Genomic DNA, 57,671 nt, shown 5'->3' on the forward strand with positions numbered 1-57,671 from the left:
CCACGCGGTTTCGGCCGGAGAAGGGGGTTCTGAAATTGCGTTCAACGACACGAAACCTGTAGGAATGGACAGGGCCTGCTAAGGCCCTACTTGGCGAACAATGAATCCATATTCTTGAACGCCTTGAACTCCAGCGCATTGCCCGACGGATCCAGGAAGAACATGGTGGCCTGTTCACCTACCTCGCCCTTGAAACGGATATAGGGCTCGATGACGAATTCAGTGCCGGCGTCGGTCAGGCGCTGGGCCATGGCTTCCCATTGTTCCATGGAAAGCACCGCGCCGAAATGGCGCACGGGCACATTATGCGAATCCACGGCGCTGGTGGCGCGATGGCCGCATTCGCTGGGGGCCAAGTGGGCCACGATCTGGTGGCCGTAGAAGTTGAAGTCGATCCATTCGGGCGAGCTGCGGCCCTCCGGACAGCCCAGTTTTTCGCCATAGAAGGCGCGGGCTTCGGCCAGGTCGCGGACCGGGAAGGCCAGATGGAACGGCGGCAGGTTGGTTTGAGCGGTCATGAAAAGCTCCGGGGCAAGAATAATGAGGGATTGCGGACCGCCGCGAGCGCGGGCTGGCCTTGGCACCTGCAGGTATTTTATGAATTGTTTTTTTGATCGAAAAACGATATTTTTTGTGTCTTAGTATCGAAAAATTTGATTGTGATCAAAGAATTCAAAACCTTTATCGCCGTGGCGCGGAACGGAACCTTTACCGGGGCGGGCGCCCATCTGGGCCTGACCCAGTCCGCGGTCAGCGCCCAGATCAAGCGCCTGGAGGAATACCTGGGCGTGGCGCTGTTCGACCGCAGCGCGCGCGCCGCCGTGCTGAACGCCCATGGCCGCGAGATGCTGCCGCAGGCCGAGGAACTGGTGGCCATGGCCGAACGCATGGCGGCCACGGCCGGAGCCGGCCACGTGAGCGGGTCGCTGCGCATCGGCGCGATCGCCTCGGTGCAGCAGGACCTGCTGGTGCAGGCGCTGGGCGAGTTCCGCGCAGGCTATCCCGACGTGCGGGTGCGGATCGTGCCGGGGGTGTCGCTGTCGCTATTGGGGCAGGTGGATGCGGGCGAGGTGGATATGGCGCTGCTGATCCGTCCGCCATTCGCCTTGCAGCCGGAACTGGGCTGGCAGCCGCTGCTGCGCGAGGAAGTGGTGCTGGCGGCGCCGGAATCGATGGCGCCGGCGCCCTGGCGCGAACTGCTGGCGACGCAGCCGTTCATCCGCTACGACCGGGCCTCGTTCGGGGGGCGGGTGGTGGACCTGTTCCTGAAGAAGCAGCGCATCGCCGTGCACGAGGCGGTGGAGCTCGACGAGATCGAGGCGATCGCCAACCTGGTGCGGCACGGGCTGGGGGTGGCGTTGCTGCCGCGGCTGCGCGGGCTGGACCTGGACGGCCTGCGCCTCGTGTCCCTGGGCGAGGCGGCGTTCTACCGAGAGATCGGGATCATCGGGCGGCTGCCGTTCGATGCCGGCAGCGTGGGAGGCAAGATGGCGGAATGCCTGGCTCGCGCGGCCGCACACTGACTGAGGCGTGGAGAATCATGCAATCGACTGCATTGGAAAAACAGTTGGGCTTCCTGAGGGAAATCGACCGGCTGAAAACCGTCGTCCGGCAATCGCCGCTGCTGAACCGGAGCCGCAAGGAGAATTCGGCCGAGCATTCCTGGCACCTGGCAATGTACGCCCTGATCCTGAACGAGTATGCCGATGGGCCGGTTAATACCGACAGGGTCATCAGGATGCTCTTGCTGCATGACGTCGTCGAGATAGATGCCGGCGATTTTCCGATCCATGGCGGATCCGCGGGCGAAGGGCAGGCCGAACAGGAAGCCCGGGCCGCGGCGCGGCTGTTCGGCCTGCTGCCGCCGCCGCAAGCCAGCGAATTCCTGAGCCTGTGGCAGGAGTTCGAGCGGGCGGAGACCGAAGACGCGAAGTTCGCGAAAGCGCTGGATCGTTTTCAGCCTCTGCTCATCAATGTATTCACCGGCGGAGGAACCTGGACGGAGAGCGGCGTGTCGCTGGAACAGGTCCACGCCCGGTACGGCCCCGCGATACAGCAGGGTGCGCCCCGGCTATGGGCGGTCTGCGAACAATGGGTGGCCCGGCATTTCGCGGGCCAGGGGCCGGGGATGCCGGAGCAGGGCGGCTGAGCGGGCATCTGCGCCGCTAATTCTTGCGCTTGCGCCACAGGTAGAGGCCGCTGCCGAGGATCACGATCGCGATAAGGTCCAGCGCCGCCCAGATCAGCTTCAGCGGCAGGCCGGCAGTGTCGCCATAGTGCAGCGGCCGCGAGAATTGCAGCACGCGCAGGTACCAGGGCATTTCAAGGACCGCGGCCAACCGGCCCGTGCGCGCGTCCACCAGGACACCGTCGAAGAGATGGGTGGCCAGTGGGGTTTCCCCCTTGGCCCACAGCAGGTAGTGATGAGGCAGGCCCAGGCCGGCGTCCGGGAAACGCAGGGACTCCACGACCCGGCCGGCGGCGGCGGCCTGCGCGGTGGCGTAGGCCTGTTGCACAGAGGCCAGTTGCGAGGGCCCGGACGGCTGTCCGCCGCCTCCTGCCGCCACGGCGGCCCGCACGTCGTTGGACAGCCAGTAGCGGAACAAGGGAACCGCCAGTTCGTGGATGGCGCCGGTAACGCCCATCATCAGCACCCAGACCAGGGTGACGACTCCCAGGAGATTGTGCAGGTCCAGCCACTTCAGGCGTGGGGCGCGCCTGGCGCGGACGGTGCCAAATGGGGTTTTCTTCATGTAGGGGTGATAGAGGACGGCGCCCGATATCACCGCTACCGCGAAGAGTAGGGCCATGAACCCCAGATATAGCTGGCCGGGAAGGCCGGCGTAGAAGTCGATGTGCAGGCGCGTCATGACGGTTATGAAGCGCGTGCCCGGGCCCTCTTCGTCGCTGGCGACGGATTGTTGCAGCAAGCCGCTGCGGGCGTCGTATTGCAGCCGGATCGAGGATGTGCCGAACGGGGCCTCGCGGCCGGGGGCCAGGGCCATGGTGACGCTGGGAGGGTCGCGGACCACTTCGACTTCGGCGATCCGGTGCGCGGGGTAGCGTTGGAGCGTCTGGGCGACCAGGCTATCGAGGGACGGGGCGGGCGCGCCCGGCGCGATGTCCGGCCACGATGGGCGCGCATCCAGCCAGTCCACGATTTCGTCATGGAATATCAAGGGCAGGCCGGAGACGCACACCACGAGCATGAAGAGGGTACAGGCCAGGCTGGTCCACTTGTGGACCTGATACCAGGCTTTGCTGCGCACCGCCCGTGCGGGCGGCGGGCTTGGGGCGGGCAGTCGCACTAGAACTCCGCAGTGACGGACAGCAGAAGCGTGCGCGGCGCGGCCACCGTCAGACCTTCACGCGCGGCCGACTGCCAATAGTGCTTGTTGAACACGTTTTCCACTGTCGCCCGCAAGGTCACCGGCGTGCGGTTGATGTTCATTGCATAGCGCGCGCCCACGTCAAAGCGGGTCCAGCTCGGCAGTTGCTGCGTGTTCGCCGCATCGACGTACTGCGTGCTGGTGCGCAGCACGCGCGCCATCAGGGTCAGGCCTTGCGCGAAAGGCGTATCCCATTCCGCCGAGGCATTGAACTGCCAGCGCGGCACGGCGGGCGCGGTGTGGCCGTCGTTCACGCCGCCCTCCGTCTTGGTCAGGACGCCGGCGGTGTAGGCCACGCCGCCCAAGAGCCGCACGTGGCGCATCGGCTCGCCCTGCACCAGGAATTCCACGCCGCGGTTGCGCTGCCTGCCGGCCGCCTGGTAGCGCAGCGTAACCGGGTCCAGGTAGGCATTGGGCTGCTCGATCTGGAATGCGCTCAAGGTGGTCGCGACGGTGCCGAAGTCGTACTTGACGCCGACCTCATACTGCTTCGATACGTCGGGCTTGAAGGTCTCGCCGGCGTTCACGGCCTCGGCCGGCGCGGTGCCGCCCTGGCTCAGGCCTTCGATGTAGTTGCCGTACAGCGCCAGTTGTTGGGTCGGCTTCACCGTCAGCGCGATTGCCGGCGTGAGGGCGGATTTGCCGTAGTCCGATATGCGCTCGCCGGTCGCGGGGTTGTAGTTCACCGATTGCACGCGTTGCTGGCGCAGGCCGACGGTCAGTTGCACGGCGCCGTCCATTGCCGAAAGCGTGTCGGCCAGCGCAACGCTGTACAACCGCGTTTCGCTGGTCTTGCCCAGGTTGTTGGGCATGGCGATGGACGGTTTGGCCAGGTCGGCGGGATCGTACAGGTCGGAGAACACGGTCGTGGAGGAACGCACGCGTGCCGACGAATAGTCAATATCGAGAAAGCTGGCCGACAGCACCGGTTCGTGCTTGATCGGGCCGGTATCGAAGCGGCCGCGGATGCCCACCTCGCCTGTCTTGCTCCACAGTCTTTCGTTCAGGCGGGCAGGCACGGAGCCTATCGTGCCGGCCGAATCGAGCATCAGCCAGGTTGTCTGCAGGCTTTCGAAATCGTGCTGGCGCGCGCCCAGCGCGCCGTAAACGGTCCAGTCGTCGGAGAGGTCGTATTCGGCGCGCACGTCGCCGGTCCACTCCTTCGCCTTCCAGTAGGTCCAATCGGGGAAGAAGTTGCGCTTGGGGTCCGGGGCATGGCCGATTTCCTCACCGGACGGGGGCGGGAATAGCAGGCCGCTGCGTGCATCGGTCACGCGGTTCTGGTAATTGATGTCGCCTTCGATGCGGAAGCGGTTGCCGCGATAGTCCAGGCCAAGCGAGAAGGCGCCCATGTCTTCGCCGGCGCCGGAGATGTTCATGTCGCCGCCGCTGCGCAGTACATTCAGGCGCACGCCGGTACGCTGGTCTTCGCCGAAACGGCGCGCGATGTCCGCCTGCAGGCCGAATTGGCTGTTCTCGATATAGGACAGCGTCACGCGGTTCAAGGGGTCGGCGCCGGCGCGCTTGGGCACGAGGTTGAGCGAGCCGCCGACCGAGCCGTATGGCGCCATGCCGTTGAGCAGCGCATTGGGGCCGCGCAGGACCTCGACGCGCTCGATGCCGATCAGCGACGTGGCGTTGCGCGGGGAGATGCCGTAGAGACCGTTATAGGCTACGTCGTAATTGAACAGCGTGAAGCCGCGGACATTGAATTCGTCGCGCCCGGCGCCGCGCGAATAGGTATTGCGCACCGAGGGGTCGTTGAGCAGGATGTCGCCGATGTTCTGCGCCTGCTGGTCTTCGATCAGCTTGGACGTATACGAGGTCACGCTGAAAGGCGTATCGAGGAAATCCCTGTCGCCGAGCAGGCCGAGCCTGGAGCCGCGCGTTACCTCGCCGCCCGGGTAGGGTTCGTCGGCCGCCGTTGCGGCCGAGGCGGTGACCAGCACGGCGGGCAAGGTGGCTGCGGCGGATGAGGAAGTGGGCGCGGGCCGCAGCGAGTAGCCGCCATCGGCCTGGCGCGCGGCTTCCAGGCCGGTGCGGTCGAGCAGGAGGTGGAAGGCACCGTCGACGGTATAGGCGCCGCGTACTCCGGGGCTCGTTTTCCCGGCGGTGATGGCCGCCGGCACGCTGAGAAGAATATTGGCCTGATCGGCGAAGCGGCTCAAGGCACCCGCCAGCGGGCCGGCGGGGACGTCGTAGGCGTGGAGGGCGGTTGCGGCAGCGCGTCCGGTGGTTTGGGCCTGGACCGTGCCTGCGCCCGCGCCCGTCATCAGAATTGCGCCGAGCAGCGCCTTGCGCGCCACGCGGCTTACGGCGGCGGGGCGCGGTGCGGATGAGGGGGACGATCTCGGGTGGGCAGGTTGCGGCAGGCGGCGCATGGAACGGCTTTCCTTGGAATGGAGGTGAGCAAGGAGAGGTCCACCGCATGCGGGCACAGCGTGTCGGCCGGCCGTCTCGGACGGGCGTCGCCGGATGGGCGCGGCAGGGGGCCACGGGGTCCTCTTTCCCTGTTAATCGAACGAGCAGGGAAAAAACGAACCTCGGCGTGAATATTTTTCCGGAAGCGCGCTCATCTGGGTTCGAGCGTTACCCACCACGGCAGCGTGCGCTGGACGCGTATCGGCAGGTCCCGTTCAAGCATGGCCAGCGTGCGATCCCTATCGTTGGCCGGGTAGCGGCCGACGACGCGCAGGCCCGCGACGCGGGGATCGACGCCGGTGTACCCGGCGTGATAGCGGCCCAGCTCCGCGATGAGATCGGCCAGGGACAGGTTCTCGGCCAGGATCACGCCGCGAGACCAGGCCTCGCGCGCGGGGTCGGCCGGGGCGGCCATGGAGATGCCGTCGGCGGTATAGCGCTTTTGCTCCCCGGCACGGACGAGCGCATCGCCGCCGGCAATATTCTGGATACGCACCTGCCCGTCATAGACCGCCAACAGGACGTCATCGTCCATCTCCCTTACCGTGAAACGGGTGCCCAAGGCCTGCAACCGGCCGTAGCGGGTATCGACGAAGAAGGGGCGCTGGCGAGGGTCCGTGCCGGTTTCGACGAGGATTTCTCCGCCGGCCAGCGTCAACAGGCGGTGATCCTGGTTGAATTGAACGTCGATGGCGCTGCGGGTGTTGAGCCAGACGCGGGTGTCATCGGCCAGGACGATGCCGCGTTGTTCGCCAATGCTCGTGGCATAGTCGGACCGCCAGGCGGTCACGGCGACAGGCAAGGGCGTGAACCGCCAGGCCAGCCAGCCCAGGATGCCCGCGCCGCCCAGCGCAAGGACGCGGCCGGCGGCTAGGCGGCGCGACGGCGGGCGGCGGGCGGCGACCTGCATCGCTTTCTCGGCGGCTTCGCGCTCGCCGTCGGCGCGCAGCAGAGCAAAACGCCGGCTCACCTTCTCGACGTGCGCCCAGGCGCGGCGGTGTTCCGGCCGAGCGTCCAGCCAGCGTTGCCAGGCGGCTCGTTGCCGGGCGCCCGCCTCGGCGTCCTGCAGGACGGCATACCACTCTGCCGCCACTTTCAGGCTTTCATAGTCCGCTTGCGCGGGACGCTCTTCCGCGAGGGCCGGCCGGGGCGACGCTGCCATGGTTAGGGCCTGCGGGGGCGGGAAGGCGCCAGCCCGGCGTCGATCAGCGCAAGATGCAGCATGGCCTGGGCCAGGTACTTCTGCACCATGCGCAGGGACACGCCCATGCCGGCGGCGATCTCCCGGGTGGAAAGTCCATGTATCTGGGCCTGGAGGAAGGCGGTGCGCGCTTTTTCAGGCAGGCGGCCGAGCCACTCGCCGACCTCCATCAGCGTTTCGATGACCAGCGCCTGGTGTTCCGGGGAAGGGGCATAGGCTTCAGGCTGGGCCGCAAGGCTTTCCAGCCAAGCCTGCTCCACTTCCCGCCGTCGCCAGAGATCGGTGCATAGCCCTTGCGCCATGGCGCGCAGATAGGCCCGCGCCGCGCCTGCGGAGGCAAAGCCAGCGGGCACCGGCCTGAGGATCAGGCGCAGGAAGGCGTCGTGCGCCAGATCGGCCGCGTCCGCGGCATTGCCCAACCTGCGCCTAAGCCATCCCAGCAGCCAGCCGTGATGATCGCTGTATAGAGCGTGCAGGTCTTGCTGCACGGGGAGATCTGCGGCGGACATCGGACGGACCCAGGCGCGATAGGCACGCCATATTCAAGATGGATAGGAATGGTTATCGTTTATAACTGAAGTCCGCGGCATTGCGCAATGCCGATGAGCGCCGAGGCTGGCGCGAGAGAGGGGCGGCGGCAAGGGGCCCGCCGCGGGCCCCTGCCGGAACGGCGTTACACGCGGTCGCAGCGCACCGTGATGGGATGGTCGCGCAGTGTCGTCATGACCAGGTCGTCGACCTCGCCTTCGACGTCGGTGATCACATACCCGATCTGCCCCTTCGTTTGCAGCGTTTGGCTGACGATGTTCAGGCCGTGCTGCGCCATCAGGTTGTCCAGCGTGCCAAGCGCGCCGGGGGCGTTGCGGTGCACGTGCAGGATGCGCGTGCCGCCGGCCTGCTCCAGGTAGGGCAGTTCAGGGAAGTTGACCGCGCCCTTGGTGGTGCCCGCCTGCAGGAAGCGCACCAGCTTTTCGGCGACTTCGCGGCCGATGTTCTCTTGCGATTCCTGCGTGCTGCCGCCGATGTGTGGGGTCAGGATGACGTTGGGCATGCCGATCAGCGGGCTGGCCAGCGGCTCGTCCGGCCCCTTGGGCTCGGTGGGGAAGACGTCCAGCGCGGCGCCGGCCAGGTGGCCGGACTTCAGGGCGGCGTGCAGGGCGCCGATGTCCACCACGGTGCCGCGCGAGGCATTGATGAGGATGGCGCCGCGCCGCATGCGCGCGATGGTGTCCGCGTTCATGATCTTTTCGGTGGACTTGCCGCCCGGCACGTGCAGCGTGACGACGTCGGACTGTTCAAGCAGTTCGTTGAGCGTTCCGGCGGGACGGGCATTGCCCAGCGGCAGCTTGGCCTCGACGTCGTGGTAGATGACGCGCATGCCCAGGCTTTCGGCCAGGGTGCTGATCTGCGAACCGATGTTGCCGTAGCCGACGATGCCCAGCGTTTTGCCGCGGGTTTCGAAGGCGCCTGCGGCGCTCTTGTCCCAGTGGCCGAGATGGACGCGGGCATTCTTCTCCGGGATGCGGCGCAGCAGCAGGATGGCTTCGCCCAGCACCAGTTCGGCGACCGAGCGCGTATTGGAGAACGGGGCGTTGAACACCGGAATGCCGCGCTGCATGGCTGCGTCCAGGTCGACCTGGTTGGTGCCGATGCAGAAGCAGCCCACGACGCGCAGGTCGGGGTTGCCGGACAGCAGGCTGGCGTCCAGATGGGTACGAGAGCGGATCCCCGCCACCTGGGCGCCGCGCAGCGCGTCGCCCAGTTGGGCCGGCGGCAGTGCCGCGGCGTGCGTGATGATGTCGGTGTAGCCAGCGGCTTCGAAGACGGCGCGGGCGCTGGGGTGGATGTTCTCGAACAGGACGATTTGTGCCATGACTGCCTGGGGAGGGGTGGGGAAATGCGTTTTATTGATTGTGGCGCATTTTTGCTGCAGTGCAAGGAGTAGCCATTGGGCCGGTGTGGATGAATTGTTTCAAGGGAGGGGGCGGCCGTGGCACCGGCCGGCCCCCGCGCTTTAGCGGTAAGCCTGGAAGACCTTGGCGCCGCCCTGCTTGTCCACCAGCACCACATCGTGCGGCGTCTTGCGGCCGCCGTACTCGGGGCCGTCCATGCCGGGCGAGCCCAGCGGCATGCCCGGAGCGGCCAGGCCGGCGGCGTCGGGTTTTTCCAGCAGCAGCCGGCGCACGTCGCTGGCGGGCACGTGGCCTTCGATGGCGTAGCCTTCCACGGCCGCGGTGTGGCAGGAACCGTAGTCCGCCATGCCGGCGTTGCGGCGGATGGGGCCGGTGTCCTGGACGTCGTGCGTGGTCACGGCGAAGCCGTTGTCGCGCATGTGCTTGACCCAATCCTCGCAGCACCCGCAGGTGGGGGTCTTCCAGACTTCGACCTTGGTGGGCGCTTCGGCGGAGGCGAGCGCGGGCACGCACAGGGCGGCGGCGATGGCCAGACGGCGCGTAAGACGAGAAACGTTCATGATGCTCCGTGCAAGGGACGTGGACATAATGCTCAGAACCAGAACCGCACGCCCGCCATGATGGCGGTCTGGGACCGGCTGGCGCCGGCATCGGACGCGTAGCGGGCGGTCTGGCCGAACTTGCGTTCAAAGGATACGCCAATATAAGGGGCGAACTCGCGCGTGATTTCGTAGCGCAGCCGCAGCGACAGCGATCCTTCCGACAGGCCGGAACCGATGCCGCGTTCGGGGTCGTTCTTGCCGTAGAGGCTGGCTTCCAGTTCGGGCGTGAAGATAAGGCGCTGCGTCAGCAGCAGGTCGTATTCGGCTTTCAGCGCCAGCGCGGTGCGGCCCGACGAACCCGCGTAGCCGGTGGCCTCGAGTTCGATGTTGTAGGGCAGGACGCCTTCGATGCCGAGGGCGGCCCAGTTGCGCTTGGGGCCGGTGCCGATGTCGCGGCGGGCGCCCAGCTGCAGGTCCCAGAAGGGGCTGATGGAGTGGCTCCAGAATGCTTCGACCTTGCCGTCCGAGCCGCCGCCGTTCTCGCTTTCGCCTTCGCTCTTGACCAGCAGGCGGTCGGTGGCGGTGCCGAACCAGAAGCGGCCGTCCCATTCCTGCGCGTACTGCCCATCGCGGTTGCGCGAAACGCCGAACTTGTCGAACAGGACCTGCCAGGTCGGCAGGCTGTCCATCATGTGCGGATGGAGGCCATAGCTGTCGTAGCCGCGCTCGCCCGCGCCATCGCTGGTGGGCAGGCTGCCGATCGGCGGGGCGGCTTGCGCGCCGCCGTTCATCGACCCGTGATCCATGCCCGGCATGGCGCCATGGTCCATCGGGGCAGGCGCGGGCGCGGCGCCGTGGTTCATCGAGCCGTGGTCCATGCCAGGCATGGAACTGTGGTCCATCGGGGCGGGCTGGGACCAGGCGGCGGGGGCGGCCAACGCCGCGGCGAGGGCGCAGGCGCGCAACCGCTTGGTTTGGCGATTCATCGGTTTCATCGTTTACTCCACCACGACCGCTCTGAACATGCCGGCCTCCATGTGATACAGCAGGTGGCAGTGGTAGGCCCAGTTTCCGCGGGCATCCGCGCTGACGCGATAGCTCAGCCGTTGCGCCGGGTTGAGGGAAATGGTGTGCTTGCGCACCTGGAAGGCGCCGTCCGGCGATTCCAGGTCGCTCCACAATCCGTGCAGGTGGATAGGGTGCGTCATCATCGTGTCGTTGACCAGCACGAAGCGCACGCGTTCGCCGTAGCGCAGCACGATGGGCTTGGCATCCGAGAACTTCACGCCGTTGAAGGACCACATGTAGCGCTCCATGGTCCCGGTCAGGTGCAGCTCGATTTCGCGGGACGGGGCGCGGTTGTCCTGCGGTTCGCGCATGGAGCGCAGGTCGGCGTAGGTCAGCACGCGGCGGCCATTGTCGCGCAGGCCGACGCCGGGATCGTCGAGCCGCGTCGACACCACGTCGGGCAGCATCGAGTTGCTCACGCCGCGCTCGGTGGGATAGGGATGCTTGACCTCCACCATGCCGCCTTGCCCGGCGCCGGAACCGTGGCCGCCGTGGTCCATGTCATGCGCCATGCCCATGTCCATCATGCCCAGCAGCTGCACGCGGTCGAGGGCGGGGACCTCGGCCTGCATGCCGGCGCGCGGCGCCAGCGTGGCGCGCGCATAGCCGGAACGGTCCATGGCCTGTGAGAAGATGGTGTAGGCGCGCTCGTCCTGGGGCTCGACGATGACGTCATAGGTCTCGGCCACGCCGATGCGGAACTCGTCTACGTCCACAGGACGCACGTCCTGCCCGTCCGCGGCCACGACCGTCATCTTCAGCCCGGGGATGCGGACATCGAAGTACGTCATCGCGGACCCGTTGATGAAGCGCAGGCGCACGCGTTCGCCGGGCTGGAACAGACCCGTCCAGTTGCCGGCCGGGGTGACGCCGTTGGTGAGAAAAGTGTAGGTGGCGCCGGACACATCCGCCAGGTCCGACGGATTCATGCGCATCTGCTCCCACATCAGCCGTTCCGACAGCGCGGCGCTCCAACCCTTGTCGCGGGCCTCGGCGCGCAGGCTCTGAATGCTGGGCTGAATGCCGTTGTAGTAGTCGGGCATGATCTTCAGCTTGTTGAAGAGCCGCATGGGGTCTTCGTCCGTCCAGTCGGACAGCAGCACCGTGTAGTCGCGGTCGGATGCGATCGGGTCGCGGCGGCGCGGGTCGATGACGATGGCGCCGTACAGGCCGGTCTGTTCCTGGAAGCCGGAATGGCTGTGGTACCAGTACGTGCCGCTCTGGCGCACATCGAAGTGGTAGGTGTAGGTCTGGCCTGGGTCGATGCCGGGAAAGCTCAGCCCGGGCACGCCGTCCATCTCGGTGGGCAGGAGGATGCCGTGCCAATGGATGGAGGACTGTTCGCGCAGGCGGTTGGTGACGTGCAGCGTTACCGTGTCGCCTTCGCGCCAGCGCAGGCGCGGCGCGGGCAGCTGGCCGTTCACCGTGGTGCCGATGCGGGCCGCGCCCGTGAAATTCACGGGCGTTTCGCCGATTTCCAGATGGAATTCGGTGCCGCGCAATTCCGCGGCGGCGGCCGGGGCCGGCGCCGCCAGCGCGGCGCGCCAGCCGCCCAGCGCGGTCAGCGCGCCGCCGCCGGCCAGGCCCTGCACGAAGCGGCGGCGGGAAAGGGGGTGAGAGGCTGTCATGTCGGGTCCGTGTGGGAAGCGATGCTTACAGCACCGATACTGCGCCCTTCATGCCGGCGGTGTAGTGGCCGGGTTCCAGGCAGCCGAAGGACACGGTGCCCGCCTTGTCGAAGCGCCAGACGATCTGTCCGCTCTTGCCGCCTTCCAGCGACACGGCGTTGGCTTCTTCGTGGCGCATGCCAGGATCCTTCATCATCATGTCGTAGTGCGCTTTGAGATCGGCCTCGGTGCCCAGCACCAGCTCATGCCGGATCCTGCCGGCGTTGCGCACGTTCAGGCGCACGGTCTCGCCGGCCTTGACCTCGATGCGGGCGGGCGTGAAGCGCATGGCGTCGGTCATGTCGACATCGATGCTGCGGGTGACGCGGGCCGGGTCGCCCGCCTTGCCGATAGGGGCGGAGGCGGCCGGCATCGCATGGTCGCCGTGGCCGCCGGCGGCGTACGCGGCGCCCGCGCTGATCGTCAGGGCCAGGACGGCGGCTTGGGTGGTGCGGAGCAGAGTGCCTTTCACGCGAATCCTTGATAGTGGGGACGGTGATGGCACTGTAGGAAAACGGCGGTGACCCTATCCTGTCGCCAACATTACATTTCTGTAATGTTGGCCGCGGCGGTATGGCCGTCGGGCCCGCGCAGGGTGATGCCGACGATGGTGCCGCGCGCGTCCGAGGCGGCGTCCACTTCGCCGCCATGCATGCGGGCGATGGCGCGCACGATGGCCAGGCCCAGTCCGTGGCCTTCGCTGCGCGGCGCGCGCGCCTGGCCGGAGCGGAAGAAGCGGTCGAAGATGCGGGGCAGGTCGGCGGCGGGAATGGGGATGCCGGGGTTGCGCACTTCCACCCGCGCGCCGGCCGCAGACGCCGAGCAGGCCAGCACGATCTCGCCGCCCGGGGGCGTGGCCTTGATGGCGTTGGCGATCAGGTTGGCCAGCGCGCGGCGCACCAGCCCCGGGTTGGCGGCGACGGTGGCGTCGCCTTCGCAGCGCAGGCCCACCCCGCGTTCTTCCAGCGTGGCTTCATAGTATTCGGCCACACGCCGCGCTTCGGCCGCGAGCGAAACCGGCACGAGGTCCGCGGCCCGCTCGCCGCGGTCGGCGCGGGCCAGGAACAGCATGTCGTTGACCAGGGTCTTCAGGTCTTCCAGCTCTTCCAGGTTGGATTCCAGGGCGTCGCGCAGTTCGGCCGCGTCGCGGGGCGACGACAGCATGACCTGGGTGCCGTTGATCAGCGTGGCCAGCGGCGTGCGCAGTTCGTGGGCCACGTCGGCGTTGAAGCCTTCCATCTGCTGGTAGGCCGCTTGCAGTCGTTCCAGGGTCCGGTTGAAGGACCGCACCAGCTCGTGCAGTTCGCGGTCGGTGTCCTGCAGGGGCAGGCGCCGCGATAGGTTGTCGGGCTGGATGCGCGCCGCCTGTTCGGACAGCCTGCGCGTCGGCGCCATGCTGCGGCGCACGGCCCAGGCGGCCAGCATCACCGTCGCGCCTACCCACAGCGCGCAGATCAGCACCAGGGCGGTGCCATAGGCGTACAGGAACTGCGAGCTGGTGCGCGTGCTGACAGCCACGGTCAGTTGCGCGCCAGGCAGGATGCGGTCGTTCATGTTCACGCGCAGCCCGCGCATGCGGCCGCCGTCCGGGGCCTCGAGCACGACCTGCCTGTCGGGCAGCGCCTCCAGCGTTTCCGGCGCGGCGCCGCCGTAGACCACCTTGCCCTGGGCATCCATGATCCAGATCCCCAGCTGACCCTCGCCCGCGCGCATCTGGTCGAAGGTGGCGGCCAGGTCCTGCAGGCCGCTGGCGCTGTTCTGCATGTCGATCAGGTGGTCGATCAGTTCCAGCTTGCCGCTGACCTCGGTGATTTCCTGGCGCTCGACTTCGCGCTTCAATGCCCAGAACAGCGTGGCGCCCGCCAGGCTGGACACCAGCAGCGCGATGGCGCCCAGCAGCAGGGTCAGCCGCGCCTGCATGGAGCGCATGCGCGGCGGCTTCATGCGGGGCGCGATTCCAGCACGTAGCCCATGCCGCGCACCGTATGCAGCAGTTTGGTGTCGTAGGGGTCGTCCAGCTTGCCGCGCAGGCGCCGCACCGCGACGTCGATCACGTTGGTGTCGCTGTCGAAGTTCATGTCCCAGACCTGTTCCGCCAGCGTTGTGCGCGACAGCACCTGGCCCTGGCGGCGCAGCAGCAGGGCCAGCAGGCTGAATTCCTTGGCGGTCAGGTCCAGCCGCCGCCCGGCGCGCTGGGCGCGGCGCCGCGTCAGGTCGAGTTCGAGGTCGGCCAGCCGCAGCACGGTGGGCTCCTGCATGCGCCCGCGCCGCAGCAAGGCCTGCACGCGCGCCAGCAGCTCGGAGAAGGCGAAGGGCTTTACGAGGTAATCGTCGGCGCCGCCTTCCAGGCCGCGCACGCGGTCTTCCACGGCGTCGCGCGCCGTCAGCATGAGGATGGGGGTGTTCTTTTGCGCGCGCACGGAGGCCAGGATGCCGAATCCGTCCACGCCGGGCAGCATCACGTCCAGCACGATCAGGTCGTAGGCGCCTTCGAGCGCCAGGTGCAGGCCGTCCACGCCATCGCGGGCGAGGTCCACGACGTGGCTTTGCTCCGACAGCCCCTTCTTGAGGTAGTCGGCCAGTTTGGGTTCGTCTTCGATGACCAGGATGCGCATGGCCGAAAATTTACCATCCGTGCCGCGCTTGCGGCACGGATGGGCGCATGGGCGGTCAGTTCGCGGCGTCGACGGCGATGCGGTCGGGCGGGAAGCGCAAAGCGAATACGCTGCCCTTGCCCTGCTCGCTGGTGATCAGCAATTCGGCGTCATGGCGCATGGCGATGTGCTTGGTGATCGCCAGGCCCAGGCCGGTGCCTCCCACGGCGCGCGAACGGCCGCGGTCCACGCGGTAGAAGCGTTCGGTCAGGCGGGGCAGATGGCGGGCCGGGATGCCGATACCGGTGTCCTGCACGCTGTAGCGCGCGCCGCCGTCCTCGTCGCGTTCCCAGCGCACGGTGATGGTGCCGCCGTCGGGCGTGTAGCGCACGGCATTGGTCAGCAGGTTGGATAGGGCCGACGCCAGCTCGGTTTCGGCGCCCAGCACGTCCAGGGATTCATCGATGTGCCATTCCAGCACGTGGCGGCCGCCCGACAGCGCCTCGATCTGCTGGCGGGCCTTCTGCAGCAGGGCGCTGATATTGACGGCGCGCGGGTCGGTGCCCGGCGACGATTCCAGCGTGGAGAGAGTCAGCAGGTCTTCCACGATGGCCTGCATGCGCTGGGCCTGTTCGTGCATCATGTCGACGTACTGCTCGCGCTGTTCGGCGGGCAGCGCATCCTCGGGCATGTCGCGCAGCGTTTCCAGGAAGCCCGCCAGCACCGTCAGGGGCGTGCGCAGCTCGTGCGACACGTTGGCGACGAAATCGCGGCGAGTGGTTTCCAGGCGCTCGATCTGGGTGACGTCGCGGGTGATCAGCAGGCGCTGGTTGCTGGCATAGGCGGTCAACTGCATCATCATCAGCCGTTCCTGGCCCTGTTGACCCAGGCGTACCAGGATGGGCTCCGGCCAGGCGGCCCGGTGGGCGTATTCCACGAATTCGGGCGCGCGCAGCAGGTTCAGCAGGTTGTGGCCGCGGTCCGCCGGCAGGCGCAGGCCCAGGTGCTGGCGCGCCATGCGGTTGCACCAGTCGATCTGGAAATCTTCATTGAGGGTCACCGCGCCGTCCGGCAGCGCCTGCGCGGCGGCCAGCATGCCATGCATGGTGTTCTGGGTTTCGGCCAGCTCGCGGGCGCGCGCCCGGGTATAACGGTACAGCGGAGCGAGGATATCGTCCCAGGGGCCGACCGAGGCGGGAGGGGAGGTGTCGGGATTGTTCGCCCAGCGGGAGACGAGGTGCAGCCGCCAGCTGCGCCAGAGCAGCATGCCGGCCAGCGCGGCGCTGAACAGGATCCAGCCTGCCGGGTCTCCAATGAGCCATTGGGCGACAAGCGCCGCGATCGCCCACAGGGCGATCAGGAAAAGGGTGCGCAACCAGATCATCGTGCGGGAGTTTTACCGCGTCGGGAGCTGGGCAGTAAACCGGTAGCCGCTGCCACGGACCGTTTCCACGTGCGCGTCATGGCCGCTGGGCTCCAGCGCCTTGCGCAGGCGGCGGATGTGGACGTCGACCGTGCGTTCTTCCACGAACACGTGGTCGCCCCAGACCTGGTCCAGCAACTGAGAACGGGAGAACACGCGCTCGGGGTGGGTCATGAAGAAATGCAGCAGGCGGAATTCGGTGGGGCCGATCTGCAGCGATTGGCTGTTGCCCGACAGGCGATGCGTCACCGGATCCAGCTTCAGGCCGCCCACGTCGATCACGTCATCGGTGAGCTGGGGCGCGCGGCGGCGCAGTACGGCCTTGATGCGGGCCATCAGCTCCTTCGGCGAGAACGGCTTGGTAATGTAGTCGTCGGCGCCGGCTTCCAGGCCGTCTACTTTGTCCTGTTCGGAGCCCTTGGCGGTCAGCATGATGACCGGGACGGCCCGGGTGCGCTCGTCGTTGCGCAGCTTGCGCGCCATGGCGAGGCCGGACGTGCCGGGCAGCATCCAGTCGAGCAGGATCAGGTCGGGAAGCTCGGCGCGGATCAGCGTCTGGGCCTGGTCGGCGTCGAAGGCGCGCAGCACCTTGTGCCCGGCGAAGGACAGGTTGACGGCGATCAGTTCCTGGATGGCGGGTTCGTCTTCGACGACGAGGATGGTGCTGGACATGGCGGATTTGGCACACTTCTGAGCGCCGGCGCGGCGCGAACATTGCGATAGTATGGCCGCAATATTTCAGGTATGTGACCGCGGCGTGCCGCCCGAGGCGTTCGCGGGCCTCTGCCCGGGGGCCAATAGGCTACCATTGAGCGATATATCGGGAATTCACCATGCAAAACCCCTCCGAATCGCAACATTCCGCGGATTCCGCCTCGCCATCCACCCATTTCGGCTTCCAATCGGTGCCGGAAAGCGAAAAAGCCCGCAAGGTCGCCGAGGTCTTCCATTCGGTCGCCCAGCGCTACGATGTCATGAACGACTTCATGTCGGCGGGCCTGCACCGCGTCTGGAAGGCGTTCACCATCGGCCGCGCCGCCATCCGCCCGGGCATGAAAGTGCTGGACATCGCCGGCGGCACGGGCGACCTGGCCCGCGCCTTCGCCAAGCGGGCCGGCCCCACGGGCGAGGTCTGGCTGACCGACATCAATGATTCCATGCTGCGCGTGGGCCGCGACCGCCTGACCGACGCCGGCCTGCTGGTTCCGGCCGCGGTGTGCGACGCCGAGCGGCTGCCTTTTCCCTCCGCTTACTTCGATCGCGTCAGCGTGGCCTTCGGCCTGCGCAACATGACGCACAAGGACCGCGCTCTGGCGGAAATGACCCGGGTGCTGAAGCCGGGCGGCAAGCTGCTGGTGCTGGAATTCTCCCGCGTCGCCAAGCCGCTCGCGCCGGCCTACGACTGGTATTCCTTCAATGTGCTGCCCTGGCTGGGCAAGAAGATCGCCAAGGACGAGGCCAGCTACCGCTACCTGGCCGAATCGATCCGCATGCACCCCGACCAGGAAACCCTGGCCGACATGCTGCGCACGGCCGGTCTGGAACGCGTGCAGTATTTCAACCTGACCGCCGGCATCGCCGCCTTGCACGAAGGCGTGCGGCTGGGCTGAACGCCACCGTTTGCGGGATATTTCTCCGCCCCTCGCGGAACTTGTGGGGCGGCGTCTTGTCCGTTATTCTTACGGTATTCAGATTGTTGTAAGAAAAGTCGCGACCATGGCCCTGCGATCCGCAGGGCTCCCTGCTGCTCGGGGCGGCAGGGGGCGCGAGTACGAGGGAGCAAAAACTCATGTCCAAATTCTGTATCTCGCGGTTTGTCGCCGCGGCGCTCATCGCCATCTCCGGTGCGGCACTGGTAACGGCATCGTTCGACGCCGAAGCCCGCCGCGCGGGCGGCGGCAGCAGCATCGGCCGGCAATCCTCCAACGTGACCCAGCAGCGCCAGGCCACCACGCCTCCGGCCGCGACCAACAATACGGCGGGCGCCACGGCGGCGCCGGCAGCCGCCGGCGCGGCAACGGCGGGCGCCGCGGGCGCCGCCGCCAAGAGCGGCGCTTCGCGCTGGCTCGGCCCCATCGCCGGCATCGCCGCCGGCCTGGGCATCGCCGCGCTGCTGTCCAGCATGGGCCTGTCGGGCGCTTTCGCCGAGTTCCTGTCGTCCGCGCTGCTGATCGGCCTGGTCGTCTTCGCCATCATGTTCATCGTCCGCCGCCTGCGCGGCGCGGCCCCCCGTACCGCCACACAGGGCGCATTCGGCGGCGCCAATAACGCGTCTGCCGGCCAACAGCAGCAAACGACGTGGCGTGAATCGTTGCAGCCGGCCGCCGCTCCCGCAGCGGCTCCTGTTGCCGCCGCCGCGCCGGCCGCCGTGCCCCAGGCCGGCGATGACAACAACTGGTTCGTGCCGGGCGACTTCGATACGCCTAACTTCCTGAAGCAGGCCAAGGAGCAGTTCATCCGCATCCAGGCCATCTGGGACAGCGGCAGCACCGACCGCCTGCGCGAATTCCTGACCGACGACCTGATCATCGAACTCAAGCCGCAGCTGGCCGAGCGCGGCGCGGCGCCCAACAAGACCGAAGTCGTGCTGTTGAACGCCGAACTGCTGGGCATCGAAACGGTTTCCGACGGCCACCTGGCCAGCGTGCGCTTCTCCGGCATGCTGCGCGAGGCGCCGGGCACCGAGGCCTTCCGCTTCGAAGAGGTCTGGAACCTCTTCAAGCCGGCGTCCGGCGGCTGGCTGCTGGCCGGCATCCAGCAGATCCCGGTGGATTACGCCAGCTGAGGCTGGCGGCCCGGGCAGAACCGCCCTCCGTTGTGGGTGCCGCAAGGCATCTGCTTGAACCGGCCCCTCTAGGGGCCGGTTTTTCCATGTCCCTGCGCAAAACACGCCCTCATCTAACCCGTTACACTCCCGATTTACCCATTAATTCCGGCAACCCGCCCCTTGGGCCGTTGCAGACCGTCATGCTGCCTTTTTCGTTCCTGCCCACTCCTTCGCGGTTGGCTGTTAGCGCGCTCAACGCCCTGTTGCGGCGCGAGGACTGGGCGCGCGAACGCCTGGCCCGGCATGCCGGCAAGACGGTGCGTTTCGCGCTGGGCGGCTTCAGCCTGGGCCTGACGATCGACAGCGAAGGGCTGGCAGCGCAGGCCGATCCCGCGGTGGTGCCCGACGTGACCCTGACGGTCGCGCCCGAGAAACTGCCCCTGCCGCGCCTGGGCGCCGATCGCGACGCGCCCGATTTCGCCGAGGCCACCCACATCTCCGGCGATGCCGCGCTGGCCCAGGTGGTCGCCGACCTGTCCAAGCAGTTGCGCTGGGATCCGGAAGACGCGCTGGCCCGCGTGGTGGGCGACATCGCCGCGCTGCGCATCGTGAGCGGCGCCCGCGCTGTGGCCGGCGGCGCGCGCACGGCCGGCCAGCGCCTGGCCGGGAACGTATCGGAATACCTGTCGGAAGAAAGCGGCGTGCTCGCGGGCAGGCCCGCGCTGGAGCAATGGCGCCTGGATCTGGCCGAGCTGAACGCCCAGACCGACGCCCTGGCCCGTTCGGCGGCCGCGCTCCAAACCCGCCTGGCCGCGGCCGGCGCAAAGCGGGGCGCCTGATCCATGTTTCCTCTGCTGCGCCTTGCCCGCATCGTTCTGGTTTCGCTGCGCTACGGCCTGGACGAGCTTGTGCTTTCCAGCCTGAACCATCCGCTGGCCACCTGCCTGCTGCGCGTCATCCGCCTGGGCACGCGGCCGCGCAAGCCGCGCGGGCTGCGGCTGCGGCTGGCCCTGGAATCGCTGGGCCCCATTTTCGTGAAGTTCGGCCAGGTGCTGTCCACCCGCCGCGACCTGATTCCCGCCGACATCGCCAATGAGCTGGCCCTCCTGCAAGACCGCGTGCCGCCGTTCCCTTCGGCACAGGCGGCCGCGTGCATCGAAGCGGCGCTGGGCGCGCCGCCCGAGAAGCTCTTCGCGCAGTTCGACGTGGATCCGGTGGCGTCGGCATCGATCGCCCAGGTGCACTTCGCCGTGCTGCACGACGGCCGCGAGGTCGCCGTCAAAGTGCTGCGCCCGGGCATGCTGAGCATCATCGAGAAAGACCTATCGCTCCTGAAGGTGGTGGCGCGCATCATCGAGCGCCTTGGCGCCGACGGCCGGCGGCTGAAGCCGCGGGAAGTCGTGGCCGAGTTCGACAAGTACCTGCACGACGAACTCGACCTGGTACGCGAGGCGTCCAATTGCAGCCAGCTGCGCCGCAATTTCGGCCCGGAATCCGGCCGCGGCGACATGCTGATCGTGCCCGAGGTGATCTGGGAATACACAGCCTCCACGGTGTTCACCATGCAGCGCATGTATGGCATGCCGGTGGGGCAGGTGGACCGCATGCGCGAGGCGGGCATCGACATCCCGACCCTGGCGCGCACCGGCGTCGAGATCTTCTTTACGCAGGTCTTCACCGACGGCTTCTTCCACGCCGACATGCATCCGGGCAATATCTACGTGTCGGACCGCCCCGAAACCCTGGGCAGCTACATCGCCCTGGACTTCGGCATCGTGGGCTCGCTGTCGGAGTTCGACAAGAATTACCTGGCGCAGAATTTCCTGGCCTTCTTCCACCGCGACTACCGCCGGGTGGCCCAGCTGCATATCGAGTCGGGCTGGGTGCCTCCCGATACGCGCGAAGAAGAGCTGGAGGGCGCTGTGCGCGCCGTCTGCGAACCGTACTTTGACCGGCCGCTGTCAGAGATCTCGCTGGGGCAGGTGCTGCTCCGGCTGTTCCAGACCTCGCGCCGGTTCAATGTGGAGATCCAGCCGCAGTTGGTCCTGTTGCAGAAGACCCTGCTGAACGTCGAGGGCCTGGGCCGGCAGCTCGATCCGAACCTGGATCTCTGGAAGACCGCGAAACCCTATCTCGAGCGCTGGATGCGCCAGCGCGTCGGGATCAAGGGTTTGCGGCAGAGCCTGGAAAAGGAGGCCGCGCAGTGGTCGCAGATGCTGCCTGCCTTGCCCAGGCTGGTCCATGACCACCTCAGCCGCCCCAATGTTTCGCCGGCCCTGCTGGCCGAGATGGCGCAGCTGCGGCGGGCGCAGGAGCAGAACAACCGGCTGGTTGCAGCGCTGGTTGGGGTCGTGGCCCTTGCAGTCGGGGTCGCGATATGGGCATTGACCCGGTAGGCGGCGCAATGATCTAGACGCCTCTTGTCATGTTTCATTCATGAAACGGTCATCATAGCTTCGCGGGAGACGGCGAAAAATAGCGCTGCGGGGATGGTCGCAGCGCTCGCGCCGATGAGTCGCGCGCGCCATTCATTAATTTTCATAGCCCCATCAGCGGGACGAATACAAGGGCAGAACATGCTTTATCCTGAACTCTTCAAGACCATGGAAGCCGTGCGCTGGAACATGGCGCACGACATTCCCTGGGGCGACTTCGATCGCAGCAAGCTGTCGGACGAGCAGGCGCACACGATCAAGATGAACGCCATCACCGAATGGGCTGCCCTGCCGGCGACCGAGATGTTCCTGCGCGACAATCGCGGCGACAGCGATTTCTGCGCGTTCATGTCGGTGTGGTTCTTCGAAGAACAGAAGCATTCCCTGGTGCTGATCGAATACCTGCGCCGCTTCTGCCCGGACCTGGTGCCGACCGAAGAAGAACTGCACAACGTGCGCTTCGAGTTCGATACCGCGCCCGAGCTGGAAACGCTGATGCTGCACTTCTGCGGCGAAATCCGCCTGAACCACTGGTACCGCCGCGCCGCCGAATGGCACACGGAGCCGGTCATCAAGGCCATCTACAAGACCGTGGCGCAGGACGAGGCCCGCCATGCGGGCGCCTACCTGCAGTACATGCGCCGGGCCTTGCACGACCGCGGGCAGGACACCAGCGAGCAGGCGCGCCTGGCGTTCTCGAAGATCGGCGTGCTGATGGCCTCGGCCAGCCGTAGCCAGCAGGCCCTGCACCCGACCAACCTGCACGTGAACAAGGACCTGTTCCCCAACGACACCGTGCAGTCGCGCTTGCCCGAGCCGGGCTGGCTTGAGCACTGGCTGGACACGCAGATCCGCTTCGACGGCGCCTGGGAACAAAAGGTCGCCACCCGCATCCTGCACATCCTGTCCAAGCTGATGGACCGCAGCTTCGAAACGGTGAAGGACCTGAACCGCTACCGCAAGGAAATGACGGCCTTGATCGTGCCGAAGGAAAAGGAAATCATTCTGGCGGGAGCGTAATGCTCCGGGTGTCTGACTGGCCTTCCCCGTGTGTCTGACACTGGCCGCATTTGCACTTCTCCGGGTGTCAGACACCCGTGGAGGTCGGCCTGAGCCTGACGGGTCTCTCGTAGGGGGTGTCAGACACTGGAGCTGCCTCCTCACAGTGTCTGACACCCCTACGAGCCGGCCTGACGGGTTCAAGACCCTCTGCCTGGGTGTCTGACACCAGAAAGTACGGCTGTACAATTCCGCCATGCCCGCCGCCCGTTTCGAATCCAAGGTCCTGTCCCGCGACGAATGCGTCGCCGCCGTCGCTGCCGGCCGCTATCCGCGGCCGCTGGTGTTCACCAATGGCGTCTTCGACATCCTGCATCGGGGCCACGCGACCTACTTGGACCAGGCGGCCCAACTGGGCGCGACCCTCGTGGTGGCGGTGAACACCGACGAATCGGTGCGCCGGCTGGGCAAGGGTGCCGAGCGCCCGCTGAACCGCATGGAAGACCGTGCCGCCTTGCTGGCCGCGCTGGGCTGCGTGACGCTCGTCACGTCCTTCCACGAAGACACGCCCGAGGCGCTGATCGCGCAGCTCAAGCCGGACATGATCGTCAAGGGCGGCGACTACGACATGGAGAAACTGCCCGAAACCGCCCTGGTCAAGACCTGGGGCGGACGCGCCGTGGCGATTCCCTTCGAGTTCGAACGCTCCACCACCGCCCTCGTGAGGAAAATACAAGGCACCTAGCGCGGCTCGCGCAGCAGGCGGTTGATCGCTTCCAGGTCCGCTTCCGCCAGGATGCCGCTCGTGGCTTTCAGGCGCAGGCTGGCCAGCACCGTGCTGTAGCGCGCCAGCGCCAGGTCGCGCTGGGTGGCGTAGAGCTGCTGCTGGGCGTTGAGCACGTCCAGGTTGATGCGCACGCCGACCTCGTAGCCGGTGCGGTTGGCCTCCACCGCGGCGCGGCTGGATTTCTCGCCCGCTTCCAGGGCTTGGATACGCGCCAGGCCGCTGGTGACGCCGGTGTAGTACTGGCGCGCGGCCTGCACGGCCTGGCGGCGCGCCGCCTCGTAGTCGTGGCGCGCCTTCTGCTCCAGCTGCACTTTCTCGGTCACCTGCGACGACACGCCGCCGCCCGAATACAGCGGAATCGACAGCACGACGCCGACGGTATTGTCGATGGGCTTGCCCGGCGCGGCGTTGCGCATGACGGCGTCGCTGGCGCTGCCGCTGGTGGCCCGCAGGTTCAGCGTGGGATAGTGGCCGCTCTTGGCGATCTGGATTTCACGGCCGGCGATGCGGGTCAGCAGCTGGGCGCGCAGCACGTCCAGGCTGGAGGCTTCCGCCTGGTTGCTCCAGTCGGCGACGCGGGCGGGTTGCGGGGCGGGCAGCTGCACGCCGTAGGGCAGTTCGGACAGCGCGCCGGGGGGCGTGCCGATGATCTTGGCCAACTCGTCGCGGCGCACTTCCAGGTCGTTCTGCAGGCGCAGCTCCTGGGCCACGACCAGGTCGTAGCGCGCCTGGGCCTCGTAGGTGTCGGTGATGGTGGCGTTGCCCAGCTCGAAGTTGCGCTTGGCGGACTCCAGTTGGCCGGCCACGGCGGCCTTTTCGGCCTCGGTGGCGGTCAGCGTGTCCTGGGCGTAGAGCACGTTGAAGTAGGCATCGGCCACGCGCAGCAGCAGGTCCTGGTAGGCCTGCTGCAGTTGCACTTCCACGTCGGCCACGACCAGCTTGGATTGTTCGTAGTTCTGCCAGCGGCCCCAGTCGAAGAGGGGCTGGGTGAGGGACAGGTCCCAGACGCCGCGTCCGCCGCTGTAGGCGATGCCCATGCCGCGGGTGCTGCGGGTTTCCTGGTAAGCCCCGCCGGCCTCGGCGGAAATCAGGGGAAGGAGCAGGGAGCGTGCCTGGGGTTCTTTTTCCAGGCCGGCACGGTAGTTGGCCCGCGCGGCGGCGTAGAGCGGGTCATTGCCCAGCGCCTCCTGCCAGACCTGGATCAGGTTCTGCGCCTGGACGGGCGACGGACCGACGCTTGCGGCGCAGGTGAATACCAATAAAGCCGTAAGCAATCGGACGCGCATGATTTTCAACGATACGCCGGGCCGCCCGGGGCGCCGTCAACCCTGCGAAGGCGCGGACGCGGGGCGGCAGGGTTGGGACTCAGAACTTGAACTGCGACACCGTGACGCCGCGCAGCGGCTTGATGACCGTTTCGAACAGGTTCACCGTTTCGAAGCTGGCCGCGGTGGTGCGGGTGATGCGACAGGCGGTCATGACGGGCGCCTGGCCGACGACGACGACCAGGCGGCCACCCACGCGCAACTGGTACTTCAGCGCGTCTGGCACCGTCGGCACGGAACCCGTGACGAGGATGGCGTCGTATTCGGTGGAGCCCCAGCCGTTGCGGGCATCGCCGGTTTCGACCTTGACGTTGGTGACGTTGTTCATTTGCAGGTTCTGCTGCGCGAACGTCACCAGGCGGCTGTCGATCTCGACCGACGTGACCTGTTGCGCCAGGTAGCCCAGCAGCGCGGCCTGGTAGCCGGAGCCGGTGCCGATCTCCAGCACGCAGTCGGACTTGGTCAGCAGCAGCTCTTGCGCCAGGCGGGCTTCTACCTTGGGCGCGAGCATGGTTTGGCGCGTATTGACCGCGTTGATTTCAAGCGGCAGTTCCAGATCGGAAAACGCCATCGCGCGCAGGGCCGGCGGAACGAATTGTTCGCGGCGCACATCGAACAGCGCTTGCAGCACGTTGGCGTCCAGAACATCCCAGGGGCGGATCTGCTGTTCCACCATGTTGAAGCGGGCTTGTTCTACGTCGGGCAAGGTCGAAGCGTTCATGACGGTCAGAAAAAACAGAGGAATCAACTGAGCATTGTACCGATTCGTAGCGTACTGTGACGCCCCGGCCCGCCGAGAGGTGTTTCAGCCGCCGTTCGGGCCTACCACCAGGCGTGGAAGTGGTGGACGGGCCCGTGGCCGGAACCGACCGACAGGCGCTCCGCGTGGCGGATGGCCTCGGTCAGGTAGGCCTTGGCGCGGCGCGCGGCCTCTGGTACGTCCCCGGTTTGTGGCAGCAGCGCGGCCAGCGCCGCGGAAAGCGTGCAGCCGGTGCCGTGGGTATTGACCGTGGCAATGCGGTGGCCGGGCAATTCGATCATCCGGTCGCCGTCGTGCAGCAAATCGATGGTGTCGTTGCCGGGCAGGTGGCCGCCCTTGACGAGCACCCAGCGTTCGCCGGAATGGGCCAGTTTGTTGCGCAGCCGCTCGGCCACGCGCCGCATTTCCTTGACGGTCTCGACCGGCCGTTCCTCCAGCAGCACGCCGGCTTCGGGCAGGTTGGGCGTCAGCAGGGTGGCCTGCGGCAGCAGGGCCTCGCGCATCGCGCCCACGGCGTTGCGCTCCAGCAGCAGGTCGCCGCTCTTGGCCACCATGACCGGGTCCAGCACCACGTGGGCCGGGGTCCATTTGGCCAGCTTTTCGGCCACGACCTGGATCACTGGGTGCTGGCCCAGCATGCCGATTTTGACGGCGTCGATGCGCACGTCTTCGAACAGCGTGTCGATCTGCTGGCCGACGAAGGCGGGCGGCACCGCCGAAATGCCGGTGACGCCGCGCGTATTCTGCGCGGTCAGCGCCGCGATGACGGAGCAGCCATAGGCGCCCAGGGCGCTCATGGCCTTTACGTCGGCCAGGATGCCGGCGCCGCCGGAAGGGTCGACCCCGGCGATCGTCAGTGCGTTGGGAATGGGGCGGCCGCTGGCGGCCGGCGCGCGCGAGCTCATTTGGCGCCACCGCTGGCCGGACCGGCGGTGATCAGGCCTTCGGTGGGCGAGCTGGGCGCGCCGCTGTACAGCTTTTTGGGCATGCGGCCGGCCAGGAAGGCTTCGCGGCCGGCTTCCACGCCTTTCTTCATGGCGCTGGCCATCAGGATGGGATCGCGCGCGCCAGCGATGGCGGTGTTCATCAGGACGGCGTCGCAGCCCAATTCCATGGCGATGGCGGCGTCCGACGCGGTGCCCACGCCGGCGTCCACCACGATCGGCACGCGGGCCTGGTCGATGATGAGGCGCAGGTTCCAGGGGTTCAGGATACCCATGCCCGAGCCGATCAGCGAGGCCAGCGGCATTACGGCCACGGCGCCCAGGTCTTCCAGCATGCGGCACTGGATGGGATCGTCGGTGCAATACACCATGACCTTGAAGCCGTCGTCTACCAGCGTCTTGGTGGCTTTGAGCGTTTCGGGCATGTTGGGGAACAGGGTGTGCGGGTCTCCCAGCACTTCCAGCTTCACCAGATCATGGCCGTCCAGCAATTCGCGCGCCAGGCGCAGCGTGCGCACGGCGTCGTCGGCGCTGTAGCAGCCGGCGGTGTTGGGCAGCAGCGTGAACTTTGACGGCGGGACGTAGTCCAGCAGGTTCGGTTCGCCGGGGTTCTGGCCGATATTGGTGCGGCGGATCGCGACGGTGACGATCTCGGTGCCGCTGGCGTCCAGCGCCGCGCGGGTCTGTTCGAAGTCCTTGTACTTGCCTGTGCCGACGAGCAGGCGCGACGAGTAGGCGTGGCCGGCGATGGTGAGCGTGTCTTGAGTGGTCATGGCGGTGTTTCAAAGGGCGGGTGCGCACGATGCGAGGCCCGCGGGGACTGGCGTATCGCTGCACGAATGATAAAGCACGACGCCGATCGGCAAACTGGTCCGGCGGAATGCTGCGTTCCACTAATTGAAGATAGTGGCATGGCGGCCGGATCAGCCGCGCAGGCGGTCCAGGTCGGCGCAGAGCGTTTCGGCCGCGTCCAGCAGCCGCGGCCCGGGGCGGTACAGCGCGTCCGCATCGATCCCGTAGACGTGGCCCTGGCGGGCGGCGGGCAGGCCGAGCGCCTGCCAAGCGGCGAGGTTTCTCGGCGTGTCTTCGGGCCGGCTCACCCCCGCCAGCACGGCCTCGGGGCGGGCGGCCAGCACGCTCTCCAGCGTGACCTGCGGGGCCACGACGGGCGCCTGGCCGAAGACGTTGACGCCGCCGCAGGCGCGCAGGGCGTCGCTGACGATGCTGGAGTCGTTCAGCGTGAAGATGGGATCCAGGCCGGCCTGGACGAACACGCGCACCGGCCGGCGGCCGGCGTAGCGCGCCGTCAGGGCGTCCAGCCGGGCGCGCAGGGCCTGCGCGGCGGCCCGCGCCTGGGGTTCGGTGCCGAACAGGATCCCCATGCGCTCCACGGCGTCGGGAATGGCCGCCAGCGTCAGCGGATCGCTGTAGAAGACCGGCACGTCCAGCTTGTCCATGACGCGGACCAGCGGCTCGGCGGGGGCCGCCTGCCAGGCGATCAGCAGGTCGGGGCGGGCGGCGGCCACGCGCTCCGGATCGGGCTGGGTGCCGTCGCCGATGACCGGCAGGCGGCGGGCGGCGGGCGGATAGTCGCTGCCGCGAATGGTGGCGATGAGGTAGTCGCCCGCGCCGGCCGCATAGACGAGCTCGGTGGCGTGGGGCGCCAAGGTGATCGCGCGCCGGGCGGGCGCCCGCAGGACGACTTCGCGGTTGCGGTCGTCCAGGACCCGGATGCCGGCGCCGGCGGCCAGGTCGGCCGCAGCCTGGCCCGCCGCGGCCGAGCCCGCGGCCAGCAGCATGCCCAGGGCCAGGAACAGCCCCGGAGCGATGCGAGGGTAGGCGCGTGCGGGTGTCATGCCGGAAGCCGATGCGGTCTACGGAGAACGCCGACTATATCGGATGTCCGCAATCAATAGCGCAGCGTGAGCGACGCATAGAAGTTGCGGCCCGGCGCGGGGTACAGGCTGTAGTTGGCGACGGGGCCCAGCATCTCGAACGACGCGTTGCCGCCGCGGATGCCGTAGGTGGCGTACTGGCGGTCGAAGATGTTGTTCACGCCGATGGCGCCTTCGATGTTGCGCGTGAACTTGTAGGCCACCTTGGTGTTGAACAGCACGTAGGCATCCAGTTCCTTGGCGAACTGGTTGGCCTGGTCGTTGTCCATGCGCGACTTGCCCACGTACTGCGCCGTCACGTTCCACAGGAACGCGTCGGTGGGGCGCCAGGTCACGCCGGCGTTGGCCAGCCACTTGGGCGCCAGCGGCACGGTCTTGCCGGCCAGATCCACGCCGGCGTAGGTGCCGGAGCGGAATTGCGCTTCCATCCAGGTCAGGTTCGCGTCCAGCGCCAGGCTGCTGGACAGGGCGGTGTGGCCTTCCAGCTCGATGCCCTGGCGGCGGGTCGGGTCCAGGTTGGTGTTGGCGCCGGTGCCGGGGCCCCACATGCCGTCGGCCAGCGGGTTGTACTGGATCTCGTTGGTCAGGTCATAGCGGAAGTACGACAGGCGGGCGCTGTTTTCGGCCGATTGCCAAGTCACGCCGATTTCCTTGTCGGTGGAAGTCTGCGGGGCCAGCGGCGTCTGAACCGACAGCAGTTCGTCGGCATTGGGCAGGCGGAAGCTGCGGCCGACCTTCCCGTACACACCGAAGCCGGAGGGCAGGTCCTGGCGCACGCCCAGCTGCCAGGCGGTCAGGTGGTTGCTGCGGTCGGAGGCGGTGCCCGAGCCGGAAATCACGTCCAGGTCGTCGGACGCGTACTGGCGGCGCACGCCGGCCGTCACGTAGGTGCTGTCGGTGGCGCGGACCTGGCCTTCGGCGAACAGGCCGTACTGGTGCTGGCGCGATTGCCACTTCGACGGCTGGAAGTCGTAGTAGGCATTCTGGTTGGCGGTGGTCTTGGCTTCCTGGCCGTCGGCCCCGAAGACGAGGCTGTGGCCGCCTTCGATCGGCAGGCGGTAGCGCACGCTGGCGATATTCTCTTCCAGCTTCTGGTCGCGCAGGATGTCGCCGAAACCGTCGTAGGACAGGCCGTTCAGCTTCTTTTCGCGGGTCGACAGGTCGGCGTACAGCGTGCCGACGCCGATCGCCTGTTCCAGTTGCAGGCCGAAGGTGGTGGTCGTGGTTTTGACGAAGTCGACGTCGTTTTTCGAACCGCGCGGATCGTCCTGGTACTCGTTCACGCCGGTGGTCGGGTTGATCGAGCGCGGGCCGGGCAGCTCCAGCTTCTGCGTCGTGGTGCGGCCGTACAGGCGGATCGAGCCGTCGTCGTGGCGGAAGGTGATGCCGCCGCCGCCGCCTTCGCGGCGCTCGCCGCTGTGGTCGCGGTAGCCGTCGGTGTGCAGCGACTGCATGTAGGCATCCACGCCCACTTTTTCATTGTTCAGGGCCACGGCGGCGTCGTACTGGCGCAGGCCGTAGCTGCCGAAGGTGGCCGTCGCGCGGGCGGTTACCGGCTCCTTGGCGAAGTCCTTGCGGGTGATGATGTTGATCACGCCGCCGGTCGTGCCGCCGCCGTACTGGACGGAGCCGCTGCCGCGCACGATCTCGATGCGCTCGACCTGGTCCAGCGGCACCACGCCCAGGCTGGGCGCGGACAGATCGTTGGTGTTCTGCTTGACGCCGTCGATCAGGATCAGCGTATTGCTGGCGCCGGTGATGCCGAAACCGCGCAAGTCCACGATGGCGTTGTCGCTGGAGCCGGTGGTGTTGACCAGGTGGATGCCCGCCTGCGTCGACAGCAGGTCCTGCATGGTGCGGGCGCTGCTGGCCTCGATGTCCTGGGCGGTGATGACCGAGATGGATACCGGCAGCGTGCGGCCGTCGGTCGGCACGCGCTGGGCGGTGACGGTGACGGCGTCGAGCTGGGGAGTGGAGGAGGCAGCTTGCTGGGCGGCGGCGAGGGCCGGGGCGGAGCAGAGCAGGGCGCCGGCATAGCGCCGGATGGAGCGGGTTTTCATCTACGTAACCTCGATACGACCCGCGACCCCGCAGGCCATGCACGATGGAGAGGACGTCCTCGCCGCGGCGGGCCGGTGAGGGCCTGGCGGCAATGCATGGACTTCCTGGCGATCGAACTGGCCGGTATCGGGCTGCCATGGGCGCGTCGCGCGCATGGGGACCGTTGCGGGGGCAGCACAGGCTGGAGCCGGGGGGGGGGGGGCGCCTTGTGGGGCCCTGCCGTCCTGCGGACATCTTCCTGTTTCCCGTTTACCTTTCGCACGCGGCCTGCAAGTGTTGCGTTCTTGCATGCGCTCTGCGCCGAAAGCACCGGTTCGGGGCCGAAACTGTATCACCGGGAGGCGCGAACTAGCCCATTTTGTTACGATCAGGGCTTGTTTTTCCGGCGTTTTTCGCTTTTTAGCCACACTGCGCCGCCGTTGCCAACTCCATCCGGACCTGCCCGTGTCGTATCCCCGCCTGCCGTACCCGCCCGAAGCCTATACCCAGGGTGGCGAATTCGCCCGCCTGCTGGGTAAGCGCATTCTGATCCTGGATGGCGCCATGGGCACCATGATCCAGCGCTACAAGCTGGGCGAGGCCGATTTCCGCGGCGAGCGCTTTGCCGCCCACGGCAAAGACCTCAAGGGCGACAACGAGCTGCTCTCGCTGGTGCGTCCGGACGTGATCTCCGAGATCCACCGCCAATACCTCGAGGCCGGCGCCGACGTCATCGAGACCAATACCTTCGGCGCCACGTCGATCGCCCAGGGCGACTACGACCTGCCGGAACTGGCCTACGAGCTGAACCTGGTGTCCGCCCGGCTGGCGCGCGAGGCCTGTGATGCCTACAGCACGCCGGACAAGCCGCGTTTCGTGGCCGGCGCGCTGGGCCCGCAGCCCAAGACGGCCTCGATCTCGCCCGATGTGAACGATCCCGGCGCTCGCAACGTCACCTTCGACGAACTGCGCACCGCCTACATCGAACAGCTCAACGGGCTGCTCGACGGCGGCATCGACATCGTCCTGATCGAAACCATCTTCGACACCCTGAACGCCAAGGCGGCCATCTACGCCACCGAGGAAGTGTTCGAGCAACGCGGCATCCGCCTGCCCGTCATGATCTCCGGCACCGTGACCGACGCGTCCGGCCGCATTCTCTCCGGCCAGACCGTCGAGGCCTTCTGGAACTCGGTGCGCCACGCGCGTCCCGTCACTGTCGGCCTGAACTGCGCGCTGGGCGCGGCGCTGATGCGCCCTTACGTGGCCGAACTGTCCAGGATCTGCGACACCTACGTCTGCGTCTATCCCAACGCCGGCCTGCCCAATCCGATGGCCGAAACGGGCTTCGACGAAACGCCGGCCGACACCTCGGCGCTGCTGGAAGAGTTTGCGCGCGCCGGCCTGGTGAACATGTCCGGCGGCTGTTGCGGCACCACGCCCGACCACATCCGCGAGATCGCCGCGAAGGTGGGCTCGCTGACGCCGCGCGCCGTGCCGGATATTCCGGTGAAGACCCGCCTTTCGGGCCTGGAGCCCTTGAACATCGACGAAGACACGCTGTTCGTCAATGTGGGCGAGCGCACCAACGTGACGGGCAGCAAGATGTTCGCCCGCCTGATCCGCGAAGAGAAATACGACGAGGCGCTGGCCGTGGCCCGCCAGCAGGTCGAGAACGGCGCGCAGATCATCGACATCAACATGGACGAAGCCATGCTGGATTCGGTGGCGTGCATGCACCGGTTCCTGAACCTGATCGCCTCCGAGCCGGACATCGCGCGCGTGCCGATCATGATCGACAGCTCCAAGTGGGAAGTCATCGAAGCCGGCCTGAAGTGCGTGCAGGGCAAGCCGGTGGTGAACTCCATCTCCATGAAAGAAGGGCTGGAGCCCTTCCGCCACCATGCGCGCCTGTGCCGCCGCTATGGCGCGGCCGTGGTGGTGATGGCGTTCGACGAGCAAGGCCAGGCCGACACGCTCGAGCGCCGCAAGGAAATCTGCGGCCGGGCCTACAAGATCCTGGTCGAGGAAGAAGGCTTCCCGCCGGAAGACATCATCTTCGACCCCAACGTCTTCGCGGTCGCCACCGGCATCGACGAGCACAACCACTACGCCGTCGACTTCATCGAAGGCACGCGCTGGATCCGCGAGAACCTGCCGCATGCCCGTATTTCAGGCGGCGTCTCCAACGTCAGTTTCTCGTTCCGCGGCAACGAGCCGATGCGCGAGGCCATCCACACAGTGTTCCTATACTACGCGGTCCGGGAAGGCATGACGATGGGCATCGTCAACGCCGGCCAGCTCGGCGTGTACGCCGACCTGGATCCGAAGCTGCGCGACCTGGTCGAAGACGTGATCCTGGACCGGTCCGAGCCCGTGGGCAAGACCGAGGCCGACGACGAGCGCACGCCGACCGAGCGCCTGGTGCAGTTCGCCGACAGCGTGAAGGGCTCGGGCGCCAAGAAGGAAGAAGACCTGACCTGGCGCAATGCCGAGGTCGAACAGCGCCTGTCGCACGCGCTGGTGCACGGCATCACCAACTTCATCGTGGAAGACACCGAAGAAGTGCGCCAGAAGATTTTCGCGCGCGGCGGCCGTCCGATCGAGGTCATCGAAGGCCCGCTGATGGACGGCATGAACGTCGTGGGCGACCTGTTCGGCGCGGGCAAGATGTTCCTGCCGCAGGTGGTCAAGTCCGCCCGCGTCATGAAGCAGGCCGTGGCGCACCTGATCCCCTTCATCGAAGAAGAGAAGCGCCAGATCGCGGCGGCCGGCGGCGACGTGCGGGCCAAGGGCAAGATCGTCATCGCCACCGTCAAGGGCGACGTGCACGACATCGGCAAGAATATCGTGTCGGTGGTCCTGCAGTGCAACAACTTTGAGGTCGTGAACATGGGCGTGATGGTGCCCTGCGCGCAGATCCTGGAAAAGGCCAAGGAAGAGAACGCCGACATCGTCGGCCTGTCCGGCCTGATCACGCCCAGCCTGGAAGAAATGGCCTACGTCGCCAGCGAAATGCAGCGCGACGAATACTTCCGCAGCCGCAAGCTGCCGCTGATGATCGGCGGGGCCACCACCAGCCGCGTGCACACCGCGGTGAAGATCGCGCCCAACTACGAAGGCCCGGTCATCTATGTGCCGGACGCCAGCCGTTCGGTCGGCGTGGCCACCAACCTGATGTCGGACCAGGCGGACGCCTACCTGGCGGAACTGGCCCAGGACTACGAAGAGGTGCGCCGGCGCCACGCCAACCGCAAGGCCACGCCCATCCTGCCGCTGGCGCAAGCGCGCGCCTCGCGCCCCGTGATCGACTGGGACAACTACACGCCGCCGCGCCCGAAGTTCATCGGCCGCCGCACGTTCAAGAGCTATGACCTGGCCGAGATCGCGAAGTACGTGGACTGGGGCCCGTTCTTCCAGACCTGGAGTCTGTTCGGCCCGTTCCCGGCCATCCTGGACGACAAGGTCGTGGGCGAACAGGCGCGCAAGGTCTACGCCGACGGCCTGGCCATGATGAAACGCATCATCGAAGGCCGCTGGCTGACCGCCAACGGCGTCGTGGGTTTCTACCCGGCCAACAGCGTCAACGACGAAGATATCGAGGTCTACAAGGACGAGACTCGCAGCGAGGTGCTGTTCACCTACCGCAACCTGCGCCAGCAGGGCGCCAAGCGCGAAGGCGTCAGCAACAAGTCGCTGTCGGACTTCATCGCGCCCAGGTCCAGCGGCAAGCTGGACTACATCGGCATGTTCGCCGTCACGGCAGGCCTGGGCATCGAGAAGAAGGAAGCGGAGTTCGAGAAGGCGCTGGACGACTATTCCAGCATCATGCTGAAGTCCCTGGCCGACCGCCTGGCCGAGGGCTTCGCCGAGTGCCTGCACGCGCGCGTGCGCCAGGACCTCTGGGGCTACGCGCCCGACGAGGCCCTGTCCAACGACGACATGATCGCCGAGAAGTACGTCGGCATCCGGCCGGCGCCCGGCTACCCTGCGTGTCCGGAGCACGTGGTGAAGACCGACATGTTCCGCGTGCTGGACGGCGCGGACATCGGCATGATGCTGACCGACAGCTACGCCATGTACCCGGCCTCCAGCGTGTCGGGCTTCTACTTCAGCCACCCTCAGTCGCAGTACTTCAACGTGGGCGTGATCGGCGAAGACCAGCTGCAGGATTACGCCGCCCGCAGCGGCCGCAGCATCGAAGACCTGAAGCGCACCCTGGCGCCGAACCTGGGCTGAACGGGGCGCAAGGCAAGGCCGGCCCCCTCGGGCCGGCTTTTCTTTTGCGAAGGGCGCTAGCGCGGCGGCCCGGCCAGCCGGCCCAGCACGGCTTCCAGCGTCAGGCCGATTGCCAGGATCTTCCTGTCTTCGCCGGGCAGGCCGTCCACTTCCAGTCCCACGGGCAGGCCTTGCTCCGAAAGGCCCGCGGGCACGCTGAGTCCGGGCAGGCCGGCGTTGCTGCCCGGATCGACGTTGCGGGCGAGCCGGGTGAAGTTCTCGAGGCTGCTGGCTTCCGGCGCGGACGCCATGGGCATGACCGGCGACGTGGGAAACAGCAGGCCGTCGAGCGCATGGTCCTGGAACGCGCGGCGGTAAACGCCGATGAGCTCGCCGCGATGCACGGCCATGGCGCGTTCGTACAGCGGCTGCAGCGGCAGCAGCTCACCGGACGGCGTGGGCAGGACGCCCGGCATGATCAGGCCGTCGAAAATCGCTTTGACGTCCGGGCTCGATATCTGCGCCGCCACCTCTTCGACGCTCACCCCGGCGCCGTAACGCCGAAGGTAATCCGCCAGGTCCGCCTTCTGTTCGTACAGGCAGACCGGCATGCCGACCGCGGCGTTGCTGGCCTCCAGGCCCGGCATGTCCAGTTCCACGAGCTGCACGCCCGCGGCGCGCAGCCTGGCGAGGGCGGCGTCCGTTGCCGCCTGCACCTGCGGGTCCAGGTCCTTCCAGAAATACGCATGCAGGCCCAGCCTCAATCCGCTTGCCGGCAGGGGCGCCAGGGCCTGGTCGCCGCCGGCCAGCACGGAGTCCAGGAGCACGATGTCGTCCATGCAGTTGGCGATGGGGCCCGGGGTGTCGCGCGTGTGCGAGATAGGCGTGATGCCCGCGCCGTCATACCGCCCCACCGACGGCCGGAAGCCGGCGGCGCCATTCAAGGCGGCGGGCAGGCGCACCGAGGCGCCCGTGTCGGTGCCCAGCGCGGCGGGGGCCAGGCGCGCGCCCACGGCCGCGCCGCTGCCCGAGGACGAACCGCCGGCGATGCGGCTGGCATCGTAGGCATTGCGCGTGCCCACGCTCTGCGCGCCGGGGAACGCCGTGTTGTAGCCCGACACCCCGAACGCCAGCTCGTGCATATGGGTCTTGCCCACGATGACGGCTCCCGCCTCGCGCAGCCGTTGCACCACGGGGGCGTCCTCGGCCGGCCGGAACTGCTTCAGGGCGGGCGTGCCCGCCGTGTTGGGCAGGCCGGCTACGTGGATGTTGTCTTTGATGGCGACGGGCACGCCTTCCAGCGGCCTGACGGGCCGGCCGGCCTGGCCGCGCGCCGCGTCGCTGGCGGCGGCCTGGGCGAGCGCGCCATCCCGGTCGACGGTGATGAAGGCATTGAGGTCTTCGCGCGCGGCGATGCGGTCCAGGCACGCCTGGGTCAGCGCGACGCTGGTGAGGCTGCCCTGGCGGATCAGGGCGGCCGCCTGCGTGACGGTCAGGTCCGCCGGCGATGTGTGGGGCGGCTGCTTGGATGAGTCGGACATGGCGCTTCCTTGTTGTACGGTTTCCGGATCATCCGTATCTATACAAGGTCGGCGCGCCGCCTGTCGAGCGCGGCGCCTGTCCGGGGCGGCGGATTCAACCGGGCTTCTTCACCACGATGGTGGCCGTGTCGCTGGTGAAAGAGCTGTCGTCCTGCACCTCGAAGTGCGCGCGAACGACGTCCGGCGCGATACCGAACATGTGGCGCAGCGCGGCCACCAGCGTATCTGGCGTGCGCATGCGCGTCACCCAGGACTGGAACTCCAGGGGCAAGCGGCGAGGGACCAGGCCCTGCAGCGTGAAGCCGGCCTCGGTCAGCATCCGGGTCCATTCGGCGACCGAATAGTCGCGCACGTGAGAGGTATCGCGCAGCACCTCGATCGTCTGCAACCAGGTGTCCAGCAGCGGCTCGCCGGGCGAAACCACGTCGGCGAACACGGCGGTGCCGCCCGGCTTGAGCACGCGGAACGCCTCGCGCAGGCCGCGCCCGGCATCCTGCCAGTGGTGGGTGGAATAGCGCGACATCACCAGATCGAATTCGCCGTCGCCGAACGGCAGGTATTCGGCCTTGCCCTGACAGGTGGCCAGGTTGGCGAGCCCGCGTTTGGCGGCTTCGCCGGCGACCACGTCCAGCATCTGTTGCGACAGGTCGTAGGCGGTAACGTGCTGGACCAGCGGGGCGACGTGAAAGCTCACGTGGCCGCCGCCGCAGCCCAAGTCCAGCAGCCGGGCGCCGGAATGCTGGCCGGCGATGCCGGCCATTTGCAGCAGGTCTTCGCCCTGGGCGTGGACGGCGCTGGTCAGGTAGGCGGTGGCGCGCGGGCTGAACTGGCGATGGACGGCGTCGTCGTGCGTGCTGGAGGTCATGGGAATCCTTTGGTTGGAAAAAGCGGCGCAGGCGCTAAGATAGGCGCGCCGCTATACACGTACAAGCCCATTGCTGATCCTGGTATGACTACTTCCCCCCAGCCCGGCGCCGCCGGCCATGAAGGTTCCCGCGTGCGCCGCCAGGCGCTGGGCGAATTCGTGCGCAGCGCCCGGTCGCGCATCACGCCCCAGATGGCCGGCCTGCCCGAAGGCATGCGCCGCCGCACTCCCGGCCTGCGGCGCGAAGAGGTGGCGCAACTGTGCGGCATCAGCGTGACCTGGTACACCTGGATCGAACAGGGGCGGGAAGTCTCGGTATCGCCTTCGGTCTGGTCGCGGATCGCCGGCGTGCTGCAATTGGCGCGCGCGGAGCGCGCCTATCTGTTCGACCTGGCCGACTGCGCCGACCCGCAGCATCCCCGCGATGACGGGGGCGGCGTGCCGGGCTCCCTGCAGGAATGCGTGAACGCCATCAACGCGCCCGCCTACGTGCTCGACCGCGCCTGGAACGTGCTGGCCTACAACGAGCCGCTGCGCGACCTGTTCGACGATTGGCCCCGGCGCGACGCCGAACCCAACCTGCTGCGCTACATCTTCATGGACCCGGCCGCGCGCGAACTGGTGGTGGACTGGGACCAGCGCGCCCGCCGCGTGGTGGCGGAATTCCGCGCCGACGCCGGCGCGCACCTGGATGAGCCGGCGGTGCTGGCGCTGCTGGACAGCCTGAGCCGGCAAAGCCCCGTGTTCGCGCACTGGTGGACCCGCCACGCGGTGGTGGAGCGCGAAGGCGGTCTGCGCGAGTTCCAGCATCCGCAGCGCGGCAAGCTGGCCTACCAGCAAATCACCTTCCGGCTGGCGACGCACCCGGACCTGAAGCTGGTGATGTTGCTGGGGGCGGGGGCGTAGGTGGGAGCGAAGCCTCGATTTAGGCTGCTCAGTCCCGGAACAACCCGCCCTGCATGCCGGCCTCCACCAGGCCCTGCAGCAGCTTCTTCACGGGAGCGGGCAGGGCCACGGAGGCCAGCTCGCCGGCGGGGACCCAGCGTTCCGGTTGCGAGGATTCGCGCAGAGCGGCCGCGCGCACCGGGACCAGCCAGGGCCGGATGTGCAGGCGGTAGTGCGTGAATGTATGGGCGAAGGCGGCGAGTTCGTAGCGTTCCTCGGGCTCCAGCCCCAGCGCGCGCGAGGCGCTGTCCGGGTCCTGGGCCGTGTCGAATTCGGGCAGGCTCCATAGGCCGCCCCAGATGCCGGGTTCGGGCCTTTGCTGCAGCAGGAACGCACCCTGATGGCGCAACACCAGCATACAGGTCTCGCGTTCCGGAATGGCCTTGCGCGCCTTGGGCGTGGGCAGTTCGGCCTGGCGGCCTTCGCGGCGGGCCACGCAGCTGTCCGCCACCGGGCACTTGCCGCAGGCGGGCTTGCCGCGGGTGCAGAGCGTGGCACCCAGGTCCATCAGCCCTTGCGTGTAGGCGGCCATGTCCAGATCGGGCGCGGCCTCGACCTGCGCGTCCGCCAGCGCCCATAGCCGCTGTTCGACCTCGCGCTTGGCCGGATCGCCCGCGATGCCGAAGTGGCGGGTGAACACGCGCTTGACGTTGCCGTCCAGAATGGGGGAGCGCTCGCCGTAGGCGAACGCGGCGATCGCCGCCGCGGTGGAGCGGCCGATGCCGGGCAGCGTGGCGATGGCTTCGGCCGCGGGCGGGAAGCGGCCGTTCCAGTCGCGCGCGATCTCCTGGGCGCAGCGATGCAGGTTGCGGGCGCGGGCGTAATAGCCCAGCCCGGCCCAATAGGGCATCACGTCTTCCTGGCTGGCCGCGGCCAGGGCAGCCACGTCCGGGAAGCGCTCAAGGAAGCGGTCGTAGTAGGGGATGACCGTCGCGACTTGCGTCTGCTGCAGCATGATCTCGGATAGCCAGATCCGATAGGGGTCCTGGGTGTTCTGCCAGGGGAGATCGTGGCGGCCATGCCGGCGCTGCCAGTCGACGATACGTGGGGCGAAGTCCATGGCGGCAATTATCGCATCGCCCTATTGCCGGGGGTGGGGCGACCGGTTACAACCAATGTAAACAGAAGCGCGCCAGCGCCCGGAATTCACGTCCCCTGCTCGCCCGCGTGCGCTTGAAGTGGGTGTCGCGCGAAGCCGGCGGGGGTTCCAGGATCCCTCGGAGTAGACATGAACGCTCCTCTTACCCCTGCCTTGCGCGCGGCGCTCGAATCCGTCCAGCTGGACGACAAGTACACCCTGGAATCCGGGCGTGCCTGGATGAGCGGTATCCATGCCCTGGTCCGTCTGCCGATGATGCAGCGCGTGCGCGACCTGCAGGCCGGGCTGAATACGGCGGGCTTTGTGTCCGGCTACCGCGGCTCGCCGCTGGGCGGGGTCGACCAGAACATGTGGAAGGCGGCCAAGTACCTGAAGGCGCACCACGTCGAGTTCCAGCCCGGCATCAACGAAGACCTGGCCGCCACCGCGGTATGGGGGGCTCAGCAGGTCAACCTGTTCCCGGGCGCCAAGTACGACGGCGTGTTCGGCATGTGGTACGGCAAGGGGCCGGGCGTGGACCGCTGCGGCGACGTCTTCAAGCACGCCAACGCCGCCGGCACGTCGCGCCATGGCGGCGTGCTGGTCGTGGCGGGCGACGACCATCCGGCCAAGTCCTCGACCCTGCCGCACCAGAGCGACCACATCCTCAAGGCCTGCATGATCCCGGCGCTGTTTCCCTCCAGCGTCCAGGAGGTGCTGGACTACGGGCTGCACGGCTGGGCGATGAGCCGCTACGCGGGCGTCTGGGTGGGCATGAAGTGCATCACCGACATCGTCGAGGTGTCCGCCTCCGTGGACGTGGATCCTCACCGTGTGCAGATCCTGCTGCCCGACGACTTCCAGCTGCCGGCCGACGGCCTGAACATCCGGCTGCCGGACACGCCCCTGCAGCAGGAGGCCCGCCTGCTGGACTACAAGCTCTATGCCGCGCTGGCCTACGCCCGCGCCAACCAGCTCAACCGCGAACTGTGGGAGGTGCCGCAGCGCGACGCGCGCTTCGGCATCATGACGTCCGGCAAGGCCTACCTGGACACGCGCCAGGCGCTGTCCGACCTGGGCCTCTCCGAGGCCGTCTGCCGGCGCATTGGCGTGCGCCTGTTCAAGGTGGGGATGGTCTGGCCGCTGGAGTCCACCGGCACGCAGCGCTTCGCGGAGGGCCTGGACGAGATCCTGGTCGTCGAGGAAAAGCGCCAGGTGCTGGAATACCAGCTGAAGGAGGAACTGTTCAGCTGGATCGGCAGCGGCAAGAAGATCCCGCGTGTGGTCGGCAAGTTCGACGACAAGGACGGCGGCGAATGGTCGGTGCCCCAGGGCAACTGGCTGCTGCCGGCGCATTACGAGTTCTCGCCCGCCATGGTCGCGCGCGCGATCGCCGCGCGGCTCCTGCGCTTCGATCTGCCCGAGGACGTGCGCGCAGGCATCGAGGCGCGCCTGGCCTTCATTGGCGAGCGCGAACAGGCGCTGGCCCGTCCGCGCGTCGTCGAAGAGCGCAAGCCCTGGTTCTGTTCGGGCTGTCCGCACAACACCTCGACCCGCCTGCCGGAGGGCTCGCGGGGCATGGCGGGCATCGGCTGCCACTACATGGTCAGATGGATGGACCGCAGCACGGATGTCTTCACGCAGATGGGCGGCGAAGGCGTGCCCTGGGTGGGGCAGGCGCCGTTCACCGAGGAAAAGCACGTGTTCGCCAACCTGGGCGACGGCACCTATTTTCATTCGGGCCTGCTGGCGATCCGCGCGGCGGTGGCGGCCAAGGTGCCCATCACCTACAAGATCCTGTTCAACGACGCCGTGGCGATGACGGGCGGGCAGCCGGTGGATGGCCCGCTCAGCGTGCCGATGATCAGCCGCCAGATGGCGGCCGAGGGCATCGACAAGATCGTCGTCGTGACCGACGAGCCCGAGAAGTACAAGTCTATCGAAGGCTTGGCGCCGGGCGTGCCGGTGAAGCACCGCGACGAGCTGGACGCGGTGATGCGCGAGCTGCGTGAACATCCGGCGGTGTCGGTGCTGATCTATGACCAGACCTGCGCCACCGAGAAACGCCGCCGCCGCAAGCGCAACGCCTACCCGGACCCGGCGCGCCGCGTCGTCATCAACGAGCGCGTCTGTGAAGGCTGCGGCGATTGTTCACAGCAATCGCACTGCCTGTCGGTCGAACCCCTGGACACGGAGTTCGGCCGCAAGCGTGCCATCAATCAGTCCAGCTGCAACAAGGATTTTTCCTGTCTGAAGGGCTTCTGCCCCAGCTTCGTAACGGTGGAAGGCGGCAGGCTGAAGAAGCCGCAGGCCCTGGCGCAGGAGGGCGCCATCGACGAGGGCGTGCCGCATCCGGCCGCGGGCGGGCTGGAACGGCCGTACGGCGTGTTCATCGCCGGCGTGGGCGGCACGGGTGTCGTCACCATCGGCCAGCTGCTGGGCATGGCGGCGCACCTGGAAGGCAAGGGCTGTTCGGTGCTGGACATGGCGGGCCTGGCGCAAAAGGGCGGCGCGGTGTATTCGCACGTGGTGTTGGCGCAGACGCCAGACCATTTGATGAACACGCGGGTCGCCATGGGCGAGGCCGACCTGCTGCTGGCGGGCGATCTGGTCGTGGCCACCAGCATGGACGCCATGGCGCGGCTGCGGCCGGGCCGCACGCGGGTCCTGCTGAACAGCGATACCGCGCCCACCGCGGCGTTCGTCGCCAATCCCGATTGGACGCTGCCGGGCGCCAGCCTGACGGCGGACCTGCAGTCCGCCTGCGGCAAGGACAATCTCGACACTGTGGATGCGGCCGCCCTGGCCGTGGGCCTGCTGGGCGACGCGATCTACTCCAACCCGCTGATGATGGGGTACGCCTATCAGAAGGGCTGGATCCCTCTGACCCAGGATGCGCTGCTGCGCGCCATCGAACTCAACGGCCAGCAGGTGCCGAACAACATCGCGGCCTTTGCCTGGGGCCGCCGCGCGGCCCACGATCCGGCGGGAGTGAGCCGCCTGCTGGCCAACGGCGGCGCGTTGCCCGCGCATCCCGAAAGCATCATCGAGCTCAAGCGTCCGCGCGCGGCCAGCCCGGTGGTGGCCCTGAAGAAGCCCGCGGGCGAACTGGAGCAGCTGGTATCCGTGCGCAAGGCTTTCCTGACCGATTATCAGGACGCGGCCTACGCCAAGCAGTACGCCGACCTGGTGGACAAGGTGGCGCGCGCCGAGCGCGAGGCCACCGGCACGAACCGGCTGGCGCTGGCGGTGGCGCGCTATTACTTCAAGCTGATGGCCTACAAGGACGAGTACGAAGTGGCGAGGCTGTATTCGGACGGCGAGTTCATCAAGCGGGTGGGCGAGCAGTTCGAGGGTGACTGGAAGCTGCACTTCCACCTGGCGCCGCCGCTGTTTTCGCGGCGCGACAAGGCGGGCCACCTGATCAAGCGCAGCTACGGCCCGGGCATGTTGCGCGTCTTCCGCCTGCTGGCCAGGCTGCGCGGCTTGCGCGGGTCAAAGCTGGATGTTTTCGGCTACACGGCGGAGCGCCGCGCCGAACGGGAACTGATCCGCGAATACCGCGAGACGCTGACGGCGATCCTGTCCAAGCTGAACCGCGGGAACCTGGACCGCGCCGTGGCCCTGGCCTGCCTGCCGGAAGAGATCCGGGGCTACGGCCACGTGAAGGAAGCCGCGATGGAGAAGGCCGCGGCCCGCCGCGAAGAACTGCTGAAGGAATTCAGCGCGACGGTAGTGCCGATAGGAGGGGCGCGGGTGGCTTGAGGAGGGGGGGATGCCCAGTGTCTGGCACCCGCACGAGATGCTGGATGCCCAGTGTCTGACACCCGTACGAGATGCCGGCACGGATTGCAGAGGAGTCGCCGGGTGTCTGACACGCCCGGGGGGAACGCTCTTGCCCACAACCCGTGTCAGACACCCGGGAAGCGTTGCTTCAGCCTGTGGCGCCTTGCCGTAAGGTGTCGGACACTAACGGTTCGACAGCCGGTGTCAGGCACTGACAGCCCGGCAACCGCCGGCCCGGCTTACGTTCCGGTGCTGGCGGACCAGCCCTTGGATAGCTCAACGGCCTGCCGCCACCGCTTCATGCGGGCGTCGCGCACCGATTCGGGCCAGGTTGGCTCGAAGGTGCGTTCGGCCTGCCACTTCGAGGCGAACTCGTCCTGGCCGGACCAGAAGCCCACTGCCAGGCCGGCCAGGCCCGCAGCGCCCAGCGCGGTGGATTCGGGCACGCGCGGGCGCACGACCGGAACGCCCAGCAAGTCCGCCTGCATCTGCATCAGCAGGTCATTGCGGGCCGCGCCGCCGTCCACGCGCAGCTCGGTCAGCGCGATGCCGCTATCGGCGTTCATGCAGGTGAGCAGTTCGGCGCTTTGCAGGGCGATGGATTCGAGCGTGGCGCGGGCGATGTGCGCGCGCGTGGTGCCGCGGGTCAGGCCCACCAGGGTGCCGCGCGCGTAGGGGTCCCAGTGCGGCGCGCCCAGGCCGGCGAAGGCCGGAACCATGAACACGTCGTCCGTGCTGGACACGCTGGCGGCCAGGGACTCGATTTCCTCGGAGCGCTGGATGATGCCCAGGCCGTCGCGCAGCCACTGCACGGCCGCGCCCGCCACGAACACGCCGCCTTCCAGCATGTAGGTGGGCTTCCAGGCGCCGTTGCCGGGCTGCGGCAGGCCCCAGCCGACGGTGGACAACAGGTTGTTCTGCGATTGCACGGGTTTTTCGCCGACGTTCATCAGCATGAAGCAGCCGGTGCCGTAGGTGTTCTTGGCCATGCCGGGCGCGAAGCACGCCTGGCCGAAGGTGGCCGCCTGCTGGTCGCCCGCCACGCCCGCGATGGGGACGGCGCCGCCCAGCCATTCGGGCAGCGCCTCGCCCACCACCGCGCTGCTGGGCGCGATCGTGGGCAGCACGCCGCGGGGAATCTTGAGCAGCGCCAGGATCTCGTCGCTCCAGTCCTGGGTGTGCAGGTCGAACAGCATGGTGCGGGAGGCGTTGCTGGGGTCGGTGCTGTGCACCGCGCCGCCGGTCAATTGCCAGATCAGCCAGGTATCGACGGTGCCGAAGGCCAGTTCGCCGCGTTCCGCCATCTGGCGGGCGCCGGGCACGTGGTCCAGCAGCCAGGCGAGCTTGGTGCCGGAGAAATAGGCGTCCAGCACCAGGCCGGTGCGCGATTGCAGGAAGCCGGCGTGGCCGTCCTGGCGCAACTGGTCGCACATGGGGGCGGTGCGGCGGTCCTGCCAGACGACGGCGCGGGCCAGCGGGCGGCCGGTGGCGCGTTCCCAGATCAGTGTGGTTTCGCGCTGATTGGTGATGCCGATCGCGGCGATGTCGGCGGCAGTCGCGCCGGCGTTGCGCAGGGCTTCGCGGGCCACGTCCAACTGGCTGTTCCAGATTTCGCTGGCGTCGTGTTCGACCCAGCCCGGCCGGGGGTAGTGCTGGCGGAATTCACGCTGGCCGATGCCGCGCACGACGCCTTCCCGGTCGAATACGATGGCTCGGGAGCTGGTGGTTCCCTGGTCCAGGGCCAGGACAAATTCACTCGTCGTCACGTTGTTTTGCGCCGTTCAGGTGTGCCCCGGCCAGAGGATCGAGGCGTCCAAAGGAGAAGGTCGAAGCCATGCACAGCAGGCCGACGACGATGAAGCCGGCGACGACGTCCCGTATCGCCAGCGTCTCGGCGCCGCGCAAGGACATGCTGATGTTCAGCGTGACCGCGGCCACTCCCACGCCCAGGCTGATGCCGAGCTGCTGCGCCATGGCGGCGAAGCTGCTGGCGCGGCTCATCTTGGCCGGGGGAATGTCGGCATAGGTTAGCGTATTTACTCCGGTGAACTGCAGCGAGCGGAAAAAGCCGCCGATCAGGAGGATGACGATCATCAGCCAGACCGGCGTGGCGGGCGTGAAGGCGCCGCAGATCACGATGAACAAGCCGGCCAGCACGGCGTTCACGGTCAGGACGCGGCGGAAGCCGAAGTGCCGGACGATGGGGGTGGCGACGAATTTCATCAGCAGCGCGCCGGCGGCGCTGGCGAACGTGATCAGCCCCGCGGAAAAGGGCGATAGGCCGAAGCCCACCTGCAGCAGCATGGCCAGCAGGAAAGGCGTGGCCCCCACGGCGAAGCGGCACAGGTTGCCGCCGAGCGTGGCGATGGCGAAGGTGGGGATCCGCATCAGGGACAGGTCGATGATCGGGTGCTCGGCGCGCCGGGCGTGCCAGCCGTACAGGAAGCCGCAGACGGTGCCCGTGGCGATCAGCCCCAGCAGCATGGGCAGCGGCATCACGTCGCGGCCGATGGCTTCGAAGCCGCTCACCAGCGCCGCCAGGCAGATGGCGCTAAGCAGAAAGCCCGGCCAGTCCAGGCTGGGGGTGCCTTCCTCGCGGATTTCCGCCACGTAACGCAGCACCAGGAAGATGCCCAGGACGCCGATAGGGATATTGATCAGGAAGATCCAGTGCCACGACATGTAGGTGACCATGAAGCCGCCCAGGGGCGGCCCGATCACCGGACCCAGCAGGGCAGGAATGGACAGAAAGGACATGGCTTTCAGCAGGTCCTGCTTGGGCACGGTGCGCAACAGGATGATTCGCCCCACCGGCACCATCATCGCGCCCGCCATCCCCTGCACGATGCGGGCCGCGACCAGCTGCTGCAGGTCCTGGGACAGGGCGCAGGCCACGGAACTCAGGGTGAACAGGCCGATGGCGGCCACGAATACGCGCCGGGCGCCGTAGCGGTCGGCCGCCCAGCCGCTGACGGGCACGAAGACGGCCACGGACAGCAGGTAGGAGGTAATGGCCACGTTCAGGCGGACCGGGGTGGATCCCAGGGCCCGGGCCATCGCGGGCAGTGCGGTGGCGACCACCGTGGCGTCCAGCATCTGCATGAACAGGGCACAGCCGACGATGAAGGGGATCATGCGCGCCGCGCGCATCGCTTCCGTGGAGGGTGATGGAGCGGGATTGGCTGCTGCTGCGGATTCTGCGGACATGGCGGGAGGCGGCGTTGGGTGCCGCGAGATTGTAACGCCGGGGGGAGGGCCGTCGTGAAGTAAACTCCCCTCATCCGAAACCCATTGAAATTGGTGTCATGGCAACCAACTACGAATCCGAGATCACCCTTTTCCTGAAAGACTTCAAAAAGTCGCACCCTGGCGCCGAAGAGCGCCAGCGCGAAGGGCGCGCGCGCCTTTGGGACAAGCCGCAGGATCCGGAACTGCTGGAAGGCTTCCGCGCGGCCCGCGTGCCGCAAAAGCCGTACGTGTACCAGGCCGACTGAGCCCATTGCGGCAACCATGGCCCAAAACTTCCCGGGCGACGCCCTGGCCGCGCTAGTGGAACCGCCTGTCGACAGCACGCCTGACACGATCGACAGCGTGGCGTTCGCTCGCCTCTACGGCGAGCCGCTGTTCCAGATGCCGACCGACCTGTACATCCCGCCGGATGCGCTGGAGGTCTTCCTGGAGGCGTTCGAGGGGCCGCTGGACCTGCTGCTCTACCTGATCCGCAAGCAGAACTTCAACGTGCTGGACATCCCCATGGCGGATGTCACGCGGCAGTACTTGTCGTACGTGGAGCAGATTCGCATCCACAACCTGGAGCTGGCCGCCGAGTACCTGCTGATGGCGGCGATGCTCATCGAGATCAAGTCGCGCATGCTGTTGCCGGTCAAGAAGACCGACACCGGCGAGGAACCCGAAGACCCCCGCGCCGAACTGGTGCGCCGCCTGCTCGAGTACGAACAGATGAAGCTGGCGGCACAGAAGCTGGACGCGATGCCGCAGCTGGGCCGCGACTTCGTCAGCAGCCAGGCGGTGGCCGACCTGAGCGTGGAGCGCATGCTGCCGGAAGTCAGCGTAGACGACCTGCGCGCGGCCTGGGCCGACATCATGAAGCGGGCCAAGCTGAACCAGCACCATCACATCACGCGCGAACAGCTGTCCGTTCGCGACCACATGACGCACATCCTGCGGCGCCTGAACGACGTGCGCTTCATGGAATTCGGCGACCTGTTCATGGAACGCGTCCGCGAAGGCGCGCCCGCGGCGGTGGTCGTCGTGCATTTCATCGCCATGCTGGAACTGGCCCGCGAATCCCTCCTCGAAATCACGCAGGCGGAGCCCTACGCGCCCATCTACGTCCGTTTGGCGTATACCAGCGTGGCGGCCGTCGCGGCCTGACCTGACCGGGCCTAGAAATGGCGCCCTTCCCCGGAGAGTCCCCTTGAAAGTCGTACACACCATCCAGGAATTGCGCGATCACCTGCGCGGGCAGAACCGCGTGTCGTTTGTGCCCACCATGGGCAACCTGCACGAAGGCCACCTGGCGCTCATGAAGCTGGCGCGCCAGCATGGCGATCCGGTGGTGGCCAGCATTTTCGTGAACCGGCTGCAGTTCGGTCCCAACGAGGACTTCGACCAGTACCCCCGCACCCTGGCGGCCGATATCGAGAAGCTCGAACGGGAACGCGACGTCTACGTGCTGTTCGCGCCGAACGAGCGCGAGATGTACCCCGAACCGCAGAACTTCCGCGTGCAGCCGCCCGACGACCTGGGCGATATTCTCGAGGGCGAGTTCCGCCCCGGCTTCTTCGAAGGCGTCAGCACCGTCGTGCTGAAGCTGTTCTCCTGCGTGCAGCCGCGCGTGGCCGTGTTCGGCAAGAAGGACTACCAGCAGCTGATGGTGGTGCGCAACATGTGCCGCCAGTTCCAGCTGCCCGTGGACGTGCTGGCGCACGAAACCGTGCGCGCCGAGGACGGCCTGGCGCTGTCTTCCCGCAACCGCTACCTGAGCGACGCCGACCGCGCCGAGGCGCCCGCGCTGTATGCCGCGCTGCAACAGCTGGGCCAGCGTCTGGCGCAGGGCGAACGCGATGCCGCCGCGCTGGAACGCGAAGCAGTCGAACGCCTGAACCAGCGCGGCTGGCAGGTGGACTACGTGGCCTTGCGCCGCCAGCGCGACCTGAAACGCCCCGAGGCCGCCGACCTGCAGGCCGGCGAACCGCTGGTGGTGCTGGCCGCCGCCAAGCTGGGCAGCACCCGCCTGATCGACAACCTGGAGCTGGCCTACACGGCCTGACGCCGCGCCAGGAGAGGGCATTTATGTCCTCCCCTGGCAGAATTGCCAGCTTTCGGCGGAAAGCGCGGCGGGGCAGACTCAATGCAATCCTACATTGCAAGAGAGCCCGCCCCATGCAAATTCCCCGTCCCGACCTGGAAGCGGTCCTGTCTTCCCTGACGCCCCGCGAACGGCAGATCGTCGCCTACGTGGCGGCCGGCAGCCCCAACAAGGTCATCGCCATCGACCTGGGCATTTCGCTGCGCACCGTCGAAGCCCACCGCGCCCGCATCTTCTCCAAGCTCCACGCCCGCAACGCCATGCAGTTGGCCTGCAGGCTGTGCGCGCATGGGCGTTCGGGCGCATCGCCCGTGCCGGGCATGGGCTGCCTGGACGGCAGCTCGCCCGTTCCGGCGCCCACGCTGCATGAACGGCCGCCGCCCGGCTATGGCCAATCGCAGGCAGAGCCGCCTGGCGGCAAGCCATGACACCCGTCCACGGGCCGCGGGCGCGGCACACAAGCCGCAGCCGCGCGCTCAAAAACATCGGGCCTGGCGAACGCGGCGTTCACCAGGCCCGGGGGCCGAGGCGTCGTGTTTGCTGCGGCGTTCAGCGGCCGCAATCAGGGGTTACGGGCACTTCGGCGTGTTTGCCTTGGCCAGTTCGTCGATCGGGTCCAGATCCGGCTGGCGAGTCAGGTTGTAGTTCAGGTTGGGCGTCTGGCCGCCGATGGACCGCACGCGCAGCACGTTGTTGGCGGCCACCAGGAATTCCACGCGGACATTGCCCTGGCCGTCCATCAGGATGACGCGCGGCGGGCGCTCGTCGGTGGCGTCCCAGCAACCCTGCTCGGCAACCGGCGGGCCTTTCTTGGGATCGTCTTCCAGGTAGGCCGTGCGGCCGCGCCAGCGGCCGTTCGGCGCCAGCGTCAGTGTTACGCGCTGCGCCGTGCATTGCATGGCGGGCGAGAAACACGGCAGCGTGCCCATATACGTTTGCGGTTGCGGCACCAGGCTGTGCGCGGCGGCGTTGGGCGCCGGCGCCGGTGCGGCGGCCGCGCTGGCGCTGCCGCCACCACTGGTGTCTTCGGGCACGGCCTGCCCGTCTTCGGTGGTTTGCGCGCCGGCGGCTGCCTGTTGCTGCTGGTTCTGCGGCTTGCGGGCGTCGGGCTTGAGCGCGATCTGCACTTGCGACGGCGCCCGGATGACGCTGCGGTAGCCGGCGCCCGAACCCTGGTATTGCGCGTCGGTCACGGTGCTTTCCACGGGCGGGTCGTAATAGCCTTCCGTTTTCTGCTGGGCGCAGCCGGCCGCGCCCAATGCGGTGCCCGCCAGCAGCAGCCCCATGACGCTGAGTTTGCGGGAGCGGGTAACGATGTCGACGCGCGCGGCCATGGCAGCTTATCCGTGAATTGAGTCTGTCTCCGATTTTACGCACTTATGCGAAGATTCGATACGTTCCCTTAGCCGCTCTTTGACGTAGTCCGCACTTTATGCACAATTTACGACACAGCCGCCGGCGGCCCGTCCATCATTGCGTTTCCGGCCGCGAGGATGCTGCCGCGGCGCGCCCGCACAGCCTTCGCGGATGATGGCGATGCGGCATGTTTTCGATTTGCCCCTGGGCCTGTTCATCGGCCTGGCGGCGTTGGCGGGCCTGGCGGCCGGCAACTGGCTGACGACCCTGACTCACCGGCTGCCGCGCATGATGGAGCGGGAGTGGCAGGCGCAATGCCAGGAGGCGGCCGGCAAGGCGCGGCCCGCGAACCGCTACGGCCTGTTGTCGCCGGCTTCGCATTGCCCGGCATGCGAAGCGCCCGTGTCCGGCTGGCGGCGCCTGCCGGTGCTGGGCTGGCTGTTGCTGCGAGGCCGCTGCGCCGCCTGCGGGACGCCGATAGGTTGGCGCTACCCCGCCATCGAGCTGCTGAGCTGCGTGCTGTTCGCCGCTTGTGCCTGGCGCTTCGGCGCCACGCCCCTCGCCCTGTGCGCCATGGGGTTGTCCGCCACGCTGGTGGCCCTGGCCTGGATCGACTTCGAATCGACGCTGCTGCCCGACGCGCTGACACAGCCGCTGCTCTGGGCGGGCCTGCTCGTCAATTTTTCCGACGCCTTCGCCAGCGTGCAGATGGCGGTGGCCGGCGCGGTGGCGGGCTATGTCTTCCTGTGGGTTATCTTTCATGTATTCCGCCTGCTGACCGGGCGCGAGGGCATGGGCTACGGCGACTTCAAACTGCTGGCGGCCCTGGGCGCGTGGTTCGGCATCGAGGCCTTGCCGGTGCTGCTGCTGAGCGCTTCGCTGCTGGGCGTGCTGATCGGCGGCCTGCTGACGCTCAGCGGGCGGGCCAGCCGCGGTCAGCCGCTGCCTTTCGGTCCCTACCTGGCGCTTGCGGGCATCGTGACGCTGCTGGCGGGAGGCCAGCAGGGGCTCTGGGAATGGTTAGGCTAGCGCGGCCGGCAGGTGCGCGCATGCCATCGCGAAACACAGGATGGTCGGTATGTTCAAGATCGGGCTGACGGGCGGTATCGGATCGGGCAAGACCCGCGTGGCGGACATGCTCGCGGAGTGGGGCGCCACGCTCGTCGATACCGACGAGATCGCGCGCATGCTGACCGCCGCGAACGGCGCAGCCATGCCGGCCATCGAGCGCGAATTCGGTCCGCGGGCGCTGACGCCCGACGGCGCGCTGGACCGCGCATGGATGCGCGAGCAGGCCTTCTCGGACCCGCAGGTGCGCTTGCGGCTGGAGGCCGTGCTGCACCCCGTCATCGGGCAAGAGACCGAACGCCAGGCCAATGCCGCTGCGGGGGCGTATCTGGTCTTCGTCGTGCCGTTGCTGGTGGAGTCCCTGCCGCGCTGGCGTCCTCGCCTGGACCGCATTTGCGTGGTGGATTGCGACCCCGACACGCAGATCGCCAGAGTGCGGTCGCGCAGCGGGCTGACGGAGGCCGCCATCCGGCGTATCATGGCGGCACAGGCTGCGCGGGCAAGCCGACTGGAAGCCGCCGACGACGTCATCATCAACGACGGCGCGACCTCACCGGAACAATTGCGCGCGCAGGCGAAGACCCTGCATGACCGCTGGCTGACGCTGGCGAGCACGACGGGCCGGCAAGCCCAAGCCCAAGGCCAGGCCGGCACCCCTGATTAACATTGGCCAGCCGGCCAACCACAGATGGGCCTGTAAAAAAGCGTGATTGTTTACGAATATCCCTTCAATGAGCGCATCCGCGCTTATCTGCGGCTGGAATTCCTGTTCGACAGGTTGTTCTTCTTTGCCCGCGAGGGGGACTCACGCCAACACCAGGTCGCCGTCAGCTCCCTGTTCGATCTGCTCGACGCCTGCGAGCGCACCGACGTCAAGGGCGCGCTCCTGCAGGACCTCGAACGCCAGCGCCTGGCGCTGGTCGGCCTGCGCGATCATCCCGGCGTGGCCCAGGATGCGCTGGAAGCGATGCTGCGCGAAATGGAAAAGGTTGCCAGCGCGCTGGCGGCGCCGGGCAAGACCGGCCAATCCCTGCGCGAAAACGAATGGCTGACCAGCCTGCGCGGGCGTCTGTCCATGCCGGGCAGCGCCACGCAGGTCGACATGCCTTCGTACTTCGCCTGGCAGAACAAATCCGAGGCCGCCCGCTGCGCGGACCTGCAATCCTGGGTGGCGCCGTTCATTCCCCTTTACGACGGCCTGACCCTGGCGCTGCGCCTGCTGCGCGAGTCCGGCCGCAAGACCGACATCCTGGCGGAACAGGGCGCCTACCAGCAGATGCTGGGCGGCAAACAGTTCCAGCTGTTGCGGGTGTGGCTGGACCCCACCCACGGCGTATTTCCCGAGATCAGCGCCAATAAGTACATGATCTGGATACGTTTTTCTACACAGGACGGCGAATTCAAGCCCCAGCAGGTCGCGCGCGACGTGGCCTTTCAGATGACGCTCTGCAATTCGTAGGACGGGGCCGGGCGGGTGTTCCGGTTGCAGGAACCCGGCCGGCGGCGCACGTAGTCCGTCCCTCGGCGGCGGGCTAGCCGCCCTGGTCCCGGGCGGCGGGATTCCGGCCTGATTCCTGTTGCGGCGGGTTTCAACCGCGGGCCGCGATGCTGGAAACCGGGATGGTCTAGTAGACAATACGGCTTTCCCCGCCAGCGCCAGAACCGTTCCATGTCTGAAAGCCGTCCTGTCTCTTCTCCCGCCCGCCGGACCCGCCGCCGCCTTGTTGGGCTGGCGGTGCTGTTGCTTGTCGCGGCGGGCATTGCCTGGCTGGTCCTGCGGCCCTCGGCCAAGCCGGGCGGCGCCGGCGGACCGGGCGGGCGCCTCGGCGGCCGGCCGCCAGCGGGGGCCATGGCGAGCCTGGCGGTGCCGGTGCGCATCGCCACCGCCACCAAGCAGGACATCGACATCTACCTGAAATCGCTGGGCACGGTTACCGCGTACAACACGGTGACCGTCCGCAGCCGGGTCAGCGGCGAACTGGTGGAGATCGCTTTCCAGGAAGGCCAGCGCGTGAAGGCGGGCGACCTGCTGGCGCAGGTGGATCCCCGCGCCTTCCAGGTTGCGTTGGACCAGGCGCGCGGCACGCAGATGCAGAACCTGGCCCAGCTGGAGAACGCGCGCCGCGACCTGCAACGCTACCAGGCCCTGTTCAAGCAGGATTCGATCGCAAAGCAGCAGGTCGATACGCAGGCTGCGCTGGTGCGCCAGTACGAGGGCACCGTCAAGAGCGATCAGGCCAATGTGGATAACGCCCGCCTGCAGCTGGACTACGCGCGCATCACGGCCCCCATCAGCGGCCGCCTGGGCTTGCGCCAGGTGGACCGGGGCAACCTGGTGTCCAGCTCGGACACCAACGGGCTGGTGGTGATCACCCAGACCCAGCCGATTTCCGTGGTGTTCACGCTGCCCGAGACCCAGCTGCCCGAAGTGCGCGCCGAGATCGCCGCGGGCAAGACGCTGACTGTGGACGCCTACGACCGGGCCGATACCCAGCGCATCGCCACGGGCCAGCTGGAAACGCTGGACAACCAGATCGATGTGACGACCGGCACCCTGAAGCTGAAAGCCCGCTTCGACAACGCGGACGATGCGCTCTTCCCGAACCAGTTCGTCAACGTGCGCCTGCACGTGCTGACCCGCAAGGACGTCACCGCCATCCCCACGGCCGCCATCCAGCAAGGATCGGCGGGCGCCTTCGTGTTCCTGGTGCAGGCGGACGATACGGTCCAGGTGCGCCAGGTGAAACTGGGTGCGATCAACAACGGCATGGTGGCGGTCAACGAAGGCCTGCAGCCCGGCGACCGGGTGGTCGTCGAAGGCACCGACCGCCTGCGCGCGGGCGCCAAGGTGGATGTGGTGGGCAGCTCAGGCGTGATCCCGGCCACCCGCGACAAGACGCTGGGCGCCGGCGCCCCGGCCGGCACCACGCCGCCCTCGAAGTAAGCAAGAGAACGCCGTGAGCCCGTCGCGCCTGTTCATTCTGCGTCCGGTGGCCACCACCCTGTCCATGGTGGCCATCCTGATCGCCGGCTTCATCGCCTACCGGCTGCTGCCCGTTTCGGCGCTGCCGGAAGTGGACTATCCGACGATCCAGGTGGTGACGCTGTACCCCGGCGCCAGCCCCGACGTCATGACCTCGCTGGTCACGTCGCCGCTGGAGCGGCAGTTCGGGCAGATGCCGGGCCTGAACCAGATGTCGTCCACCAGTTCGGGCGGCGCCTCGGTCATTACGATGCAGTTCAACCTCAGCCTGCCGCTGGACGTGGCCGAGCAGCAGGTGCAGGCGGCTATCAACGCCGCCTCGAACCTGCTGCCCAGCGACCTGCCGGTGCCGCCCACCTACAACAAGGTGAACCCGGCGGACGCGGCGGTGCTGACGCTGGCGATCACCTCGCCCACCATGCCCTTGCCGCAGGTGCGCGACCTGGTGGATACGCGGGTGGCGCAGAAGCTGTCGCAGATTCCCGGAGTGGGACTGGTCAGCGTGGCGGGCGGGCAGCGGCCGGCGGTGCGCGTGCAGGTGAATCCGCAGGCGCTGGCGGCCAACGGCCTGTCCCTGTCGGACCTGCGCACCGCCATCGTCGGCGCCAACGTGAACCAGCCCAAGGGCAACCTGGACGGCCCGCAGCGCTCCACCACCATCAACGCCAACGATCAGCTCAAGACGCCCACCGACTACAACGACCTGATCATCGCGTACAAGAACAATGCCCCGCTGCGCCTGTCCGACGTGGCGCGCGCGGTAGAGGGCGCCGAAGATGTCCGGCAGGCGGCCTGGGCCGGCGACAAGCCCGCCATCCTGCTCAACATCCAGCGCCAGCCCGGCGCCAATGTCATCGATGTGGTCAACCGGATCCAGGCGCTGCTGCCGCAGTTGCGCGCCGCCTTGCCGGCCACCCTGGACGTGAGCGTGGTGTCCGACCGCACGCAGACCATCCGGGATTCGGTCGCCGACGTGCAGTTCGAAATGCTGCTGGCCGTGGCGCTGGTGGTCATGGTGACCTTCGTGTTCCTGCGCAGCCTCACCGCCACGCTGATTCCCAGCGTGGTCGTGCCGCTGTCGCTGGTGGGCACGTTCGGCATCATGTATCTGGCGGGCTTCTCCATCAATAACCTGACCCTGATGGCGCTGACGATCGCCACCGGCTTCGTGGTGGACGACGCCATCGTCATGATCGAGAACATCGCCCGCCACATCGAAGAGGGCGAAACGCCATTACAGGCGGCGCTCAAGGGCGCCGCGCAGATCGGTTTCACCCTGATCTCGCTGACGTTTTCGCTGATCGCCGTGCTGATCCCGCTGCTTTTCATGACGGAGGTGGTGGGGCGGCTGTTCCGCGAATTCGCGATCACGCTGGCGGTGTCCATCCTGATCTCGCTGGTAGTGTCGCTGACGCTTACGCCCATGATGTGCGCGCGCCTGCTCCACGCGGAGTCCGAGCAGAAGCATGGGCGCTTCCACCAGGCCACCGGCGCCTTCATCGACCGCGTCATCGCAGGCTACGACCGCTGGCTGCAGGTCGTGCTGCGCCATCAGACGCTGACGCTGCTGGTGGCGCTGGCCACGTTTGCCCTGACGGCGCTGCTGTATCTGGCGATACCCAAGGGATTCTTCCCGCAGCAGGACACCGGCCTGATCCAGGCCATTACCCAGGCGCCGCAATCCATTTCGTTCAAGGCGATGGCCGAGCGCCAGCAGGAGGCCGCGCGCCTGGTGCTGGAAGATCCCGATGTACAGGCCGTTTCCTCGTTCATCGGGGTGGACGGCAGCAACGCCACGCTCAGCGCGGGGCGCCTGCAGATTGCGCTGAAGCCGCAGGCCGAGCGCAACGGCGATCTGCGTACCGTGATGGCGCGCCTGGACGAGGCCCTGGCCAGGCAGGACGGCCTGACGGTCTACATGCAGCCGGTACAGGACCTGACCATCGAAGACCGCGTGAGCCGCACGCAGTACCAGATGACGCTGTCCAACCCCGACCTGAAAGTGCTGAGCGAATGGACGCCCAGGCTCGTGGATCGCCTGCGCCAGGTGCCGGGGCTGAAGGACGTGACGGACGACCTGCAGGACGACGGCCTGCAGACCTGGGTGGAGATCGACCGCGACGCGGCCTCGCGGTTGGGCATCACGGCGGCGGTGATCGACGAGGCGCTCTACAACGCCTTCGGCCAGCGCCTCATCTCCACCATCTTCACGCAGTCCAACCAGTACCGCGTGGTGCTGGAGGTGCAGCCGCAGTTCCAGATGACGCCGGCCTCGCTGGGGCAGATCCACGTGCCCACCTCGACGGGCGGCCAGGTGCCGCTGTCGTCCGTGGCGCACATCAGCGAGGGCAGGACCGTGCTGGCCGTGAACCGGCTGGACCAGTTCCCCATGGTGACCGTGTCCTTCAACCTGGCTCCGGGCGCCTCGCTGTCCGGCGCGGTCGAGGCCATCACCGCGGCCGAGGCCGAGATCGGCCTGCCCGCTGGCGTCGAGACGCGCTTCCAGGGCGCGGCGCTGGCGTTCCAGAACTCGCTGTCCAGCACGCTGTGGCTGATCCTGGCGGCCGTGGTCACGATGTACATCGTGCTGGGCGTGCTGTACGAAAGCTATATCCACCCGATCACCATCCTGTCGACCTTGCCGTCGGCCGGGGTCGGCGCGCTGCTCGCGCTGTTGATCAGCGGCACCGAGCTCGACATGATCGGCATCATCGGGATCATCCTGCTGATCGGCATCGTGAAGAAGAACGCCATCATGATGATCGACTTCGCGCTGGACGCGGAGCGCAAACGCGGCCTGAGTCCGCGCGCGGCCATCCATGAGGCGGCGCTGCTGCGTTTCCGCCCGATCCTGATGACCACGCTGGCCGCGCTGTTCGGCGCGTTACCGCTGATGCTGTCGACCGGCACGGGCGCCGAACTGCGCCAGCCGCTGGGCCTGGTGATGGTGGGTGGGCTGCTGCTGTCGCAGGTGCTCACGCTGTTTACCACGCCGGTCATCTACCTGATGTTCGACCGTATGTCGCGCCGCTGGCGCGCCGCGCGCACTGCCTCGGCGGAGGATGCGTCATGATCCTGTCGGCACCCTTCATCGTCCGGCCGGTGGCGACGACGCTACTGAGCCTGGCGGTTGTGCTGGCAGGCATGCTGTCTTTCTTTCTGCTGCCCGTGGCGCCGCTGCCGCAGGTGGATATTCCGACCATCTCGGTTTCGGCCAGCCTGCCCGGCGCCAGCCCGGAGACCATGGCGTCCAGCGTGGCCACGCCGCTGGAACGGTCGCTGGGCAGCATCGCCGGCGTGACCGAGATGACCTCGAACAGCTCGCAGGGGTCCACCCGCATCACGCTGCAGTTCGACCTTTCCCGCGATATCAACGGCGCCGCCCGCGACGTGCAGGCGGCGATCAACGCGGCGCGCTCGTTGCTGCCTTCCGGGCTGCGCAGTAACCCCACGTATCACAAGTCCAATCCGTCGGACGCGCCCATCATGACGCTGGCGCTGACGTCCGACACGCTCAGCCAGGGCCAGCTCTACGACATCGCTTCCACCATCGTGGCGCAGAAATTGTCGCAGGTGGACGGCGTGGGCGAGGTGACGGTGGGCGGCAGCTCGCTGCCGGCCGTGCGCGTCACCGTGCTGCCCGGCGCCCTGGCCAACCGCGGCGTATCGCTGGACGAGTTGCGCGCGACCCTGGCCAACGCCAACGCCAACCGCCCCAAGGGCGTGCTGGAGAACGACCGCTACCACTGGCAGATCATGGTCAGCGACCAGCTCAGCCGCGCCGAGCAATACCGGCCGCTGATCGTCGCCTGGCGCGACGGCGCGCCCGTGCGGGTGTCGGACGTCGCCAAGGTGGAGGATTCGGTCGAGGACCTGTACCAGACCGGTTTCTTCAACGACCGCAAGGCCATCCTGATGATCGTGCGGCGCCAGGCCGACGCCAACATCATCGAGGCGGTGGACGCGGTGCGCGCGCAGCTGCCGGTCCTGCAGGCCCTGATGCCGGCGGACGTGAACATGACCGTGGCGCAAGACCGCACGCCCAGCATCCGGGCGTCGCTGCACGAGGCGGAGCTGACGCTGATCATTGCGGTGGGCCTGGTGGTGCTGGTGGTGCTGCTGTTCCTGCGGCGCTGGCGCGCGGCCATCATTCCCAGCGTGGCGGTGCCGGTGTCGCTTATCGGCACCTTCTGCATCATGTACCTGTGCGGCTTCACGCTGAACACCATTTCGCTGATGGCGCTGATCGTGGCCACGGGCTTCGTGGTGGACGATGCGATCGTGGTGCTCGAAAACATCATGCGCCACGTCGAACGCGGCATGTCGCCC

The 57,671-nt window shown here is 67.6% G+C and carries 48 protein-coding genes (2 of these 48 cut by a window edge); 21 read left to right on the forward strand and 27 right to left on the reverse strand.

Annotation, left to right across the window (positions count from 1 at the left end):
• A protein-coding gene (pxpB, locus tag AGI3411_RS20005) for a 5-oxoprolinase subunit PxpB (RefSeq protein ID WP_129529087.1) crosses the window boundary here: on the reverse strand, positions 1-45 show its 5' end (the start). The gene continues 687 nt to the left of window position 1, outside the view; only the first 45 of its 732 coding nucleotides appear in the window; the start codon lies at positions 43-45; its stop codon lies beyond the left edge, outside the window.
• 41 nt (positions 46-86) lie between these two features.
• Positions 87-518, reverse strand: a complete 432-nt coding sequence (locus tag AGI3411_RS20010; protein WP_062684611.1) for a VOC family protein — start codon at positions 516-518, stop codon at positions 87-89.
• Positions 519-659: 141 nt separating this feature from the next.
• On the opposite strand from AGI3411_RS20010, the gene AGI3411_RS20015 reads away from it, so the two are divergent.
• Together AGI3411_RS20015 and AGI3411_RS20020 are read left to right on the forward strand one after the other, a co-directional pair.
• Positions 660-1,523 (forward strand): LysR family transcriptional regulator, encoded by an 864-nt coding sequence (locus tag AGI3411_RS20015; protein ID WP_165359220.1) that lies wholly within the window; start codon positions 660-662, stop codon positions 1,521-1,523.
• Positions 1,524-1,540: 17 nt separating this feature from the next.
• Positions 1,541-2,149 (forward strand): HD domain-containing protein, encoded by a 609-nt coding sequence (locus AGI3411_RS20020; RefSeq protein WP_129529144.1) that lies wholly within the window; start codon positions 1,541-1,543, stop codon positions 2,147-2,149.
• Between the two features lie 16 nt (positions 2,150-2,165).
• On the opposite strand, the gene AGI3411_RS20025 is transcribed toward AGI3411_RS20020, so the two are convergent.
• The 13 genes from AGI3411_RS20025 to phoB all read right to left on the reverse strand — a co-directional run bounded on the left by AGI3411_RS20025 (position 2,166) and on the right by phoB (position 16,890).
• Positions 2,166-3,308 (reverse strand): PepSY-associated TM helix domain-containing protein, encoded by a 1,143-nt coding sequence (locus AGI3411_RS20025; protein WP_129529089.1) that lies wholly within the window; start codon positions 3,306-3,308, stop codon positions 2,166-2,168.
• Positions 3,308-5,770: a TonB-dependent receptor gene (locus tag AGI3411_RS20030; protein WP_129529090.1), complete on the reverse strand. Its 2,463-nt coding sequence runs from the start codon at positions 5,768-5,770 to the stop codon at positions 3,308-3,310. The genes AGI3411_RS20025 and AGI3411_RS20030 overlap by 1 nt, the downstream gene beginning before the upstream one ends.
• A gap of 191 nt (positions 5,771-5,961) precedes the next feature.
• Entirely contained in the window at positions 5,962-6,972 is a 1,011-nt protein-coding gene (locus AGI3411_RS20035) for a FecR domain-containing protein (protein ID WP_129529091.1), read from the reverse strand.
• A gap of 2 nt (positions 6,973-6,974) precedes the next feature.
• A complete protein-coding gene (locus AGI3411_RS20040) occupies positions 6,975-7,520 on the reverse strand; it encodes a sigma-70 family RNA polymerase sigma factor (RefSeq protein WP_129529092.1) in 546 nt (181 codons plus the stop codon).
• Between the two features lie 164 nt (positions 7,521-7,684).
• Positions 7,685-8,884, reverse strand: a complete 1,200-nt coding sequence (serA, locus tag AGI3411_RS20045) for a phosphoglycerate dehydrogenase (protein ID WP_129529093.1) — start codon at positions 8,882-8,884, stop codon at positions 7,685-7,687.
• 141 nt (positions 8,885-9,025) lie between these two features.
• Complete coding sequence (locus tag AGI3411_RS20050; protein ID WP_129529094.1) at positions 9,026-9,484, reverse strand: DUF411 domain-containing protein; 459 nt, start codon at positions 9,482-9,484, stop codon at positions 9,026-9,028.
• 32 nt (positions 9,485-9,516) lie between these two features.
• Positions 9,517-10,461, reverse strand: coding sequence for a copper resistance protein B (locus AGI3411_RS20055; protein ID WP_208748141.1), 945 nt, complete (start codon positions 10,459-10,461; stop codon positions 9,517-9,519).
• Positions 10,462-10,464: 3 nt separating this feature from the next.
• On the reverse strand, positions 10,465-12,162 hold the full coding sequence (locus AGI3411_RS20060; protein WP_129529095.1) for a copper resistance system multicopper oxidase: 1,698 nt from the start codon (positions 12,160-12,162) through the stop codon (positions 10,465-10,467).
• A gap of 25 nt (positions 12,163-12,187) precedes the next feature.
• Positions 12,188-12,673 (reverse strand): cupredoxin domain-containing protein, encoded by a 486-nt coding sequence (locus AGI3411_RS20065; protein ID WP_129529096.1) that lies wholly within the window; start codon positions 12,671-12,673, stop codon positions 12,188-12,190.
• Between the two features lie 71 nt (positions 12,674-12,744).
• Positions 12,745-14,145, reverse strand: coding sequence for a heavy metal sensor histidine kinase (locus AGI3411_RS20070; RefSeq protein ID WP_129529097.1), 1,401 nt, complete (start codon positions 14,143-14,145; stop codon positions 12,745-12,747).
• Positions 14,142-14,816, reverse strand: a complete 675-nt coding sequence (locus AGI3411_RS20075) for a heavy metal response regulator transcription factor (RefSeq protein ID WP_129529098.1) — start codon at positions 14,814-14,816, stop codon at positions 14,142-14,144. Before AGI3411_RS20075 ends, AGI3411_RS20070 begins: the two co-directional genes overlap by 4 nt.
• Before the next feature lie 55 nt (positions 14,817-14,871).
• The gene (phoR, locus tag AGI3411_RS20080) at positions 14,872-16,179 is read right to left on the reverse strand and encodes a phosphate regulon sensor histidine kinase PhoR (protein ID WP_129529099.1); all 1,308 of its coding nucleotides are present in this window, start codon (positions 16,177-16,179) and stop codon (positions 14,872-14,874) included.
• 12 nt (positions 16,180-16,191) lie between these two features.
• Complete coding sequence (gene phoB / locus AGI3411_RS20085; protein WP_006227196.1) at positions 16,192-16,890, reverse strand: phosphate regulon transcriptional regulator PhoB; 699 nt, start codon at positions 16,888-16,890, stop codon at positions 16,192-16,194.
• Positions 16,891-17,051: 161 nt separating this feature from the next.
• Between phoB and ubiE the strand changes: the two genes are divergently transcribed.
• The 6 genes from ubiE (at position 17,052) to rfaE2 (ending at position 23,164) form a co-directional block, all read left to right on the forward strand.
• Positions 17,052-17,828, forward strand: a complete 777-nt coding sequence (gene ubiE, locus AGI3411_RS20090; RefSeq protein ID WP_129529100.1) for a bifunctional demethylmenaquinone methyltransferase/2-methoxy-6-polyprenyl-1,4-benzoquinol methylase UbiE — start codon at positions 17,052-17,054, stop codon at positions 17,826-17,828.
• Between the two features lie 179 nt (positions 17,829-18,007).
• Entirely contained in the window at positions 18,008-19,003 is a 996-nt protein-coding gene (locus AGI3411_RS20095; RefSeq protein WP_129529101.1) for a Tim44 domain-containing protein, read from the forward strand.
• A 182-nt stretch (positions 19,004-19,185) separates the two neighbouring features.
• On the forward strand, positions 19,186-19,824 hold the full coding sequence (locus AGI3411_RS20100; RefSeq protein WP_129529102.1) for a ubiquinone biosynthesis accessory factor UbiJ: 639 nt from the start codon (positions 19,186-19,188) through the stop codon (positions 19,822-19,824).
• A gap of 3 nt (positions 19,825-19,827) precedes the next feature.
• Positions 19,828-21,381, forward strand: a complete 1,554-nt coding sequence (ubiB, locus tag AGI3411_RS20105; RefSeq protein WP_129529103.1) for a ubiquinone biosynthesis regulatory protein kinase UbiB — start codon at positions 19,828-19,830, stop codon at positions 21,379-21,381.
• Positions 21,382-21,561: 180 nt separating this feature from the next.
• The gene (locus AGI3411_RS20110) at positions 21,562-22,440 is read left to right on the forward strand and encodes a ferritin-like domain-containing protein (protein WP_129529104.1); all 879 of its coding nucleotides are present in this window, start codon (positions 21,562-21,564) and stop codon (positions 22,438-22,440) included.
• Positions 22,441-22,675: 235 nt separating this feature from the next.
• Positions 22,676-23,164: a D-glycero-beta-D-manno-heptose 1-phosphate adenylyltransferase gene (gene rfaE2, locus AGI3411_RS20115; protein WP_129529105.1), complete on the forward strand. Its 489-nt coding sequence runs from the start codon at positions 22,676-22,678 to the stop codon at positions 23,162-23,164.
• Here rfaE2 and AGI3411_RS20120 read toward each other — a convergent pair.
• From AGI3411_RS20120 to AGI3411_RS20145, 6 genes are all read right to left on the reverse strand, one after another.
• Positions 23,161-24,492 (reverse strand): TolC family outer membrane protein, encoded by a 1,332-nt coding sequence (locus AGI3411_RS20120; RefSeq protein ID WP_129529106.1) that lies wholly within the window; start codon positions 24,490-24,492, stop codon positions 23,161-23,163. The genes rfaE2 and AGI3411_RS20120 overlap by 4 nt on opposite strands.
• A 79-nt stretch (positions 24,493-24,571) precedes the next feature.
• Positions 24,572-25,252 (reverse strand): protein-L-isoaspartate O-methyltransferase family protein, encoded by a 681-nt coding sequence (locus AGI3411_RS20125; RefSeq protein WP_043544965.1) that lies wholly within the window; start codon positions 25,250-25,252, stop codon positions 24,572-24,574.
• 101 nt (positions 25,253-25,353) lie between these two features.
• The gene (gene thiD, locus AGI3411_RS20130; RefSeq protein ID WP_129529107.1) at positions 25,354-26,196 is read right to left on the reverse strand and encodes a bifunctional hydroxymethylpyrimidine kinase/phosphomethylpyrimidine kinase; all 843 of its coding nucleotides are present in this window, start codon (positions 26,194-26,196) and stop codon (positions 25,354-25,356) included.
• The gene (locus tag AGI3411_RS20135) at positions 26,193-27,008 is read right to left on the reverse strand and encodes a thiazole synthase (protein WP_129529108.1); all 816 of its coding nucleotides are present in this window, start codon (positions 27,006-27,008) and stop codon (positions 26,193-26,195) included. Before AGI3411_RS20135 ends, thiD begins: the two co-directional genes overlap by 4 nt.
• Before the next feature lie 150 nt (positions 27,009-27,158).
• Positions 27,159-28,091, reverse strand: coding sequence for a cobalamin-binding protein (locus AGI3411_RS20140; RefSeq protein WP_129529109.1), 933 nt, complete (start codon positions 28,089-28,091; stop codon positions 27,159-27,161).
• 53 nt (positions 28,092-28,144) lie between these two features.
• Positions 28,145-30,190 carry a TonB-dependent receptor gene (locus AGI3411_RS20145; protein ID WP_129529110.1) on the reverse strand — a complete coding sequence of 682 codons (2,046 nt, stop codon included), beginning with the start codon at positions 30,188-30,190 and terminating at the stop codon, positions 28,145-28,147.
• Positions 30,191-30,635: 445 nt separating this feature from the next.
• On the opposite strand from AGI3411_RS20145, the gene metH reads away from it, so the two are divergent.
• Complete coding sequence (gene metH / locus AGI3411_RS20150; protein ID WP_129529111.1) at positions 30,636-34,409, forward strand: methionine synthase; 3,774 nt, start codon at positions 30,636-30,638, stop codon at positions 34,407-34,409.
• Between the two features lie 56 nt (positions 34,410-34,465).
• On the opposite strand, the gene iaaH is transcribed toward metH, so the two are convergent.
• Together iaaH and AGI3411_RS20160 are read right to left on the reverse strand one after the other, a co-directional pair.
• Positions 34,466-35,929, reverse strand: a complete 1,464-nt coding sequence (gene iaaH / locus AGI3411_RS20155; RefSeq protein WP_129529112.1) for an indoleacetamide hydrolase — start codon at positions 35,927-35,929, stop codon at positions 34,466-34,468.
• A gap of 94 nt (positions 35,930-36,023) precedes the next feature.
• Positions 36,024-36,794, reverse strand: coding sequence for a class I SAM-dependent methyltransferase (locus AGI3411_RS20160; RefSeq protein WP_129529113.1), 771 nt, complete (start codon positions 36,792-36,794; stop codon positions 36,024-36,026).
• Between the two features lie 84 nt (positions 36,795-36,878).
• Here AGI3411_RS20160 and AGI3411_RS20165 point away from each other — a divergent pair, with 84 nt between their 5' ends.
• On the forward strand, positions 36,879-37,700 hold the full coding sequence (locus AGI3411_RS20165) for a helix-turn-helix transcriptional regulator (protein WP_129529114.1): 822 nt from the start codon (positions 36,879-36,881) through the stop codon (positions 37,698-37,700).
• 28 nt (positions 37,701-37,728) lie between these two features.
• Here the strand turns inward: AGI3411_RS20165 and mutY are convergent, their stop codons facing one another.
• Positions 37,729-38,799, reverse strand: a complete 1,071-nt coding sequence (mutY, locus tag AGI3411_RS20170) for an A/G-specific adenine glycosylase (protein WP_165359221.1) — start codon at positions 38,797-38,799, stop codon at positions 37,729-37,731.
• Between the two features lie 168 nt (positions 38,800-38,967).
• Here mutY and AGI3411_RS20175 point away from each other — a divergent pair, with 168 nt between their 5' ends.
• Positions 38,968-42,582: an indolepyruvate ferredoxin oxidoreductase family protein gene (locus AGI3411_RS20175; RefSeq protein ID WP_129529116.1), complete on the forward strand. Its 3,615-nt coding sequence runs from the start codon at positions 38,968-38,970 to the stop codon at positions 42,580-42,582.
• A 260-nt stretch (positions 42,583-42,842) separates the two neighbouring features.
• Here the strand turns inward: AGI3411_RS20175 and glpK are convergent, their stop codons facing one another.
• Together glpK and AGI3411_RS20185 are read right to left on the reverse strand one after the other, a co-directional pair.
• Positions 42,843-44,369, reverse strand: coding sequence for a glycerol kinase GlpK (gene glpK / locus AGI3411_RS20180; protein WP_129529117.1), 1,527 nt, complete (start codon positions 44,367-44,369; stop codon positions 42,843-42,845).
• Positions 44,356-45,810, reverse strand: coding sequence for a DHA2 family efflux MFS transporter permease subunit (locus AGI3411_RS20185; protein ID WP_129529118.1), 1,455 nt, complete (start codon positions 45,808-45,810; stop codon positions 44,356-44,358). The genes glpK and AGI3411_RS20185 overlap by 14 nt, the downstream gene beginning before the upstream one ends.
• A gap of 98 nt (positions 45,811-45,908) precedes the next feature.
• On the opposite strand from AGI3411_RS20185, the gene AGI3411_RS20190 reads away from it, so the two are divergent.
• The 4 genes from AGI3411_RS20190 (at position 45,909) to AGI3411_RS20205 (ending at position 48,363) form a co-directional block, all read left to right on the forward strand.
• Positions 45,909-46,097, forward strand: a complete 189-nt coding sequence (locus AGI3411_RS20190; protein ID WP_129529119.1) for a DUF3460 family protein — start codon at positions 45,909-45,911, stop codon at positions 46,095-46,097.
• Between the two features lie 16 nt (positions 46,098-46,113).
• Positions 46,114-46,998: a segregation and condensation protein A gene (locus AGI3411_RS20195; RefSeq protein WP_129529120.1), complete on the forward strand. Its 885-nt coding sequence runs from the start codon at positions 46,114-46,116 to the stop codon at positions 46,996-46,998.
• 43 nt (positions 46,999-47,041) lie between these two features.
• On the forward strand, positions 47,042-47,896 hold the full coding sequence (gene panC, locus AGI3411_RS20200) for a pantoate--beta-alanine ligase (RefSeq protein ID WP_129529121.1): 855 nt from the start codon (positions 47,042-47,044) through the stop codon (positions 47,894-47,896).
• Between the two features lie 113 nt (positions 47,897-48,009).
• On the forward strand, positions 48,010-48,363 hold the full coding sequence (locus AGI3411_RS20205; RefSeq protein ID WP_129529122.1) for a response regulator transcription factor: 354 nt from the start codon (positions 48,010-48,012) through the stop codon (positions 48,361-48,363).
• Between the two features lie 141 nt (positions 48,364-48,504).
• On the opposite strand, the gene AGI3411_RS20210 is transcribed toward AGI3411_RS20205, so the two are convergent.
• Positions 48,505-49,269: a copper resistance protein NlpE N-terminal domain-containing protein gene (locus AGI3411_RS20210; protein ID WP_129529123.1), complete on the reverse strand. Its 765-nt coding sequence runs from the start codon at positions 49,267-49,269 to the stop codon at positions 48,505-48,507.
• Between the two features lie 202 nt (positions 49,270-49,471).
• Between AGI3411_RS20210 and AGI3411_RS20215 the strand changes: the two genes are divergently transcribed.
• The 6 genes from AGI3411_RS20215 to AGI3411_RS20240 all read left to right on the forward strand — a co-directional run.
• A complete protein-coding gene (locus AGI3411_RS20215; RefSeq protein WP_165359222.1) occupies positions 49,472-50,320 on the forward strand; it encodes a prepilin peptidase in 849 nt (282 codons plus the stop codon).
• Between the two features lie 49 nt (positions 50,321-50,369).
• Positions 50,370-51,023, forward strand: a complete 654-nt coding sequence (coaE, locus tag AGI3411_RS20220; protein WP_129529125.1) for a dephospho-CoA kinase — start codon at positions 50,370-50,372, stop codon at positions 51,021-51,023.
• A 42-nt stretch (positions 51,024-51,065) separates the two neighbouring features.
• Positions 51,066-51,818: a cell division protein ZapD gene (gene zapD, locus AGI3411_RS20225; RefSeq protein ID WP_129529126.1), complete on the forward strand. Its 753-nt coding sequence runs from the start codon at positions 51,066-51,068 to the stop codon at positions 51,816-51,818.
• A gap of 210 nt (positions 51,819-52,028) precedes the next feature.
• Positions 52,029-53,303: an MdtA/MuxA family multidrug efflux RND transporter periplasmic adaptor subunit gene (locus AGI3411_RS20230; protein WP_129529127.1), complete on the forward strand. Its 1,275-nt coding sequence runs from the start codon at positions 52,029-52,031 to the stop codon at positions 53,301-53,303.
• Positions 53,304-53,316: 13 nt separating this feature from the next.
• Positions 53,317-56,415 carry an MdtB/MuxB family multidrug efflux RND transporter permease subunit gene (locus AGI3411_RS20235; protein ID WP_129529128.1) on the forward strand — a complete coding sequence of 1,033 codons (3,099 nt, stop codon included), beginning with the start codon at positions 53,317-53,319 and terminating at the stop codon, positions 56,413-56,415.
• A protein-coding gene (locus AGI3411_RS20240) for a multidrug efflux RND transporter permease subunit (RefSeq protein ID WP_129529129.1) crosses the window boundary here: on the forward strand, positions 56,412-57,671 show its start. 1,854 nt of this gene lie beyond the right edge of the window; only the first 1,260 of its 3,114 coding nucleotides appear in the window; the start codon lies at positions 56,412-56,414; its stop codon lies beyond the right edge, outside the window. The genes AGI3411_RS20235 and AGI3411_RS20240 overlap by 4 nt, the downstream gene beginning before the upstream one ends.

Source organism: Achromobacter agilis, from assembly GCF_900496965.1.
Classification (GTDB): domain Bacteria; phylum Pseudomonadota; class Gammaproteobacteria; order Burkholderiales; family Burkholderiaceae_B; genus Achromobacter; species Achromobacter agilis.

Bases quoted from the DNA above. Each gene is read 5' to 3' on its own strand.
- iaaH (WP_129529112.1), bottom strand. From the start codon at position 35,929: ATGTCCGACTCATCCAAGCAGCCGCCCCACACATCGCCGGCGGACCTG.
- AGI3411_RS20035 (WP_129529091.1), bottom strand. From the start codon at position 6,972: ATGGCAGCGTCGCCCCGGCCGGCCCTCGCGGAAGAGCGTCCCGCGCAA.
- AGI3411_RS20135 (WP_129529108.1), bottom strand. From the start codon at position 27,008: ATGACCACTCAAGACACGCTCACCATCGCCGGCCACGCCTACTCGTCG.
- AGI3411_RS20160 (WP_129529113.1), bottom strand. From the start codon at position 36,794: ATGACCTCCAGCACGCACGACGACGCCGTCCATCGCCAGTTCAGCCCG.
- phoR (WP_129529099.1), bottom strand. From the start codon at position 16,179: ATGATCTGGTTGCGCACCCTTTTCCTGATCGCCCTGTGGGCGATCGCG.
- AGI3411_RS20010 (WP_062684611.1), bottom strand. From the start codon at position 518: ATGACCGCTCAAACCAACCTGCCGCCGTTCCATCTGGCCTTCCCGGTC.
- AGI3411_RS20020 (WP_129529144.1), top strand. From the start codon at position 1,541: ATGCAATCGACTGCATTGGAAAAACAGTTGGGCTTCCTGAGGGAAATC.
- AGI3411_RS20230 (WP_129529127.1), top strand. From the start codon at position 52,029: ATGTCTGAAAGCCGTCCTGTCTCTTCTCCCGCCCGCCGGACCCGCCGC.
- AGI3411_RS20120 (WP_129529106.1), bottom strand. From the start codon at position 24,492: ATGCGCGTCCGATTGCTTACGGCTTTATTGGTATTCACCTGCGCCGCA.
- AGI3411_RS20190 (WP_129529119.1), top strand. From the start codon at position 45,909: ATGGCAACCAACTACGAATCCGAGATCACCCTTTTCCTGAAAGACTTC.
- coaE (WP_129529125.1), top strand. From the start codon at position 50,370: ATGTTCAAGATCGGGCTGACGGGCGGTATCGGATCGGGCAAGACCCGC.
- phoB (WP_006227196.1), bottom strand. From the start codon at position 16,890: ATGTCCAGCACCATCCTCGTCGTCGAAGACGAACCCGCCATCCAGGAA.
- AGI3411_RS20095 (WP_129529101.1), top strand. From the start codon at position 18,008: ATGTCCAAATTCTGTATCTCGCGGTTTGTCGCCGCGGCGCTCATCGCC.
- AGI3411_RS20210 (WP_129529123.1), bottom strand. From the start codon at position 49,269: ATGGCCGCGCGCGTCGACATCGTTACCCGCTCCCGCAAACTCAGCGTC.
- rfaE2 (WP_129529105.1), top strand. From the start codon at position 22,676: ATGCCCGCCGCCCGTTTCGAATCCAAGGTCCTGTCCCGCGACGAATGC.
- AGI3411_RS20165 (WP_129529114.1), top strand. From the start codon at position 36,879: ATGACTACTTCCCCCCAGCCCGGCGCCGCCGGCCATGAAGGTTCCCGC.
- AGI3411_RS20215 (WP_165359222.1), top strand. From the start codon at position 49,472: ATGCGGCATGTTTTCGATTTGCCCCTGGGCCTGTTCATCGGCCTGGCG.
- AGI3411_RS20110 (WP_129529104.1), top strand. From the start codon at position 21,562: ATGCTTTATCCTGAACTCTTCAAGACCATGGAAGCCGTGCGCTGGAAC.
- ubiE (WP_129529100.1), top strand. From the start codon at position 17,052: ATGCAAAACCCCTCCGAATCGCAACATTCCGCGGATTCCGCCTCGCCA.
- AGI3411_RS20175 (WP_129529116.1), top strand. From the start codon at position 38,968: ATGAACGCTCCTCTTACCCCTGCCTTGCGCGCGGCGCTCGAATCCGTC.
- AGI3411_RS20100 (WP_129529102.1), top strand. From the start codon at position 19,186: ATGCTGCCTTTTTCGTTCCTGCCCACTCCTTCGCGGTTGGCTGTTAGC.
- AGI3411_RS20055 (WP_208748141.1), bottom strand. From the start codon at position 10,461: ATGAAACCGATGAATCGCCAAACCAAGCGGTTGCGCGCCTGCGCCCTC.
- AGI3411_RS20070 (WP_129529097.1), bottom strand. From the start codon at position 14,145: ATGAAGCCGCCGCGCATGCGCTCCATGCAGGCGCGGCTGACCCTGCTG.
- AGI3411_RS20195 (WP_129529120.1), top strand. From the start codon at position 46,114: ATGGCCCAAAACTTCCCGGGCGACGCCCTGGCCGCGCTAGTGGAACCG.
- AGI3411_RS20050 (WP_129529094.1), bottom strand. From the start codon at position 9,484: ATGAACGTTTCTCGTCTTACGCGCCGTCTGGCCATCGCCGCCGCCCTG.
- AGI3411_RS20040 (WP_129529092.1), bottom strand. From the start codon at position 7,520: ATGTCCGCCGCAGATCTCCCCGTGCAGCAAGACCTGCACGCTCTATAC.
- AGI3411_RS20060 (WP_129529095.1), bottom strand. From the start codon at position 12,162: ATGACAGCCTCTCACCCCCTTTCCCGCCGCCGCTTCGTGCAGGGCCTG.
- AGI3411_RS20030 (WP_129529090.1), bottom strand. From the start codon at position 5,770: ATGCGCCGCCTGCCGCAACCTGCCCACCCGAGATCGTCCCCCTCATCC.
- AGI3411_RS20140 (WP_129529109.1), bottom strand. From the start codon at position 28,091: ATGACACCCGCACGCGCCTACCCTCGCATCGCTCCGGGGCTGTTCCTG.
- ubiB (WP_129529103.1), top strand. From the start codon at position 19,828: ATGTTTCCTCTGCTGCGCCTTGCCCGCATCGTTCTGGTTTCGCTGCGC.
- AGI3411_RS20075 (WP_129529098.1), bottom strand. From the start codon at position 14,816: ATGCGCATCCTGGTCATCGAAGACGAACCCAAACTGGCCGACTACCTC.
- AGI3411_RS20125 (WP_043544965.1), bottom strand. From the start codon at position 25,252: ATGAACGCTTCGACCTTGCCCGACGTAGAACAAGCCCGCTTCAACATG.
- mutY (WP_165359221.1), bottom strand. From the start codon at position 38,799: ATGGACTTCGCCCCACGTATCGTCGACTGGCAGCGCCGGCATGGCCGC.
- serA (WP_129529093.1), bottom strand. From the start codon at position 8,884: ATGGCACAAATCGTCCTGTTCGAGAACATCCACCCCAGCGCCCGCGCC.
- AGI3411_RS20185 (WP_129529118.1), bottom strand. From the start codon at position 45,810: ATGTCCGCAGAATCCGCAGCAGCAGCCAATCCCGCTCCATCACCCTCC.
- AGI3411_RS20205 (WP_129529122.1), top strand. From the start codon at position 48,010: ATGCAAATTCCCCGTCCCGACCTGGAAGCGGTCCTGTCTTCCCTGACG.
- AGI3411_RS20145 (WP_129529110.1), bottom strand. From the start codon at position 30,190: ATGAAAACCCGCTCCATCCGGCGCTATGCCGGCGCCCTGCTCTGCTCC.
- thiD (WP_129529107.1), bottom strand. From the start codon at position 26,196: ATGAGCTCGCGCGCGCCGGCCGCCAGCGGCCGCCCCATTCCCAACGCA.